55 protein-coding genes, 1 tRNA gene and 1 pseudogene (2 of these 57 cut by a window edge) are annotated in these 55,805 nt (G+C 71.2%); 30 read left to right on the plus strand and 27 right to left on the minus strand.

The window, feature by feature from the left end:
* The 5 genes from ACFW22_RS03725 to ACFW22_RS03745 form a co-directional block, all read right to left on the minus strand.
* A protein-coding gene (locus ACFW22_RS03725) for an ABC transporter ATP-binding protein (RefSeq protein ID WP_386398407.1) crosses the window boundary here: on the minus strand, positions 1-184 show its 5' portion. Its footprint begins 614 nt before the window's first position; the window shows 184 of its 798 coding nt (coding positions 1-184); it begins with the start codon at positions 182-184; its stop codon lies beyond the left edge, outside the window.
* Positions 181-1,101 (minus strand): zf-HC2 domain-containing protein, encoded by a 921-nt coding sequence (locus tag ACFW22_RS03730; protein WP_386398410.1) that lies wholly within the window; start codon positions 1,099-1,101, stop codon positions 181-183. Before ACFW22_RS03730 ends, ACFW22_RS03725 begins: the two co-directional genes overlap by 4 nt.
* The gene (locus tag ACFW22_RS03735; protein ID WP_386398413.1) at positions 1,098-1,691 is read right to left on the minus strand and encodes an RNA polymerase sigma factor; all 594 of its coding nucleotides are present in this window, start codon (positions 1,689-1,691) and stop codon (positions 1,098-1,100) included. Before ACFW22_RS03735 ends, ACFW22_RS03730 begins: the two co-directional genes overlap by 4 nt.
* A 56-nt stretch (positions 1,692-1,747) precedes the next feature.
* Positions 1,748-2,284 carry a hypothetical protein gene (locus ACFW22_RS03740; protein ID WP_386398416.1) on the minus strand — a complete coding sequence of 179 codons (537 nt, stop codon included), beginning with the start codon at positions 2,282-2,284 and terminating at the stop codon, positions 1,748-1,750.
* Between the two features lie 134 nt (positions 2,285-2,418).
* Positions 2,419-3,000, minus strand: coding sequence for a hypothetical protein (locus ACFW22_RS03745; RefSeq protein WP_386398419.1), 582 nt, complete (start codon positions 2,998-3,000; stop codon positions 2,419-2,421).
* A 235-nt stretch (positions 3,001-3,235) separates the two neighbouring features.
* Between ACFW22_RS03745 and lon the strand changes: the two genes are divergently transcribed.
* Both lon and ACFW22_RS03755 read left to right on the plus strand, forming a co-directional pair.
* The gene (lon, locus tag ACFW22_RS03750) at positions 3,236-5,647 is read left to right on the plus strand and encodes an endopeptidase La (protein WP_386398422.1); all 2,412 of its coding nucleotides are present in this window, start codon (positions 3,236-3,238) and stop codon (positions 5,645-5,647) included.
* A 99-nt stretch (positions 5,648-5,746) separates the two neighbouring features.
* Positions 5,747-6,340, plus strand: coding sequence for a DUF4240 domain-containing protein (locus tag ACFW22_RS03755; protein WP_386398425.1), 594 nt, complete (start codon positions 5,747-5,749; stop codon positions 6,338-6,340).
* Between the two features lie 32 nt (positions 6,341-6,372).
* Here the strand turns inward: ACFW22_RS03755 and ACFW22_RS03760 are convergent, their stop codons facing one another.
* Entirely contained in the window at positions 6,373-7,257 is an 885-nt protein-coding gene (locus ACFW22_RS03760; protein WP_386398428.1) for a lytic polysaccharide monooxygenase, read from the minus strand.
* A 276-nt stretch (positions 7,258-7,533) separates the two neighbouring features.
* Positions 7,534-8,367 (minus strand): lysozyme, encoded by an 834-nt coding sequence (locus ACFW22_RS03765; RefSeq protein WP_386398430.1) that lies wholly within the window; start codon positions 8,365-8,367, stop codon positions 7,534-7,536.
* Between the two features lie 221 nt (positions 8,368-8,588).
* Between ACFW22_RS03765 and ACFW22_RS03770 the strand changes: the two genes are divergently transcribed.
* Positions 8,589-9,071: a MarR family winged helix-turn-helix transcriptional regulator gene (locus ACFW22_RS03770; protein ID WP_384880877.1), complete on the plus strand. Its 483-nt coding sequence runs from the start codon at positions 8,589-8,591 to the stop codon at positions 9,069-9,071.
* Positions 9,072-9,249: 178 nt separating this feature from the next.
* Here the strand turns inward: ACFW22_RS03770 and ACFW22_RS03775 are convergent, their stop codons facing one another.
* Positions 9,250-10,041, minus strand: coding sequence for a hypothetical protein (locus ACFW22_RS03775; RefSeq protein WP_386398434.1), 792 nt, complete (start codon positions 10,039-10,041; stop codon positions 9,250-9,252).
* A gap of 372 nt (positions 10,042-10,413) precedes the next feature.
* Between ACFW22_RS03775 and ACFW22_RS03780 the strand changes: the two genes are divergently transcribed.
* The 6 genes from ACFW22_RS03780 to ACFW22_RS03805 all read left to right on the plus strand — a co-directional run bounded on the left by ACFW22_RS03780 (position 10,414) and on the right by ACFW22_RS03805 (position 16,847).
* On the plus strand, positions 10,414-13,308 hold the full coding sequence (locus ACFW22_RS03780) for a nitrate- and nitrite sensing domain-containing protein (RefSeq protein ID WP_386398436.1): 2,895 nt from the start codon (positions 10,414-10,416) through the stop codon (positions 13,306-13,308).
* Positions 13,305-13,796 (plus strand): roadblock/LC7 domain-containing protein, encoded by a 492-nt coding sequence (locus ACFW22_RS03785; RefSeq protein ID WP_386398440.1) that lies wholly within the window; start codon positions 13,305-13,307, stop codon positions 13,794-13,796. The genes ACFW22_RS03780 and ACFW22_RS03785 overlap by 4 nt, the downstream gene beginning before the upstream one ends.
* Positions 13,793-14,206, plus strand: coding sequence for a DUF742 domain-containing protein (locus ACFW22_RS03790; RefSeq protein ID WP_386398441.1), 414 nt, complete (start codon positions 13,793-13,795; stop codon positions 14,204-14,206). Before ACFW22_RS03785 ends, ACFW22_RS03790 begins: the two co-directional genes overlap by 4 nt.
* The gene (locus ACFW22_RS03795; protein WP_386398444.1) at positions 14,187-14,915 is read left to right on the plus strand and encodes an ATP/GTP-binding protein; all 729 of its coding nucleotides are present in this window, start codon (positions 14,187-14,189) and stop codon (positions 14,913-14,915) included. Before ACFW22_RS03790 ends, ACFW22_RS03795 begins: the two co-directional genes overlap by 20 nt.
* Before the next feature lie 29 nt (positions 14,916-14,944).
* The gene (locus tag ACFW22_RS03800; protein WP_386398448.1) at positions 14,945-16,180 is read left to right on the plus strand and encodes a styrene monooxygenase/indole monooxygenase family protein; all 1,236 of its coding nucleotides are present in this window, start codon (positions 14,945-14,947) and stop codon (positions 16,178-16,180) included.
* Between the two features lie 139 nt (positions 16,181-16,319).
* Positions 16,320-16,847, plus strand: coding sequence for a DUF6584 family protein (locus tag ACFW22_RS03805; protein WP_386398449.1), 528 nt, complete (start codon positions 16,320-16,322; stop codon positions 16,845-16,847).
* A gap of 106 nt (positions 16,848-16,953) precedes the next feature.
* Here the strand turns inward: ACFW22_RS03805 and ACFW22_RS03810 are convergent, their stop codons facing one another.
* The 3 genes from ACFW22_RS03810 to ACFW22_RS03820 form a co-directional block, all read right to left on the minus strand.
* The gene (locus ACFW22_RS03810) at positions 16,954-18,309 is read right to left on the minus strand and encodes an NlpC/P60 family protein (protein WP_386398451.1); all 1,356 of its coding nucleotides are present in this window, start codon (positions 18,307-18,309) and stop codon (positions 16,954-16,956) included.
* Positions 18,310-18,416: 107 nt separating this feature from the next.
* A complete protein-coding gene (locus tag ACFW22_RS03815; RefSeq protein WP_386398454.1) occupies positions 18,417-18,725 on the minus strand; it encodes a hypothetical protein in 309 nt (102 codons plus the stop codon).
* A complete protein-coding gene (locus ACFW22_RS03820) occupies positions 18,722-19,474 on the minus strand; it encodes a TetR/AcrR family transcriptional regulator (protein ID WP_386398457.1) in 753 nt (250 codons plus the stop codon). Before ACFW22_RS03820 ends, ACFW22_RS03815 begins: the two co-directional genes overlap by 4 nt.
* A gap of 236 nt (positions 19,475-19,710) precedes the next feature.
* Here ACFW22_RS03820 and ACFW22_RS03825 point away from each other — a divergent pair, with 236 nt between their 5' ends.
* The gene (locus tag ACFW22_RS03825; RefSeq protein ID WP_386398459.1) at positions 19,711-20,814 is read left to right on the plus strand and encodes a ferritin-like domain-containing protein; all 1,104 of its coding nucleotides are present in this window, start codon (positions 19,711-19,713) and stop codon (positions 20,812-20,814) included.
* Between the two features lie 8 nt (positions 20,815-20,822).
* Here ACFW22_RS03825 and ACFW22_RS03830 read toward each other — a convergent pair whose 3' ends face one another.
* The 5 genes from ACFW22_RS03830 to ACFW22_RS03850 all read right to left on the minus strand — a co-directional run bounded on the left by ACFW22_RS03830 (position 20,823) and on the right by ACFW22_RS03850 (position 28,203).
* Positions 20,823-22,298, minus strand: a complete 1,476-nt coding sequence (locus ACFW22_RS03830) for a penicillin-binding transpeptidase domain-containing protein (protein ID WP_386398461.1) — start codon at positions 22,296-22,298, stop codon at positions 20,823-20,825.
* Positions 22,299-22,329: 31 nt separating this feature from the next.
* Positions 22,330-23,718, minus strand: a complete 1,389-nt coding sequence (locus tag ACFW22_RS03835) for an FtsW/RodA/SpoVE family cell cycle protein (RefSeq protein ID WP_386398465.1) — start codon at positions 23,716-23,718, stop codon at positions 22,330-22,332.
* A gap of 56 nt (positions 23,719-23,774) precedes the next feature.
* Positions 23,775-25,046, minus strand: a complete 1,272-nt coding sequence (locus ACFW22_RS03840) for an ATP-binding protein (protein WP_386398468.1) — start codon at positions 25,044-25,046, stop codon at positions 23,775-23,777.
* Positions 25,043-25,801 (minus strand): hypothetical protein, encoded by a 759-nt coding sequence (locus tag ACFW22_RS03845; RefSeq protein ID WP_386398470.1) that lies wholly within the window; start codon positions 25,799-25,801, stop codon positions 25,043-25,045. Before ACFW22_RS03845 ends, ACFW22_RS03840 begins: the two co-directional genes overlap by 4 nt.
* 251 nt (positions 25,802-26,052) lie before the next feature.
* Positions 26,053-28,203, minus strand: a complete 2,151-nt coding sequence (locus ACFW22_RS03850) for a PBS lyase (protein WP_386398473.1) — start codon at positions 28,201-28,203, stop codon at positions 26,053-26,055.
* 1,117 nt (positions 28,204-29,320) lie between these two features.
* Here ACFW22_RS03850 and ACFW22_RS03855 point away from each other — a divergent pair.
* From ACFW22_RS03855 to ACFW22_RS03865, 3 genes are all read left to right on the plus strand, one after another.
* Positions 29,321-30,931, plus strand: coding sequence for a M4 family metallopeptidase (locus ACFW22_RS03855; RefSeq protein ID WP_386398476.1), 1,611 nt, complete (start codon positions 29,321-29,323; stop codon positions 30,929-30,931).
* A 379-nt stretch (positions 30,932-31,310) separates the two neighbouring features.
* Positions 31,311-32,978 carry an SWIM zinc finger domain-containing protein gene (locus ACFW22_RS03860; RefSeq protein WP_386398478.1) on the plus strand — a complete coding sequence of 556 codons (1,668 nt, stop codon included), beginning with the start codon at positions 31,311-31,313 and terminating at the stop codon, positions 32,976-32,978.
* Positions 32,979-33,315: 337 nt separating this feature from the next.
* Positions 33,316-33,711 (plus strand): hypothetical protein, encoded by a 396-nt coding sequence (locus ACFW22_RS03865; protein WP_386398481.1) that lies wholly within the window; start codon positions 33,316-33,318, stop codon positions 33,709-33,711.
* 63 nt (positions 33,712-33,774) lie between these two features.
* Here the strand turns inward: ACFW22_RS03865 and ACFW22_RS03870 are convergent, their stop codons facing one another.
* Positions 33,775-34,428, minus strand: a complete 654-nt coding sequence (locus tag ACFW22_RS03870; protein ID WP_386398484.1) for a hypothetical protein — start codon at positions 34,426-34,428, stop codon at positions 33,775-33,777.
* 805 nt (positions 34,429-35,233) lie between these two features.
* Here ACFW22_RS03870 and ACFW22_RS03875 point away from each other — a divergent pair.
* Positions 35,234-35,998, plus strand: a complete 765-nt coding sequence (locus tag ACFW22_RS03875) for an HAD family hydrolase (RefSeq protein ID WP_386398487.1) — start codon at positions 35,234-35,236, stop codon at positions 35,996-35,998.
* Here ACFW22_RS03875 and ACFW22_RS03880 read toward each other — a convergent pair.
* From ACFW22_RS03880 to ACFW22_RS03905, 6 genes and pseudogenes are all read right to left on the minus strand, one after another.
* Positions 35,991-37,331: a helix-turn-helix domain-containing protein gene (locus tag ACFW22_RS03880; RefSeq protein ID WP_386398490.1), complete on the minus strand. Its 1,341-nt coding sequence runs from the start codon at positions 37,329-37,331 to the stop codon at positions 35,991-35,993. The genes ACFW22_RS03875 and ACFW22_RS03880 overlap by 8 nt on opposite strands.
* A 109-nt stretch (positions 37,332-37,440) precedes the next feature.
* Positions 37,441-37,962, minus strand: a complete 522-nt coding sequence (locus tag ACFW22_RS03885; RefSeq protein WP_386398612.1) for a DUF1932 domain-containing protein — start codon at positions 37,960-37,962, stop codon at positions 37,441-37,443.
* 39 nt (positions 37,963-38,001) lie between these two features.
* Positions 38,002-38,259, minus strand: a pseudogene (locus tag ACFW22_RS03890) (NAD(P)-binding domain-containing protein); the annotation flags it as partial.
* Positions 38,253-38,840, minus strand: coding sequence for a guanylate kinase (locus ACFW22_RS03895; RefSeq protein ID WP_386398492.1), 588 nt, complete (start codon positions 38,838-38,840; stop codon positions 38,253-38,255). The gene ACFW22_RS03895 and the pseudogene ACFW22_RS03890, both read right to left, overlap by 7 nt.
* Positions 38,837-39,847: an AAA family ATPase gene (locus tag ACFW22_RS03900; RefSeq protein ID WP_386398495.1), complete on the minus strand. Its 1,011-nt coding sequence runs from the start codon at positions 39,845-39,847 to the stop codon at positions 38,837-38,839. The genes ACFW22_RS03895 and ACFW22_RS03900 overlap by 4 nt, the downstream gene beginning before the upstream one ends.
* A 236-nt stretch (positions 39,848-40,083) precedes the next feature.
* Positions 40,084-40,446, minus strand: a complete 363-nt coding sequence (locus tag ACFW22_RS03905) for a winged helix-turn-helix domain-containing protein (RefSeq protein WP_386398615.1) — start codon at positions 40,444-40,446, stop codon at positions 40,084-40,086.
* 824 nt (positions 40,447-41,270) lie between these two features.
* Here ACFW22_RS03905 and ACFW22_RS03910 point away from each other — a divergent pair.
* The 11 genes from ACFW22_RS03910 (at position 41,271) to ACFW22_RS03960 (ending at position 48,126) form a co-directional block, all read left to right on the plus strand.
* Positions 41,271-41,564 carry a hypothetical protein gene (locus ACFW22_RS03910; RefSeq protein ID WP_329851572.1) on the plus strand — a complete coding sequence of 98 codons (294 nt, stop codon included), beginning with the start codon at positions 41,271-41,273 and terminating at the stop codon, positions 41,562-41,564.
* A complete protein-coding gene (locus tag ACFW22_RS03915) occupies positions 41,561-41,752 on the plus strand; it encodes a hypothetical protein (protein ID WP_386398497.1) in 192 nt (63 codons plus the stop codon). Before ACFW22_RS03910 ends, ACFW22_RS03915 begins: the two co-directional genes overlap by 4 nt.
* Positions 41,749-42,774: a DUF2637 domain-containing protein gene (locus ACFW22_RS03920; protein WP_376435812.1), complete on the plus strand. Its 1,026-nt coding sequence runs from the start codon at positions 41,749-41,751 to the stop codon at positions 42,772-42,774. The genes ACFW22_RS03915 and ACFW22_RS03920 overlap by 4 nt, the downstream gene beginning before the upstream one ends.
* On the plus strand, positions 42,771-43,421 hold the full coding sequence (locus ACFW22_RS03925; RefSeq protein WP_386398500.1) for a GGDEF domain-containing protein: 651 nt from the start codon (positions 42,771-42,773) through the stop codon (positions 43,419-43,421). The genes ACFW22_RS03920 and ACFW22_RS03925 overlap by 4 nt, the downstream gene beginning before the upstream one ends.
* Positions 43,418-43,768, plus strand: a complete 351-nt coding sequence (locus ACFW22_RS03930) for a hypothetical protein (RefSeq protein ID WP_386398504.1) — start codon at positions 43,418-43,420, stop codon at positions 43,766-43,768. The genes ACFW22_RS03925 and ACFW22_RS03930 overlap by 4 nt, the downstream gene beginning before the upstream one ends.
* A 15-nt stretch (positions 43,769-43,783) precedes the next feature.
* Complete coding sequence (locus ACFW22_RS03935) at positions 43,784-44,056, plus strand: hypothetical protein (RefSeq protein ID WP_376435821.1); 273 nt, start codon at positions 43,784-43,786, stop codon at positions 44,054-44,056.
* 149 nt (positions 44,057-44,205) lie between these two features.
* Positions 44,206-46,431, plus strand: a complete 2,226-nt coding sequence (locus ACFW22_RS03940; protein ID WP_386398507.1) for a cell division protein FtsK — start codon at positions 44,206-44,208, stop codon at positions 46,429-46,431.
* A 139-nt stretch (positions 46,432-46,570) separates the two neighbouring features.
* Positions 46,571-46,822, plus strand: a complete 252-nt coding sequence (locus ACFW22_RS03945) for a hypothetical protein (RefSeq protein ID WP_386398510.1) — start codon at positions 46,571-46,573, stop codon at positions 46,820-46,822.
* Positions 46,823-46,845: 23 nt separating this feature from the next.
* A complete protein-coding gene (locus tag ACFW22_RS03950) occupies positions 46,846-47,040 on the plus strand; it encodes a hypothetical protein (RefSeq protein ID WP_328942541.1) in 195 nt (64 codons plus the stop codon).
* A gap of 15 nt (positions 47,041-47,055) precedes the next feature.
* Positions 47,056-47,664, plus strand: a complete 609-nt coding sequence (locus ACFW22_RS03955) for a hypothetical protein (RefSeq protein ID WP_386398513.1) — start codon at positions 47,056-47,058, stop codon at positions 47,662-47,664.
* A gap of 3 nt (positions 47,665-47,667) precedes the next feature.
* The gene (locus ACFW22_RS03960; protein ID WP_386398515.1) at positions 47,668-48,126 is read left to right on the plus strand and encodes a hypothetical protein; all 459 of its coding nucleotides are present in this window, start codon (positions 47,668-47,670) and stop codon (positions 48,124-48,126) included.
* Positions 48,127-48,421: 295 nt separating this feature from the next.
* Here the strand turns inward: ACFW22_RS03960 and ACFW22_RS03965 are convergent, their stop codons facing one another.
* Complete coding sequence (locus ACFW22_RS03965; protein WP_386398518.1) at positions 48,422-48,949, minus strand: GNAT family N-acetyltransferase; 528 nt, start codon at positions 48,947-48,949, stop codon at positions 48,422-48,424.
* A 144-nt stretch (positions 48,950-49,093) separates the two neighbouring features.
* Here ACFW22_RS03965 and ACFW22_RS03970 point away from each other — a divergent pair, with 144 nt between their 5' ends.
* From ACFW22_RS03970 to ACFW22_RS03985, 4 genes are all read left to right on the plus strand, one after another.
* Positions 49,094-49,297, plus strand: coding sequence for a hypothetical protein (locus tag ACFW22_RS03970; RefSeq protein ID WP_386398521.1), 204 nt, complete (start codon positions 49,094-49,096; stop codon positions 49,295-49,297).
* A gap of 92 nt (positions 49,298-49,389) precedes the next feature.
* The gene (locus ACFW22_RS03975) at positions 49,390-51,369 is read left to right on the plus strand and encodes a DUF3987 domain-containing protein (RefSeq protein ID WP_386398523.1); all 1,980 of its coding nucleotides are present in this window, start codon (positions 49,390-49,392) and stop codon (positions 51,367-51,369) included.
* A 330-nt stretch (positions 51,370-51,699) separates the two neighbouring features.
* A complete protein-coding gene (locus ACFW22_RS03980; protein WP_033206761.1) occupies positions 51,700-51,891 on the plus strand; it encodes an AlpA family transcriptional regulator in 192 nt (63 codons plus the stop codon).
* A complete protein-coding gene (locus tag ACFW22_RS03985) occupies positions 51,888-53,354 on the plus strand; it encodes a tyrosine-type recombinase/integrase (protein WP_386398527.1) in 1,467 nt (488 codons plus the stop codon). Before ACFW22_RS03980 ends, ACFW22_RS03985 begins: the two co-directional genes overlap by 4 nt.
* A gap of 69 nt (positions 53,355-53,423) precedes the next feature.
* On the opposite strand, the gene ACFW22_RS03990 is transcribed toward ACFW22_RS03985, so the two are convergent.
* The 3 genes from ACFW22_RS03990 to ACFW22_RS04000 form a co-directional block, all read right to left on the minus strand.
* Positions 53,424-54,278, minus strand: a complete 855-nt coding sequence (locus ACFW22_RS03990; protein WP_386398529.1) for a hypothetical protein — start codon at positions 54,276-54,278, stop codon at positions 53,424-53,426.
* Positions 54,250-55,059 (minus strand): hypothetical protein, encoded by an 810-nt coding sequence (locus tag ACFW22_RS03995; protein ID WP_386398531.1) that lies wholly within the window; start codon positions 55,057-55,059, stop codon positions 54,250-54,252. Before ACFW22_RS03995 ends, ACFW22_RS03990 begins: the two co-directional genes overlap by 29 nt.
* A gap of 308 nt (positions 55,060-55,367) precedes the next feature.
* A tRNA-Arg gene (locus tag ACFW22_RS04000) sits at positions 55,368-55,439 on the minus strand.
* A gap of 169 nt (positions 55,440-55,608) precedes the next feature.
* On the opposite strand from ACFW22_RS04000, the gene ACFW22_RS04005 reads away from it, so the two are divergent.
* A protein-coding gene (locus tag ACFW22_RS04005) for a response regulator (protein ID WP_386398617.1) crosses the window boundary here: on the plus strand, positions 55,609-55,805 show its 5' portion. Its footprint extends 322 nt past the window's final position; 197 of the gene's 519 nt are visible here — the first part of the coding sequence; the start codon lies at positions 55,609-55,611; the stop codon falls past the right edge of the window.

Below are 55,805 nucleotides of genomic sequence, written 5' to 3' on the forward strand. Positions count from 1 at the left end.
CCCGTCCGGAGGCCGGTGCGGCGACGGTCGCCAGGACCCGGATGAGGGACGTCTTCCCGGCCCCGTTCGGCCCGAGCAGACCGTGCACTCCCGGGTCGAGGGAGAGGTCGAGCGCGTCGAGGGCGACGGTGCGGCGGTGCCGGACGGTCAGTCCGGCCACCGCCACGGAGGCCAGCGGGATCACGAGTTCGTCTCCAGGTGGTCGAAGGAACGGCGCCGCAGCGCGAGGAGGGCCGCGCAGACGAGGGCGGCAACAGCCCACGTCCCCTGCACGGCGGGACCGGCGACGTATCGGGCGACCCCGGTGGCACCCGCCCCCGGGGACCCGAACAGGGGGCCTACGACGGCGAGCGCCCATCCGCCGCCGAGCGTCGTCGCCGCGGTCCGGCACCCGACGAACGAGCCGAGCACGAGGGCGGCCAGGGTCAGTGCCAGGCCGGGCAGCAGCCAGGCAGCCGCTCCGGGGAACCCGGCGATCGGTGGCAGCAGGGCCCCGCCGGCCGTCAGCAGCGGCAGGCACACGGAGAGCACGGCGGCCGTGCGGACCAGGAGCAGTCGCAGCCCGCCCGACGGGGTGGCGGCGGTGATCTCGTACAGCGGATCGGCGCGCCGGCCGTACGACACGGCCACCCCGGCGAGCGGAAGGAGCGGCGAGACGGCCAGCAGCCAGTTCCGGGCGCCCCGGAACCCGGCGCCGTAGGCCAGCGCGAACGCACCGCCGAGGACGAGGGCCACGGCCACGACCCACGCCCCGCGGAGCGCGGGCCCGGCGGCCCAGCAGAGCCGTGCCCACCGCCCGAGCGGCTCGCTGGCGGCGGCGCCCCGCCGTCCCGCCCTGCTGCCGGACGCCCCGTGCCGCCCCGGCGCGGCCGCTTCCGCACCCGGCAGGGGCGGGGGGGAACCGAGGAGCGTCAGGAGTTCCGTTCGCACCGAGGCCAGGGCCGCCCCCGCCGTACCCGCACGGACCGCTTCCGAGACGCGGGAGGCGCAGGAGCGGCAGGACTCGACGTGCTTCTCCAGGGACCAGGCGTCGGTCTCGGGGGCGGAGCCCGCGGCGTACCGGTGGGCCAGGGAGTCGGAGACGTGCCAGGGGGCCGTCATGCGGTGCCTCCGAGGGGGTGGGGGCCGAGGGCGGCGCGGAGTTCGCGGCGGGCACGCAGGGCCCGGGTCTTGACGGTGCCCTCGGGTATGCCGAGCAGCCGGGCGGTCTCGCGGGTGGTGAGCCCGTCGACGACGGTCGCCCGCAACACCTCGGCCAGTTCGGGAGAGATCCGGTCGAGGGCGGCGCCCACCTCTCCGTACTCCAGGCCCGCGAGCACCCGCTCCTCGGCGGACGGCGCGGAGGAGGGCGGCCCTGCGGGTCGTGCGGCCCGGGCCGCACGGGCGCCGGCGCGCTGGGCGTCCACCAGGCGACGGGCGGCGATCACCCAGAGCCAACCCCCCGCCTCGCCCCGGCCCCGGTGGCCGCCCGCCGAGCGCCAGACCGTGAGGAAGGTGTCCTGGAGGACCTCCCGCACGGTCTCCTCGTCGGGGCAGCGCCGGGCCAACCGGGCGTGCAGCCAGCCGGCGTGCCGGTCGTAGAGCACGGCCAGCGCGCTGGTGTCCCCCCGGGCGACCGCGCGCAGCAGCGTCGCGTCGTCCTCCTCGTCGCCCCCGCGGGGGCCTCCCCCTGCGGGGCGCAACGGTTTCACGCCCCCTCTATCGCCGGTCGGTGCCGGACCGGTTCACGGAGCGGGCCGGCGCGCGCTCAGGGGCTCGTCGGCGGACCGCCCCCGGGGAGGGCGGCGAAGACGCGCTGGAGGGCGGGCGGGCGTTCGCCGTCGCCCGCGACGACCAGGCGGTGCCGGTACGTCACGTAGTACTGGAAGCCGTCCGGGATCGGGCTGCCCGTCGGCCGGTCCGGTACCAGGGCGAACGCGGGGTCCTCCAGTGCCGCCCGCAGTTCGGCGACCTCGGCGGGGGTCTGCCTGCCCGTCCGGGGCGGCTTGGTGCCGGAGCGGCTGCTCCAGCTGCCGTCGTAGTGGACGACCAGTTGGTTGCGGACGCCCGCCAGGCCGCCGTTGACGACCACCTCGACGAGGACCTCGCCCGGCTGGGGGTCCGCCGCCGGGGTGCCGGGGTCCGTCGTCGGGCCCGGCACGGCCGGCGTGCTCGCGCTCGACGGAGCCCCGCCCGGTGGGGGAGGGCCCTCCGGGCCGCAGCCGCTCGCACCGGTCAGCGCTCCCACGACCAGCAGGGTCCCGCACCACGTCCACGTCCTGCGCTTCCACACGCCTCGCACCATGCATCGAGCATGCCCGGCCGGGGGGCCCGCGCGCAGCCGGACGGGCGGGTTCCCGTCAGGTCGGGCCGCGGCCGTCCGCCGGGCCCGGACCGGTGTCCGCCCGCGGGCCGGGGCGAGCCAGGCGGCCCTGGTGCTCAGTGGCCGCCGCGCGGTTCGAAGCAGCCGGTCTCCAGGTACCGGCCGTTGACCTTGACCTGGTAGTTGGTCGACTGCACGAACGCGGTGACACAGGCGTCCCGACCGATGGCGAGGGCGACGCTGGCACCTGGGTTGCCGTGGGGGTCGTGGGCCCGCACGAAGAGGGTTCCGCGCCCTTCTTCGTCGTCCGGTCCCCCATCGCGGTAGCCGAGCTTGAGCAGCTCCGCACGCACCCGCTCGGCATCCCAGCCCTTGGCTTCCCAGAGCCGCTTGAGGACGGGCTCGATGCGGGCGGCCTCTGCGCGGGCGGCCTCTTCGGCGGCGGGGGACATCTCCTGGGGGATCTTGAAGCCGTTGTTCTCCCGGTAGTGCGGGGCTCCGTCGTGCGAGTCGGGCTCCACGTTGCCCCGTGCGGGGTCGGTGTGGGAACGGGTGGACGAGGGGGAGGGAGGGCCGCCGCCGTTCGGGGCGGAGTCGGCCGTCGTCGCCCCGGTGTGCTGCTGGCCGCAGGCGGTCAGGGTCAGGGCGGCGCCCAGGGAGAGGCACGCAGCGACGTGGCTGGGTCGGGATATCCGCATGGGGAGGAGCTTGACACGGCGCCCCTCCGCTCAGCACCCGCGTGCGGAACCGCAGTCGCCCGCAGGAACCAACCGGAATGCGCAGTACCCGACGCACGGCGAAAGGGGAGGGCGCGGGGTCCGGCCGGATCGGACAGAAGCGGTGATCGCTCAGAGCGAACAAATGCCCGGGAACATTCCAGGGCTCACAAGCATTGAGTCCGTACAGCTCAACTTGACTGCCGAAGGGGAAATCATGGCTTCTGAGTCCGTGGCGTCCGTGCCGCTCACCCTGCCCGTGCTGCCGCTCGACGACGAGGTCGTGCTGCCCGGAATGGTGGTGCCGCTCGACCTGTCCGACAACGAGGTGCGGGCCGCCGTCGAGGCCGCCCAGGCCGCAGCCCGCACCGGGGCGGGCAAGCCCCGCGTGCTGCTCGTGCCGCGGGTCGACGGGACCTATGCCAGCACCGGCGTCCTGGGCACCGTCGAGCAGGTCGGACGGTTGTCCGACGGCGATCCCGGCGCGCTGATCCGGGGCCTCGGCCGCGTCCGCATCGGCGCTGGTACGACCGGCCCCGGCGCCGCCCTGTGGGTCGAGGGCAGCACCGTCGCGGAGACCCTTCCCGAGCCGCTGCCCGGCTCGGTGGCCGAGCTGGTCAAGGAGTACAAGGCGCTGGCCACCAGCTGGCTCAAGAAGCGCGGTGCCTGGCAGGTCGTCGACCGCGTCCAGCAGATCGACGGCGTCGGCGCCCTCGCCGACAACTCCGGGTACTCGCCCTTCCTCACGGTCGCGCAGAAGGTCGAGCTCCTGGAGACCGCCGACCCGGTCGCCCGCCTCAAGCTGGCCACCGCCCAGCTCCGCGAGCACCTCGCCGAGCAGGACGTCGCCGAGACCATCGCCAAGGACGTCCAGGAGGGCGTCGACAAGCAGCAGCGCGAGTTCCTGCTCCGTCGCCAGCTCGAAGCCGTCCGCAAGGAGCTGCGCGACCTCAACGGCGAGAAGGAGGGCGAGGAGTCCGACGACTACCGCGCCCGCGTGGAGGCCGCCGACCTGCCCGAGAAGGTGCGGGAGGCGGCGCTCAAGGAGTTGGACAAGCTGGAGCGGTCCAGCGACCAGTCCCCGGAGGGCTCCTGGATCCGCACCTGGCTGGACACCGTCCTCGAACTGCCCTGGAACGAGCGGACCGAGGACCAGTACGACATCCAGGGCGCCAAGGCGGTCCTGGACGCCGAGCACGCCGGGCTCGACGACGTGAAGGAGCGGATCACCGAGTACCTGGCGGTGCGCAAGCGGCGCGCCGAGCGCGGTCTCGGCGTGGTCGGCGGGCGTCGAGGCGGCGCCGTCCTCGCCCTCGTCGGCCCGCCCGGCGTCGGCAAGACCTCGCTGGGCGAGTCCGTCGCGCACGCGATGGGGCGGAAGTTCGTGCGGGTCGCCCTCGGCGGCGTCCGGGACGAGGCGGAGATCCGCGGCCACCGCAGGACCTACGTCGGCGCCCTGCCCGGTCGGATCGTCCGGGCGGTCAAGGAAGCCGGTTCGATGAACCCGGTGGTCCTGCTCGACGAGATCGACAAGGTCGGCTCCGACTTCCGGGGCGATCCGGCGGCGGCCCTCCTCGAAGTCCTCGACCCCGCGCAGAACCACACCTTCCGCGACCACTACCTGGAGGTCGAGCTCGATCTGAGCGACGTGGTGTTCCTCGCGACCGCCAATGTGCTCGAAGCCATTCCCGAGGCCCTGCTCGACCGCATGGAGTTGGTGCGCCTCGACGGCTACACCGAGGACGAGAAGGTCGTCATCGCCCGTGACCACCTGCTTCCGCGCCAGCTGGAGCGGGCCGGTCTGGAACCCGACGAGGTGGTCCTGGAGGAGGCGTCGCTGCGCAAGCTGGCCGGCGAGTACACCCGCGAGGCCGGCGTCCGCACCCTGGAGCGGGCCGTCGCGCGGCTGCTGCGGAAGATCGCCGCCCAGCACGAACTGGGCGACCGCGAGCTTCCGTTCACGGTCGGCCCCGAAGACCTCCGGGACCTCATCGGGCGGCCGCACCACGTGCCCGAGTCGGCCCAGGACCCGGCCGAGCGCCGGACGGCCGTGCCCGGCGTCGCCACCGGACTCGCGGTGACCGGCGCGGGTGGTGACGTCCTCTTCGTCGAGGCCTCCCTCGCCGATCCGGAGACGGGCGCCGCGGGACTGACCCTCACCGGCCAACTGGGCGACGTGATGAAGGAGTCGGCGCAGATCGCGCTCTCCTTCCTCCGCTCGCACGGAGCGGAGCTGGAGCTGCCCGTCACCGGCCTCAAGGACCGGGGCGTGCACATCCACTTCCCGGCGGGCGCGGTTCCGAAGGACGGACCGAGCGCGGGCATCACGATGACGACGGCCCTCGCCTCCTTGCTGAGCGGTCGCCTCGTCCGCACGGACGTGGCCATGACCGGCGAGGTCTCCCTCACCGGCCGGGTGCTGCCGATCGGCGGGGTGAAGCAGAAGCTGTTGGCCGCGCACCGGGCGGGCATCACCACGGTCGTCATCCCCAAGCGGAACGAGGCGGACCTGGACGACGTCCCGGCGGAGGTGCTGGAGAAGCTGGAGGTGCATCCGGTGACGGACGTCCGTCAGGTTCTGGAGATCGCCCTCTCCCCGGCGGAACTGCCGGTCGGAGTGGCGGCCTGAGAAACGGCCGTTGCCCTTCCCGCGCCGGAGCGGGGCGTCCTCGACGGGCGCCCCGCTCCGGCGTACGGCCTGTCAGTCCCGACTGGCATCCTCGTACACATGAACGACGACGCCTTCTGGGCCCTCATCGACGAGTTGAGCCGCCGGCCCGGTGACCGGGACGAGCGACTGGATTGGCTGCGGGCGGAACTGATGCGCCGTCCGGCGGCCGAGAGCGTGGCGTTCCAGGTGCGGCTGGAGAGGGCGTGCGGGGTCGCCGACACGACCGCGGTCTGGACGGCGGCGAACCGGATCGAGGGCGGTTCCTGCACCGACGACGGTTTCCACTACTTCACGGTCTGGCTGGTGGGCCAGGGGCGTGCGGTGTACGAGGCGGTCCTCGCGGATCCGGACGCACTGGCCGACGTGCCGGGGGTGAGGGCCCTGGCGGGACGGCACCCGGACGAGTGGCGCGACGACGAGTGGCCCGAGTGGGAGGAGCTCGACTACGTGGCCCAGGACGCGTACGACGAGCTGACCGGTCAGGAGGACGACGACGGGGAGGAGTTCCTCGACGCCGTCGAGGAGGCGGAGGACGCCGCGGTGGCGGCGGGGGAGTGGGAAGAGGGCGGGGAGCCCCGGGGGCATCGGCCGGAGGGGTGGGTGACGCCCCGCCTCTCCGCCCTCTTCCCGCTCGGCGCCTCCGGCTCCTAGGAAGGGCCCCGGGTAGGGGCCCGGGAGGTGTCCTAGGAGGCGGAGGAGTTGCGGCGGCGGCCCAGCAGCAGGCTGCCCGCAGCGAAGACGGCGAGGGCGCCCGCTCCCGTGAGCGCCAGGGGGAGCGGCGAGGAGGCGGCCCCGGTGGTCTCGGCGGAGAGGGCCGGGGGCTGCTCGTCGCCGCCGTGGCCCGCGTGGCTGACGGTGGAGAGCGTGGAGCCCGCCGCGATCTCGGCCTCGGTCGGCGCCTCGGCGGTCTCGACCCTGCTCGCGGCCGCCGGTGCGCCGAAGGTGACGTCCGAGCAGCTGTAGAAGGCCTCGGGGCTGTCGTTGCGCTGCCACACCTTGTAGACGATGTGGCGGCCGGTGCGGGCCGGCAGGGTGCCCGTGAAGCCGTAATAGCCGTCGGTCGCGGTGCGGGTGGTGTCGTAGACGGCGACGGGGGTCGGGTCCAGGTCCGACCACTTCAGCGGCTGGGTCGGGTCGAAGCCGGCCTTGGTGATGTAGACGGTCATGGTGCCGGAGTGCGGAGCCGTCACCCGGACCTTGAAGTCGAAGGAGCCGGCCGCGACGGGCGTCGAGGGCCAGTCGGTGCGTGCCCAGTCCAGCGCGCGGTACTTCTCGCGGTTGGCCGAGCAGAGCTTGCCGTCCGGGATGAGGGCCTGGTGCTGCCCGGCGGCGTTGGCGATGTTGACCTCGTTCCAGTCGTAGAGCGGCTGGGTGCCGGAATCGGCGACGAGGTCCTTGCACACCTGCGACTTGGGCGTCTCGGGGCCTTCGGCGTAGCAGGCGGCCACGCGGCTCACGGGGTTGAAGACGGCCCCGTGGGCGCCGGCGGCGGTGGGGGTGAGACCGACCAGCGCGGCGGCCGAGAGGGTGGAGGCGGCGACGGCGGCGGTGCGACGGTAGGAGGGCATGCGGGGGCTCTCTCTCGTGCGTGGGGGAGTACGGAACGAGCAACGCGCGCGGGACGCCTGGAAGTTGAATACCGAGCGGCCGGCGTAGAGCCTCGCATTGGTCCATACCAATCGGCAAGAGCTGGGGTGGAAAAAGCCGGAACGACCTCCCGGGTGCCGCAGGTCCGGGAGGTCGTCGAGGGGCGGGGCGGGAGCGTCGGTGCTCGGTGGTGGTGCGCGGGGGCGGGGGAACGGTGCCGTGCCGGGGCGGGGGACGGCGGTGTGCGGGGGTGGGCGTCAGCCGTTCGCGAGCGCCCGGACCCGTGAGAGGTCCCCGTTGAACTTGTCGTGGTCGCCCACCGTCGGGCCGGAAGAGGTGTACTGCCACATCGTGTAGTACGCCCAGCCGGCGGGGAGTTCGCCGACCTGGGAGGCGTACCGCGCGATCCACAGCGGGTTGGTGGAGGCGAAGCCCCCGTAGTTGCCGGTGCACTGCTTCCACCAGCTGGTGGCCGTGTAGATCACCGGGTCGCGTCCGGTCCGGTACCGGTAGCGGTTCACGAAGTCCTGGATCCAGGCCACCATCCCGGACGTCGACTTGCCGTAGCAGGTGGCGCCGTACGGGTTCCATTCGACGTCGAGCACGCCCGGCAGGGTCTTGCCGTCCTTGGACCAGCCGCCGCCGTTGTTCACGAAGTAGTCGGCCTGGGCCGCGCCGGAGGCGGTGTCCGGGGTCGCGAAGTGGTACGAGCCGCGGATCATGCCCACGTTGTACGAGCCGTTGTACTGCTGCGCGAAGTAGGTGTTCTTGTAGTACGTGCCTTCCGTCGCCTTGACGTAGGCCCACTTCACGCCGCTGTTCCACAGCGTCGACCAGGCCACGTTGCCCTGGTGGCCGGAGACGTCGACGCCCTCCGTCTGGACGGCCAGGAGGGAGGGGTTCCCGCCGGGCTTCGCTCCCTTGCCGTCGTGCGCGATCACGCCCATGCCCATGTGGGCGGAGCCGCGCGGCGGCAGTTGTCGGGCGCCCGGGTCCTGGGCGGCGGCGGTGCCGGAGGGGCCGAGGGCGAGCAGCGGCGCGACCGCGAGGGCCGCGCCGACGAGGGCTGTTCTGGATCTGCGCACACGCATTGCGTGCCTCCGAAGGGCTCGTGGGGGAGCGGGGATGACAAACCTGCAATGGACATGACATTCAGACTTCCGGGGGAGACGCTACGCACGTAGACCCGCCCGGTGGAAGGGGGCCTGGTTGCCGCCGTTGGTCTATGCCTGCGAAATACTGGGGGAGCTGCGGCGACGGGTGCCGCCGGAAGAAACTTTCAGCGACCGGAAAGCGCGCGAGAGGTGCTGACGTGCACGGAAGCGGTACGGAAAAAGAAGGTCGGGCCGCCGTCGGGGGCGGTGTGGACCAGGAGTTCCTCGCCCTCGAACGGGAACTCGCGGTCTTCCTGCGCCGTGCCCGCGCCCAGTCCGGGGAGATGGCCCGCGAGGTCCACCCCGAGCTGGAGCCCGCCGCCTACGGCCTCTTCGTGCGCCTGGACGACGCCGGCCCCCAGCGGGCCACCGAGCTCGCCGGTTACTTCGGCGTCGGCAAGGCCACCATGAGCCGCCAGCTCCGGGCCCTGGAAGAGCTCGGGCTGGTCGCCCGGGACCCGGACCCCGCCGACGGCCGCGCCTCGCTCGTCCGCCTCACCGAGGAGGGGCGGAGCCGCTTCCGCAGCGTCCGGGACGCCCGGCGCGAGCGCTACGTCCGCAAGCTCGCCGACTGGGACCGCGCCGAGGTGGCCGAACTCGCCCGCCTCCTGAACCACTTCAACGTCCGCTCGGAGGGCTGAAGGCGGCGGGACGCGCGAGCGTTCCCGTACGGGGGCGGGGAGGAGGATGACCGCGCGGTCGGGTCCGGGTCCCGCCCCCACGCTCCGTCCCCCCAGCCCCTGCCCCGCCCCCAGGCCTCGGCCACCGGCCCCGCCGGGGCGGGGCGACGGGCGCGGAGGGCCCGGGGGAGGCCTTCCCTCAGGGCTCCTGCAGCTCCGCGTAGACCGCGCTCGCGTCGTCGTGGAGCTTCCAGCGGTGCGCCCCGCCCGCCCGCGGGTCCGCCTCCTCCAGGGCGCGCACCCGACGGAGCAGGCCGGCCGCCCCCTCCTTGCGCAGCACGCCGAAGCAGTCCGTCCAGTCGCCCTCGCCGAACAACTCCACCCAGCGGCTCGCCCCGTCCGTGAGCGCCGCCAGCGCCCGCACCTGCGCGCGCGGCGTGCTGCCGACCACCGCCCGCTCGGCGACCGCGGGATCCGCGGCCGCGGTGAAGAAGCCGCCCTCCCGGTTGCGCAGCCGGTCCGTCGCCTCCAGGGAGCGCAGGACCTCGCGCGGCACCCGGTCCAGCCGGTCGTCGAGCACGGCCCGCACCGAACCGTCCGGCGCCTCCAGGAGCAGGGTGGAGTCGGAGAGGACGAGGTGCTCGACCGCGACCTCGTCCCAGCGGGCGATCACGACGGTCGCCTGCGGCGTCCGCACGTGAGAAAGGTCACAGGTGTCACGGTGGGTGTTCGCGGTGCGCCGGATTGCCAGCGAGAGGATCTCGGACAGGGGCACGTCCCGCCGGGAACCGGACAGTTCGGTCAAAGCCCCGCCCAGGCGTGCGGTGAACCAGGGGACCGTGTGCACACAACCGTCATCACCCGCGGGGGGTGTGACGCCGTCGAGCAGAACGACGGTTCCCCCGACTCCCGAAGCTGGTAGAGCTGCGGCCACCCAGTCCTCGTTGGGGCGTTCGGGGCTGCCGGGCAGGGAGGCGAGTTCGCTGCGCATGCCGTCCAGTGTGCCCGCCCCCCGCGGTTTCCCCGGGGAGTCCCTTCACGGGACCTGCAAATGACCAGAAAAGGCCTGTACCAACCCCGTGGAGGTGGTGAGAAGGCCGGAACACACCCCTCCGGGGAGCTGCGGGCGCGCATCCTGCCAAAGCCCGACCGGAAGATCCAACCGGCACCCGGTCCGCCCCCGCCGGCTGCACCGCCGGAAGTTGTTAGCCAACTACTGAGTGTTGTTCACTCGTTCGGGTGGCGGAGTGGCCGATGCCCGTCCCCTTCCCGGAAGCGCTGGAATGGTCGGAAGCCGTACCAGGGGTGGGGGCGCTCCATGTGACCGGTCGTCACCTCTGCTTCATGGGCGGACGAAACAAGAATGCGAGCACCGGTGCAGAAGAAGCGGCCTCGGAGCAAGAACGGCACGCAGAGTCAGACCCCCGGTGAGCCGCTGGCCCCCACCGGCCGGACCCAGCGCGTCCGCAACCGACTGGTCGTCGGCGTCGCCCTCGTCGGCGTCACCGTCCTCGCCGCCGGAGCCCCCGCGATCCTCGCCGCCTCCACCGAGTTCATCGAGTCCCAGCGCCTGATCACCCTCGCCGAACTCGACCGACAGGCCGTCACCCTCGCGCACTCGCTCGCCGACGAGCGGGACGAGGTCGTGGCCTACGTCGCCGCCGGCCGCGACCGGCAGAGCGACGACGACGAGCACCGGCGGCAGGTCACCGACGCCCGGTCCACCCGCGTCGACCGCCAGATCGACGAGATCCTGCCCGCTGCCCCCTCCGAGCTCCGCCGCGACCTCTCCGGAGTGCCCTCCATCCGCCGCGCCGCACTCACCGGCAAGGGCACGGCCCTGGAGGCCCACCGGGCGTACTCCCACGTCATCGCCAAGCTCCAGGCCCTCGCCGACGAGCTCGCCGACAAGACCCCCGCCCGTGCCGCCGACGTCCTTCCGGCCGGGACCACCCGGGCCCCCGCCGCCCTCGGCCGAGCCGTCGAACAGGCCTCCGCCACCCGTGGCCTCCTGCTCGCCGCGCTCTCCGTGCCGCAGCCCGAACCCACCGGGGACGTCCGCTACGACCCCCAGACCGGAACCTACGTCGCCGACGAGCCCGAGGGCGCCGCCGAGGCCGAGCGGGCCCGTGACGCCCTCACGGCCGCCGCCCAGCAAGCACGCGTGCGCGAACTCGCCGCCCTCGGCGACTTCGACCAGGCCGCCGGCACCACCGCCCGAGACTCCCTCGCGGCCAACGTCAGCGGCCCCGACGTCAAGACCGCGCAACTCGCGCTCGCCAGCCTCACCGACCAGCCCCAGCTGACCGAGGCCGAGCGCGGGACGGACCCGGTCGCCCTGGAGGCCGCCCTCTCCGCGCGCATCGAGCAGATGCGCGGCGTCGAGTCCGCCCTCGCCGCCGAGCGGGTCGCGCGCCTCGGAGACCTCCGCGACGACGACGTCACCGCCCTGGAACTGCGCCTCGCCTTCCTCGGCGGCTGTCTGCTGGTCGCGGTCGGCATCTCCACCTACGTCGCCCGCAGCCTCACCCGGCCGCTCGCGGTCCTCCGCCTCGGCGCCGCCCGGCTGGCCGCCGCCCCCGAGCCGCACACCGAGGAAGCGGTCCGCTTCACCGGCCGCAACGACGAGTTCGCCCAGATCGTCCGGTCCCTCAACGCCCTGCACGGCAAGCTCGCCGGACTCGCCGCGCGCACCGAGCGGCTCACCGACGAGCACGCCGACCTGGCCGCGGCCAAGGAGGCCGTCGGCACCGAACTGGCCACCCAGCGGGCCGAGCTCCAGGGTCGGGTCGCCCTCCTCACCGCCGACCTCGAACGCCTCAGGAACACCGTCCACCACACGTTCGTCAACCTCTCGCTGCGCAGCCTCGGGCTCGTCGAACGGCAGCTCGGGGTCATCGAGAAGCTGGAGGAGCGCGAGCAGGACCCGGACCGACTCGCGACCCTCTTCAAGCTCGACCACATGGCGACCGTGATGCGGCGCCACAGCGAGAACCTCCTGGTCCTTGCCGGTCATGAGCACGTCCACGGCCATGCCGGGCCGGTCCCGCTCGTCGACGTGCTCCGCGCCGCCGTCAGCGAGATCGAGCGGTACGAGCGGGTCACCATCCAGTCCCTGCCGCCGCACACCCAGATCGCGGGCTTCGCCGCGGACGACCTCAGCCACTTGGTCGCGGAGCTCCTGGAGAACGCCACCTCCTTCTCGCCGCCCGACGCCGAGGTCCAGCTCTCCGGCTGGCTCCTGGAGAGCGGCGAGGTGATGCTCTCCGTGCAGGACGCGGGCATCGGCATGACCGCCGCCCGCTTCGCCGAGCTCAACGCCCGCCTCGCCGAGGCCGATGCGGAGGCCTTCGAGGGCGAGGGGCTCGGCATGCGGGTCATCACCCGCCTCGCCGCCCGTCACGGGGTCCGCGTCGAACTGCGCGAGCAGAAGCCGGGCGGCACGGCCGCCGTCGTGATCCTGCCGCTGCCCCTGCTGCCGAGCGCCCCGCCGTCGGCCCCCACGGATTCCGTGGCAGGCGCCGGTGCGGCGGGCGTGCTCCAGCTGCCCGGTTCGGTCGCGGAGGCCAACTCCAACACGCTGCCGTCCCGGACCCGCGATCCGCTCGTCGAAGCCGCGGAACGCGCCTTCCAGGAGGCCGAAGCGCACGGCGACGCGGAACGGGTCCGGGCACGGACTCCGGAGCAGGAGCACGCCTCCCCCTTTGAGGTCCGGTCGGACGACCCCTACGAGCACGGGCCGGAGGATTCCTCCGCGCCCGGGCGCGAAGAACCGTCCGGGACCCCCGCGCAGGGGCCGTCCGTCGCCGAGACCACCCTGCAGGTGCGGTTGCCCGTTCCGCCGTCGGAGCCGGACGTCCACGAGCGGGCCGGCGACGGGGAGGAGCCCCTCGCCGGGGCGCCCGTGCCGGCACCCGCCCCGACCGCCGGGCCGTCCGCCCCCGCGCCGGCCGCCGAAGCCCCGCCCGCCGGGGAGCCGGTGCCCGGACCGCGCCCCGGGCAGTGGGAGCGGGTCACCGAGAAGGGCCTGCCCAAGCGCACCCCTCAGGTGGTCCGCCAGGCGGGCCCCAGCACCACCCCCCGCCAGGGGGCCGTGGATGCGGAGGCCCTGCGCCGCCGGCTCGGCGGCTTCCACCGGGGGGCCCTGGCCGGACGGCGTGACGTGGAGGCGGAGCTGGACACGGCGCGAATAGACGCCACCAGGACTGCACGTACAGGGGAGATGACGGGGGACACAGGCGAGGAGGCACGCAGTTGACTGCGACGGGAACGTTCGGACTGAGCACGGAAGCCCGCAACCTGCAATGGCTGCTGGGGAATTTGGTGGAGGAGGTGCCGGGGCTCCGCTCGGTGGCCGTCGTCTCCTCGGACGGACTGATGCTGCTCTCGTCGGAGTCGGCCGCCCAGCCGACCGCGGCGGACGCAGCCGCAACCGACCGCCCCCGCGGGCCGCGCGGCTCCAGCGCCGATCTGGCCACCATCGTCTCCGGCATCGGCAGCCTGACCGTCGGTGCCGCCCGGCTGATGGACGGCGGCGGGGTCAAGCAGACGATGGTGGCGATGGAGGAGGGCAGCGTCTTCGTCATGTCCATCAGCGACGGCTCACTGCTCGGCGTGCACGCCGAGCCCGACTGCGACATGAGCGTGGTGGCCTACCACATGGCCCTCTTCGTGGGCCGCGCCGGCCACGTACTCACCCCCGAAGTCCGCAGCGAGTTGCGCAAATCGATGGAGAGTCCCCGGTGACGTCCGCCTCGCACGCCTTCAAGCTGCCGGTACGCGGAGACGGACGGCGCCCCGCGCGCGTGCGTCCGTACTCGCTGACCGGCGGTCGCACCCGCTTCGGCCACGTCCTGCTCGTCGAGACCTTCGTGGCAGCGCTCGAAGCGCCCGCCGCGCGCAGGGTCCTGACGGACGGCGGGCCGACCGCCCGGGGCCTGATGCCGGAGATGCGGGCCATCGTCGGGATCTGCCGCCGGATGCGGACGGTGGCGGAGATCTCGGCTCTTCTGAAGATGCCGTTGGGGGTCGTCCGGGTGCTCCTCAGCGACCTGGCCGACCAGGGAAAGATCCGCGTGTACGGGACCGGTCACGGCACCGGACAGCCCGACCGCGCGCTCCTCGAAAGGGTGCTGAGTGGACTCCGTCGTCTCTGACGCCACCGCCGTCTCCGAAACCGCCACCACCGAGGCGCCGGCGACCGCCGGCATCCCCGTCCAGCCGGGGTCCGCGGATCCCCTGAGTCGTGCCGCGGAGCCCGATCCCGCGGAGATAGACACCGAAGAAGGCGCCCAGGACTGGCAGCTCGACCACTCCCGGGCCCCGATCGCGACGAAGATCGTCGTCGCGGGGGGCTTCGGGGTCGGCAAGACCACCTTCGTCCGTGCGGTCTCGGAGATCACCCCGCTGCAGACCGAAGCCCTGATGACCCGGGCGAGCGAGGAAACCGACGACCTCACGGCCACCCCGGACAAGCTCACCACCACGGTGGCGATGGACTTCGGCCGCATCACCCTCGACAGCGACCTGGTGCTGTACGTCTTCGGCACGCCGGGGCAGCAGCGCTTCTGGTTCATGTGGGACGACCTGGTGCGCGGTGCGATCGGGGCGATCGTGCTCGCCGACACCCGACGGCTCACGGACTGCTTCCCGGCACTCGACTACTTCGAGAGCTGCGGACTGCCGTACATCGTGGCCGTCAACCACTTCGAGGGCACGGAGCTGTTCGAGGCGGACGACGTGCGGGAGGCCCTGACCGTACCCGCGCACGTACCCGTGGTGATCATGGATGCGCGCAAGCGGTACAGCGTCGTGGAGAGCCTGCTCGCGATGGTCGCGCACGCTCTCGAAGCCACCCCCGAATAGTCCGCCCCGTCACGCCAGGAGCCCCGCCCATGCGGAAGATACTCATAGTCGGCGCCGGCCAGTCCGGCCTGCAGCTCGCCCTCGGACTCCAGACGCAGGGGTACGAGGTCACCCTGATGTCGAACCGGACGGCGGACGAGATCCGCAACGGCCGGGTCATGTCCACCCAGTGCATGTTCCACACCGCCCTCCAGCACGAGCGTGACCTCGGCCTCAACTTCTGGGAGCCCCAGGCGCCCCGGATCGAGGGCGTCGGCGTCTCCGTCGCCGGCCCCGACGCCACCCGCCCGATCGACTGGGTCGGCCGGCTCGACGGCTACGCGCAGTCCGTCGACCAGCGCGTGAAGATGGCCGGTTGGCTGGACGCCTTCGCCCAGCGCGGCGGACAGCTGGTGGTACACGGCGCGACCGTCGGCGACCTGGACTACTTCTCCCGCAGCTACGACCTGGTCCTCGTCGCCGCCGGCAAGGGCGAACTGGTCTCCATGTTCGGCCGCGACGCCGCCCGCTCGCCGTACGACCAGCCGCAGCGCGCGCTGGCCGTCGCGTACGTCCACGGCCTCGGCCCGCGTCCCGAGCACCCCGACTTCGACGCGGTCCGCTGCAACATCGTCCCGGGCGTCGGCGAACTCTTCGTGATGCCGACCCTCACCACCAGCGGTCGCGCCGACATCCTCTTCTGGGAGGGGGTCCCCGGCGGTCCGCTCGACGTCTTCCGCGGCGTCAAGGACCCCTCCGAGCACCTGGCGCTGACGCTGGAGCTGATGGAGAGGTTCACGCCCTGGGAGTACGCGCGGGCCACCAAGGTCGAGCTGACCGACGCGGGGGGCACCCTCGCCGGGCGGTACGCCCCGACCGTCCGCAACCCGATCGGCCGGCTCCCCGGCGGCGGACTGGTCCTCGGCGTCGCCGACGTGGTCGTCGCCAACGACCCGCTCACCGGGCAGGGCTCCAACTCCGCCTCCAAATGCGCCGCCGCGTACCTCGCGGCCATCGTCGAACACGGTGACCGGCCCTTCGACGCGGAGTGGATGCAGACGACCTTCGACCGCTACTGGCAGACGGTCCAGCACGTCACCAAGTGGACCAACACGATGCTGGCGCCCCCGCCGGAGCACGTCCTGAACCTCCTCGGCGCGGCCGGCCAGCTCCCGCCCGTCGCCGACCGCTTCGCCAACGGCTTCAACGACCCGGCCGACCTCGAACACTTCTTCTATGAGCCGGAGAAGACCGCCGCCTACCTGGCCTCGGTCTCCGCAGCCTGACGCCCCCCCATCGACGGCCGGTCCGCGCGACGGCCCGGCCGTCGGGGCGGACCGGCCGGGAGGCGGAGGCACGCAGAGGAGTGGGGACGGCGCCGAAAACCGGTCGATGCGGAGCGTTGCCCCGTTCGATCATGGAGGCATGTCCCTCTCCCAGACCCTTGCCCGAGTCGACGCCGACCTGGCCGCCGGGCGCGTGCCGATGGCGCGTCAGCGCCTCCGCGGGCTCGTTTCCTCCTTCCCGTGCGACCCGTCCCTCCGGCGGCGGCTCGCCGGGGTGTACCGGCTGTACGGCGACGAGGCGGAGGCGGGGCGCTGGATGTTCCTCGAAGAGGACCGGAACGCGGACGAGACCGCCGCCTTCGAGGAGCGGTACGCCACTCCCGCTCGACGGATGAGGGCCCTCGCATGGCGCGGCCCCGAGGCATCGGCCGCCACGCCGTTCGCCGAGCGCCAGTTGTCCGCGGTGCGCACCGCCCGGGCCGAGGAACTGGGGCGGCCGGTCGACTGGGACGATCCCGCCTCCTACGAGGAGGGCGACGGTGACGGGGGCATCCCGGACGGGGACGGTTGGACGGTTGGTGGTTTCCTCGCCGGCATCGGCTGTCTGCTCGGAGCGGTCGCCTTCCTGGCGGTCTGGGTGGTCGGCGTCATCGCGCTCTTCTCGTGAGCCGTGCCGACGGACCCGGGGTTCCGCACCCGTCGGGTCCGGTCGGCGGTGGGGCGGGGTCGGGGCCCGGGGCCGCTTGCGGGCAGGGGCGGGCGGGGAGCGGGCTTCAGCTCCCGTCGAAGCCCTCGTCCGCGCCGTCCCCCGCGCCCGCCGGAAGGGCGGGCGGGGCGTAGTCGTCCAGGGCGGTCCCGTCCGGATCGGGTCGTACGGCCCCGAGCAGGGGGTTCGCCGCGAGCGGCGAGACCTTCACCCTTCCGCCGGGGCGCGGGGCCTGCACCACCAGGCCCTCGCCCAGGTAGAGCGCCACATGGGTCGCGCCCGGGAAGTAGACCACCAGGTCGCCGGGGCGGAGCTCGGCCAGTGACACCCGGGGCAGGGTCGCCCATTGCTCCTGGCTGGTCCTCGGCAGCTCCCGGCCGGCCGCTGCCCACGCCTGTTGGGTCAGCCCCGAGCAGTCGTACGCCTCCGGTCCCTCCGCCCCCCATGCGTACGGCTTCCCGATCTGGTCCACCGCGAAGCGCAGGGCCTCCGCGCCGGCCCCGGACGGGGTGCGGGTGCCGTCCAGGACGCCCGAGTCCAGCAGTTCGCGCTGTGCGCCGGCGGTCTGGACGCGCTCCAGCTCGGTGAGCCGGGCCAGTTGGTCCGGTGAGAGTCCGGCGAGCAGCTTCTCCACCTCGACCAGCTTGGCCCGCACGTCGTCACGGCGGGCGCGCTGCGCGGCAGCGAGCTGCTGTTGCCGGTCGAGGGCCTTGCGGGAGGTGCTCGCCAGGCCGTCGGCCCGCCGTTCGGCCGCCGTGAGCCGGGAGACCGCGTCGCTCCGCTCCCGGGCCACCCGGGCCATCAGGTGCCCCTGGTCCAGGGCGGACTGGGGGTCGGGGGCGAAGAGCAGCCGCAGGTACCCGGAGAGTTCCGTCTTCCCCCGGTACTGGTCCCGGGCGATCCGACCGGCTGCGGCACGGCCTTCCGCGAGGGCGGTCCGGGCGGCGGTGAGGCGGGCGGTGACCTGCCGGGTGTCCGCCGTCTGGACCTTCAGCGCCTCCTCCGCGGCGTTGTACCGCTCGGTCGCCTCCTCGGCCTGCTGGTAGAGGGTCCGCAGCCGTGCGAGCAGTCCGCTGACGGAGCTCGTGCCGGGGGCCGGGAGGGCGGCGGCGTCGTCGTCCTCGACGGCCGGTGTGCCCGCGCCGGGTTCCGCACCCGTTCCGGGTTCCGCATTCGGGTCGGATTCCGTGCCCGGTTCCGTGCCCGGTTCCGGTTCCGGTTCCGTGCCCGGGGCGTCGGCCGGGGCGCTGGATGCGGGATCGACCGGGCCGACCGGCTCCGCCGCGGGGTCGGCCCAGGCGATCGGGGCCTCCACCGGAGGGGGGTCGACCGGGGTGGCCCCGGCTGCCGGGAGCACCCCGGCGAAGGCCGTCGCGGAGGCGAGGGCCCCCGTGCAGACCGTGCGCAGCAGGCTTTGTGACACGTCACCACCTCCACGGGGATGATGACGGGTCACTTCATCTGATGAGCGTACTCATCGGGTCGCGCCGCGGTGCGTCACCCGTTCGGTGCTGCCGTCGAGCCCGATCCCTACCCCGGCCCCGGCCCCTCCTCCGATTCCGGCCCGGGCTTCGCGCCCGGCTTCGACCACGGCCACTTCAGCTCGCGCCGCTCCCGCCCCTCGGGCGCGTACACATAGACCCAGCCGCGCTGCAGCCCGAGCCGCTTGGTGTGGCCCGCGGGCTCGCGCCGGTACGCGTACACGGTCGGCGGGCGCCCGTCGTGTGCCGGGACCGGTACCTCGTACCACTTGGCCGGGTGGCCGGTCGGGCCGAGCAGGATCGGCAGGACCCGGCCGTCGAGGGGGCCGCCGCGGAAGGGGGTGTTCTCGCTTCTCACCCCTTCAGTCTCCCCGACCCCGGGGGCGACAGCAGGCGGGCGGCCTCGCCCAGCACCGGGACCGCCCGGTGGGCGAGCAGTCCCACCGGGCCTTCGGGGGTCTCCTGTGTGAGGAGCGCCCGGAACACCTCCGCCGTCTCCGCGTCGCTCGTCGCGGTCGCCGCGAGCAGGGCGACGAGGTGGTCGACGAGCCAGTCCCGCAGCTCCCGCTCCGGCGGCTGCTTCCCCTCGTCGAGCCAGATGAGCGAGGCCGCCTCCACGGCGGCGATCCACGTGCGGACCAGCATGCCGAGCCGGGGGCCCGGCCGCTCCGCCCCGAGGTGGACGAGGATCTGCTCGGCGGCGGCCCGGCGCACCTCGTCCACGATCGCCGAGGTCCGGGAGGTCTCGGCGACGCTGCCGCCGCGCAACAGGGCGCTGAAGCCGGTGTCGTGCTGGTCCACGAAGGCCAGGTAGCGGTCGAGCACCCGGCCGAGCCGTTCCGTGGGCGCTCCTTCGGCGGGCTCGGCGAAGCAACGGTTCAGCGCGTCGGCATGGGAGCGGAGGGCGGCCTCGTACAGCTGCTGCTTGCCGCCGGGGAAGTAGCGGTAGACCAGGGGGCGCGAGACTCCGGCCGCCTCCGCGACGTCGTCGAGCGAGACGTCCTCGGGCGCCCGCTGGGCGAAGAGCTCCAGGGCGGCCCTGAGCAGTTGCCCGCGCCGCTCCTCGACGCTGAGCCTGCGGTACGCGGGGGTGGCGGCGCTCGTCATGCACCGCAGCGTATCCGCGGCGCGGGTCCTCCCGTCGGCCGGCCGGCGGGGGAGGGCCGGGGAAGGGGCGTCGGGCGGTGGTGCTCCGCTCCGTGCGGCGACCGGGGAGGGGGGCGTCGTCCAGCAGGGCCACCGGAGCGGAAAAGACCTTGCGCGCAACTTGTTGACGATCCGTCTACCAACGTGTGAGCCTGGCGCCGGACCCGCTCCCCGCCGCCGCTCCCAAGGAGGCGTCAGTGTCGACGCGCGACCTCTACACCTCGGCCCCGTCCACGCCCACCTGGCAGGTGCCCGCCACCGGTGCCGCCCGCTTCTCCTGGGACTACGACGACGGCCGCGAGCGCCTCCTCGCCCTCTACCAGAAGGGCAAGGACAAGCAGTGGGACGGCGCCACCCGGATCGACTGGAGCATCGAGGTCGACCCGTACGACCCGCTCGGCACCCCCGACGAGGTGCTGACCCTCCACGGCACCCGCCACTGGGCGAAGATGTCCGAGAAGGACAAGGGCGACCTGCGCCGGCACTACGCCTCCTGGCAGTTCAGCCAGTTCCTCCACGGCGAGCAGGGCGCGATGATCTGCGCCGCCCGGATCGTCGAGTCGGTGCCCGACCTGGACGCCAAGTTCTACTCGGCCACCCAGACCATGGACGAGGCCCGGCACGCCGAGATCTACGGCCGCTTCCTCCACGAGAAGGTCGGGATGCTCTACCCGATCAACGACAACCTCAAGGGCCTCCTCGACGACACCCTGCGCGACTCGCGCTGGGACATGCCCTACCTCGGCATGCAGGTCCTCATCGAGGGCCTCGCCCTCGCCGCCTTCGGCATGATCCGGGACACCACCGACAAGCCGCTGCCGAAGCAGATCCTCGCGTACGTGATGCAGGACGAGGCCCGGCACGTCGCCTTCGGCCGGATGGCCCTGCGCGACTACTACAAGCAGCTCTCCGACGCCGAGCTCCGCGAGCGCGAGGAGTTCGTCATCGAGGGCTGCTACTTGATGCGCGACCGGCTGCGCGGGGTCGAGGTGCTGGAGAACTTCGGCGTCCCGAGGAAGGAGGCGGAGGAGTTCAGCGAGCAGAGCGAGTTCCTGCACCTCTTCCGCAAGCTCCTCTTCAGCCGGATCGTGCCCTGCGTCAAGGACATCGGCCTCTGGGGCGAGCGCCTGCAGAAGGCCTACCTCGACATGGGCGTCTTCGACCTCGGCGACTCCAACCTGGACCTGCTGATGACCCAGGACGAGGAGATCGCGGAGCGGCTCGACGCGGAACGCTTCGCGGCGGAGGAACGGGCCCGGGTCACGGAGGTCGCGCAGGCGATCGCGGACGGAGCGGCGTAGCCGCGGCGCTAACCCCGCGCCTTCGCCTCCAGCTCCAACGCCTCCTCCATCACCGCCTTGGCGATCGGCGCCGCACTGCCGCCGCCGCTGATCTCCGTGCGGGAGGCCTCCGCGTCCTCGACGACGACCGCCACCGCCACCGCCGGCTGGGCCGAGTCGTCCGCCTGGGCCCAGGCGATGAACCATGCGTACGGGGTGCCGGTGTTCCCGAGGCCGTGCTGGGCGGTGCCCGTCTTGCCGCCGACCCGGGCTCCCGGGATCGTCGCATTGGTCCCGGTGCCCTCCTCGACCGCCTTCACCATCAGCCGCTGGAGCTGCATCGCCGTCGCCGGGGTCATCGCCCGCCGGTAGCTGCTGCGGACCGTGCGGTCCACGGTCGTGCCGCCGGAGGTCGTGGTGCGCTCGACGAGGTACGGCTGGGCGATCTCCCCGTGGTTGGCGACGGCCGCCGCCACCATCGCCATCTGGAGCGGGGTCGCCGTCGTGTCGAACTGCCCGATCGAGGAGAGCGCCAACTGGTCCCGGCTCATCCTCCGGTCGAAGTTGGACTTCGCCACCCAGGACGGCACCCGGAGCCCCGTGTCGTTGAAGCCGAAGCGCTCCACGGCCTCGACCATCCCCTCCAGGCCCACCTTCACCCCGAGCCCGGCCATCACCGTGTTGCACGACCACTGGATCGCGTACGCGAGGGAGGCGTCACCACAGCCCCTCGCCTCGTTCGGCAGCACCTGCCGGGTGCCCGGCAGCACGAACGGGTCCGGCGTGTCCGTCGGGGCCTCCGCGTCCCGCACCGCTCCGGCGTCCAGGGCCGCCGCGGCCGTCACGATCTTGAAGGTGGAGCCGGGCGGGTAGGTCTGCCGCAGCGCCCGGTTCAGCATCGGCTGGTTCGGCGAGGAGTTCAGCCGCTGCCAGGCGTCCTTCACGGTCCGTCCGGTCCCGGACAGGACGCCCGGGTCGTACGAGGGCGAACTGACGAGCGCCAGGATCCGGCCGCTGGACGGCTCGACCGCCACGACCGCGCCGCGCTTCCCGTCGAGCCCGCGGTAGGCCGCCTCCTGCAGCGGGGCGCGGACCGTCGTCACCACGTTGCCGCCCGGCTGCCGGCCCCGGGTGAGGTCGTTCCAGAGCGGCAGCGGCGCGAGCATCGGGTCGGTGCCCGAGAGGACCTCGTCCTCGGCGTGCTCGATGAGCGTCGTGCCGTACGTCTGGGAGGAGTGGCCGGTCAGCGGGGCGTACAGCGGCCCCTGGCGGTAGGTCCGTTCCCAGCGGAGCTGTTGGCCGCTGTCCCGGGAGCCGGTCACGGGCTTCCCGTCGACCACGATCTCGCCGCGCGGCCGGGCGTACCGGTCGATCGCGATCCGCCGGTTGGCCGGATCGGCATTGAGGGAGCCGGCTTCGACGACCATCACCCGGGCGGCGTTGACGAGCAGTGCGACGAGCAGCAGCAGGCAGAGGGCGGCGGCCCGCCGGATGTAGGGGATCACCGGGAGCCTCCCGTCCTGCGGAGGGGCCTCGTCATCGGCTGCCCTCCGCGACCTTGGCGAGCACGCCGGTGCCCGCCGCCCCGGGCTGGGGGGCGCGCGCCGAGTCGCTGACCCGGATGAGCAGCGCGACGATCACCCAGTTGGTGACGACCGACGAACCTCCCTGCGCCAGGAAGGGCATCGCCATGCCGGTCAGCGGGATCAGCCCCATCACGCCGCCCGCGATCACGAACACCTGGAGCGCCACGATCGAGGCGAGGCCGATCGCGAGCAGTCGCCCGAAGGGGTCGCGCAGCGAGAGGCCGGCGCGGTAGCCGCGTGCCACCAGCAGCCCGTACAGCAGGAAGAGGGCGGTGAGGCCGACGAGTCCCAGTTCCTCGCCGGCCGTCGCCAGGATGAAGTCGGACTTGGTGGCGAAGCCGATGAGGACGGAACGGCCGAGGCCGAGCCCCGTGCCGAGCATCCCGCCCGCGGCGAACGCGAACAGCGACTGGGCGAGTTGCCCCGGCCCCTCGCCCGCCCGGATCGAGGCGAAGGGGTCCAGCCAGTCCTGCACCCGGCCGTGGACGTGCGGTTCGAGCGAGCCGACGAGGAAGGCGCCGGCAGAGGCCAGGACGAGGCCGACCGCGATCCATCCGGTCCGACCGGTCGCCACGTACAACATGATCACGAAGAGGCCGAAGAAGAGCAGCGACGTGCCCAGGTCCCGTTCGAGCACGAGGACGCCGACGCTCAGCAGCCAGATCGCCACGATCGGGCCCAGCACCCGGCCCGTCGGGAACTGGAACTTCCAGATCCGTCGGCCGGTGTGGGCGAGCGCATTGCGGTTGGTCGCCAGGTACGCGGCGAAGAAGACCGCGAGCAGGATCTTGGCGAACTCGCCCGGTTGGAAGGAGAGTCCGCCGATCCTGATCCAGATCCGAGCGCCGTTGACCGCCGGGAAGAAGATCGGCAGCAGCATCAGGGCGAGCGCCGCGGCCATCGACACGTAGGCGTACCCCTGGAGCGCACGGTGGTCCCGCAGGAGCAGGACGACCACGATGAACAGCGCCACCCCGAGCGTCGACCAGACCAACTGCGTCGCCGCCGCCTGGTCCTTCGGCGTCTCCAGGTCGAGACGGTAGATCAGCACCAGCCCGAGGCCGTTGAGCAGCACCGCGATCGGGAGCAGCAGGGGATCGGCGTACGGGGCGCGGAAGCGGACCGCGAGGTGGGCGACGAGCGAGAGCAGCCCGAGCCCGGCCCCGTAGCGGGCGGCATCGGGCGGCACGGCACCGCTGCGGGCGAGGCCGACCTCCGCATAGCCGAGGACGGAGATCAGGACGGCCCCGATCAGCAGCGAGAGCTCCACGCCACGGCGCTTGGGGACACGGATGCCGGGCGGGGGTGCGTCCGGGCTCCGCGGCCGTGGTGCGGTCATGCTCCGCAACGTAGCAAGCCGTATGCCCTATGTCCCTTTTGTGTGACGGTGTGCCGTCAGCCCTCGTGGGCGGAGGGCGCGGGCCGCACGTACTCCGGCAGCCGCAACCGGGCCTCCGCGCCGCCGTCCGGCCCCGGGGCGAAGGCCAGTTCGCCGCCGACCGCCTCCGCCTGGCCCACCGCGATCGTCAGCCCGAGGCCGTGTCCCTTGCCGCCGCTCTCGGTGCGGAACCGCTGCGGCCCCGACTCCAGGAGGTACGCGGGATAGCCCGGCCCGTGGTCCCGCACGGTCACCACGGGCCCGTCGACCGTCACCACCACCGGCGGAGCGCCGTGCTCGTGCGCGTTCGCCACCAGATTGCCGAGCACCCGCTCCACGCGCCGCCGGTCCGTCTCCACCTCGGCGTCCCGGACGACCCGCACCTCCGTGTCCGTACCGGAAGCACGCACCACCCGCTCGGCGAGCGGACCGAGCCGGTGCACGGCCAGGTCCACGGCCTCGGTGCGGGCGTCCAGCCGGGAGATCTCCAGGAGGTCCTCGGTGAGCCCGCGCATCGCCCGCACCCGGTCCTGCACCAGTTCCGAGGGCCGTCCCTCGGGCAGCAGTTCGGCCGCGGCCGACAGTCCGGTCAGCGGCGTCCGCAACTCGTGCGCCACGTCGGCGGTGAACCGCTGCTCGCTCTGCAGCTTGCGCTGGAGCGAAGAGGCCATCGTGTCGAGCGCCCCGGAAACCGTGGCCACCTCGTCCTGGGGCCGCCGCGGGTCCTTCGTCCGGGGATCGTCCACCCGCGCGTCCAGGTCGCCCGCGCTGATCCGGCGGGCCACCTGGGCCGTCAGGTGCAGCCGGCGGGTCACCCGGGTGACGGCGAAGGCGCCGACGAGCAGCGTCGTCCCGATCGCCAGGACGGACGAGCCGAGGATCGAGCCGTCGAGCGCCTCGATGGTTTCGGCGCTCTGGGTGTAGTCGACGCGCACGGCCAGCGCACGACCGTCCGCGGGGCCGGCCGCCCACATCGTCGGCCGGCCACCGCGCTCGGCGACCATCGTGCCCCGCTCCCCGTTCGCGGCGAGCGCACGGAGCGGGTCCGGCAGACCGGGCGGATCCACCCCGGCGAACCGGGGGAGCGGCTCGCCCGCCTCGTACAGGCCGGTGACCTCGGTGAGCCGGGCCAGCGCCTTCTCGCGGGAGTCCTGCACGGTCTGACCGGAGACCGAGACGTGGACCAGGACCCCGAGCAGCGCGGCGAGGGCGCAGCACATCACCGTGATGAAGAGCGCGGCCTTCCAGGTCAGCGTCGCCGTCCAGGCGGGCAACCGGGGCGTCCTCACGGCATCGGCTCCAGGGGCGGGACGGGCGCGGTGGCGGGAGCGGGCCGCACCAGGCGCGGTGCGGGGACCGACGGGACCCGGGCGCCGGGCGGTCGCACCCGGACGATCTCGTCCCGGGTGGGCAGCATGCTCTGCTGCCGCTCGTCCCAGGACCAGGCGGTCCGGTACTCGTACCCGGGGATGCCGGCCGAACCGGCCCGCATGATCAGGTCCCGGCCCGCCAGCTCCACGCTGATCACCTGGTCGACCGTGGACATGATCCTGGTGAGACCGCCGTCCTCGGCGCGGTAGACCAGGACGGCGACCTCCTGCTCCGGCAGGCGGATCCCGACGATCAGCTCGTCCCTGCCGTTGCCGGTGAGGTCGTGGTAGTACGGCCGCATGACCGGACAGGCGGCCGGAGCCGTGTCGCAGTCCGCGATCGCCCGCGCGGTCTTCTCGTACGACGCATTGCCGCCGGTGTACGTATCCGGGTGGGCGCGCACCTCGGCGCGCACCACGGCCACCGCCTCGACGGAGTGGACGTCGTCGCCGACGACCGTGACGCCGGGGACGCGCGGGGTGTCGGACTCGCCGTAGTCCTTCGGCGGGTCGGTCGCGGGCGGCAGGTCGGGCCAGAGACGGACGGGCCCCACGGCCGCCGGTGTGGGGCCGGCGCTCCTGAGCTCGCCCTCGCCGTTGCAGCCGCTGAGCGCCAGGGCGAGTCCGAGGACGCACAGGGCAGGGGTGACGCGCTGTGCTCCGTGTGGTCTCACACTGCTCCTGGGACGGTCGGCGGGGACGTGTTCTCCCTCTAGACCTTAGGCGGAGCCCCGTCGCTCTTGTCGCATCATCGTCCCGCGGCCCGCCCTCGTGCGCCGAGGGGGCGGGCCGCGGGGCGACCGCACCGCGGGCCACCCGCGGCGTACGAGGGCGGGCGGGGCCGGAAAGCCCCTTCACTCCTGAGCGTGCCGGTTCCCTCCCGGCGGGCGCGGCCGGGGAAGCACCCCTTCTCGCACGGGTACGGCTAGAACGCCCCCCGCTCCATCCGCGCGAGTGCGGCCCGGCACAGCGTCAGCAGCTTCTCGTCCAGATGGATGTCGTGGCTGCCGCAGGCGCCTTCGCGGGCATTGTGCCGGCGCCTTCGGGTCAGTTCCGTGAGGATCACCACCTGCGCCTCCGCAGCCGCCGGCCCCATCTCGGCCAGGCACTCCGCGATGTCCACGCGTGCGTGACGGTTCTCCTCCCACGCCGCCAACAGCACCGGAAGCGACGCCGACACCTCCCCGGACACCCGCCACAGCGCCGCGGCGGAGCGGACCCGTACCCAGGGGTCCCGCGAGGCCAGGCCGGGGCGCAGGGCCGGGGCCTCGGCCGCCGCCATCGGACCGATCTCCCCGATGGCCTGTGCGGCGGCGCACCAGTCCGCACTCGAAGTCCCCGGCCGAAGCCACCGCTCCAGCGCCGGCAGCACGTCCGCCAGATCGCCCTCGGCCGCCCACAGGGCGCGCGCCGCCGCCGTGGAGACCGCGGCCGACTCCTCCGCCAGGAGCTCCCGGAGCTCCGGTACGGCCTCCCGTGCGGCCGGGCCGAAGGCCGCCAGGGTCCGCAGCGCCGCCTCCCGCACCCAGTCGCGCCGGTTCGGGGGCGCCCCGCGCAGCACCCGCAGGACCTCCGGCAGTGCCTGGCCGCCCCGCACGGCCGCCAGGGCGTACAGCAGGGGTGCGGCCTGGTCGTACAGCCTCTCGTCGAGTTCCACATCGGCGAGCCTGAGCCGGAGCAGCGGGGCGAGCATCGCGGCGGAGGGGCCGAGCCCGTCCACCGCGTACAGCAGTTCGCGTCGCACCTCGGGCTCCGTCAGGGCGCGGGCCAGCAACGGGACCGCCCGGGTGTCCCCGGCCCGGGCCAGCGCGAGCAGCGCCGCGTCCCGCCCGGTCCGCCCGACGAAGGCGTGTGCCCCGTGCCCCGCTTCCGTCCCGCCCGTCCCCCCTTCCGTGCCGGGTGCACCCGGACCCGTGCCGGACGTCCCCGGACCCGTGCCGAGGCGGACGACGAGGGAGTCGGTCGCCGGTGCTCCCAGCTCGAAGAGCCGCTCCAGGAAGGACGCGGCTGCTTCCCGCAGCCGGGGCTCGGGATCGTGGAGCTGGGCGCCCACGAGCCGGACGACGTCGTCGTACCGCCCGCGCCAGGCCCGTATCAAACCGCCGCACAACCAGATCGCGTCCGAGCGCTGACCCCAATCCGGGCTGCGCAACTGCGCGAGGATCAGGGCGATCCGGTCGTCGACCCGATCGTCGAGCGCAGCGTGCAGGGTGCGGAGCAGCTCTTCGGTCCAGGGGGCCGGACGCCCGGCGGCGTGCTCCTCCAGCAGTTCCCGGACCTGTCCGATGAGCGTCGGGGTGGCCTCCCGCCCGTTCCCGGTGGCGGTCGGGGACTGCGCCGAAGTCCGGATCTCCTCCAGGAGCCGCGTCACCCACGGCACCACGTCGTCCGGGATGTCGGCGGGTGCACAGCGCGCCCGTTGTGCGAGGGCCGCGAGGCGGAGCCCGGGGTCCTGTGCGGCACGGGCCAGCCAGTCGAGCCAGTCGACGGTCTCCTCGCGCAGCGAGGCGTGCCGCAGGGCGATCCGTCCGACGGCCGCGACCAGGGCGAGCCGCACCTCGGTGTCTCGTTCGACGGTGAGCCGCTCCCGTAGCAGGGTCAGCACCCGGGCGGGCTCGGGGTGCAGCGAGGCGAGCGCGCAGGGCGCGGCGAGGCGCACCTCGGGGTCGGGGTCCGCGGCGAGCCCGAGGAAGACGTCGGCCCCGGCGGCGATGGCGGCGGCGGCCATGGCGTAGTTGGCGGCGGGGATGAACTCCTCTTCTTCCGGGTCGAGTTCGTCCAGCTCCTCTTCGTCGTCGAGTTCGATCCCGCCGATGCTGGTGAGCAGCTCGACGATGCAGCCGCGGTCCTGGACCGCGGGGTCGGCGACGAGTTCGAGCAGGAAGGGGATGCACGCGAGCGTCGAGTCGTAGACGTCGCCCTGGTGGTGGACCGCGCCGTACATGCCGTCGAGGGCGGTCTCCCGCTCGGCGGGGTCGTCGGAGGCGAGTCCGCGGAGCAGCTCCGGCACGTCGTCCGCGGGACCGTACGCGTGCCCCAGCGAGGCCCAGTCGACCTCCTCGATCCCCGTCAGCATGTGCCAGGCCGCCTTCCCCGTGAGCGCTGTACCAGGCAGCAAGTGTGCACCACAGGCCGGGGAACAAGGCCGTGCCGGCGACACCGGACGGGCCCGGAGCCCTCGGTGCGACCTCTTTGCGCCATCTACTCTCGGGAGCAAGGTCGTTGCTTTCGGTAGCCGCCTCCCGTGCGCGGGGCGGCGCCCCGGCGCTGGCAGGGCCCGCCGTCATCGCGGGGTGCGGGGCGGGGCGGCGGCGGCGGCCGCACCCAGGCCCCGGGCACCCTCCCCCCCGGCCCTGTTCCCCTTCCGGTCGCATCGGGACGAAAGGTGCTTTCTTCCCGTCGGCTTCCGCAATTCATCGCGGCTGATCGGGTGTCCTGGATCCTCCGCGCCGCACCGGCGTGTGCTAGGGGCGGAACGCGGTGCGCCTGGTCGCCGGTCAGGGCATCGGCCTTGTGCGGCCTCGCGCGGCCTCGCGCGGCCTCGTCGGGCCGGAGCATCGCGCGGTCGGCGGTGGAGGCGACCGGTGCGGCTCGCCCGGGCGCGGCCGGTGGTCGACGGTCCGGCCCTCCTGGCCGCCCGTTCGTGTCGGCTCGGTGTTCGGGGAGGCGGCGTCCGTCCGGTTGGTCGGTGCGGGGGGTGGCGTCCTGGGCTCCGGGGCGTCCCAGACGTGGCGCGATGTCGACCATGGGGGTGGCGGACCCCGCGGGTCACCCGGTTCCCCTTTCGTCCCTTCCGTCACGTCCCTCCCGTCCGGTGGCGCGGGGGGCGTGACGGTCGGAGGGGTGAGGAGAGGGGGGATGGAGAGGGTGAAGGCGGCGGTGGAGGGTGGGCGCCGTCCGGCGCGCGCGGTGCAGGGGCCAACCGTCATCAAAGGCCCTTCGGCCCACCAAGGCGCAGTGATCGGGCAAAGCGCCAAAGGGGCTTCTCGGGGGCGTCGCACTGCCCGAATCCGGGCATGGAGATCGACCGCAGGGGCCGAACTTCCCGTATAGCGGACAGAGTTCACTGTCCTTCGGACAACACATGGTCAAATTCTTGTTGCAGACCTGTCAAACGCCCGGGTTCGCTGGCACGCTCACTGCCGCACCACCCCACCCCCACGATCCCCACGCTTTTCAGCGAAGGAGCCCGCGTGACCCGCCAGCAGTCCTCGCACCGCCGCACCACCGCCCGCGCCGCCGCCCTGCTCGCCTCGGCCGCCATGGTCGTCGTCGGAGTCCAGACCGGATCCGCCAGCGCGGACGTCCAGCGCGAGGCCGGTGCGACCGCGCTCGTGCTCACCGGCACCCAGCGCGCCGCTGCCGTCCAGCAGGCCCAGGCCGGAGCCGCCGCCACCGCCAAGGCCATCGGCCTGTCCGGCAAGGAGGCGCTCCTCGTCCGCGACGTCATCAAGGACGCGGACGGCACCGTCCACACGCGCTACGAGCGCACCTACGAAGGCATGCCGGTCCTCGGCGGCGACCTGGTCGTCCACCAGAAGAAGTCGGGCGCCCGCTCCACCACCAAGGCCACCCAGGCCCGGATATCCGTGGCGAGCACGACCCCCGCCGTCACCTCCGCCACCGCCAAGAAGGCCGCGCTCGCTTCCGGCGCCCACGCCTCCGAGTCCGCCTCCTCCGCCCGCAAGGTCATCTGGGCGGCCACCGGCAAGCCCGCCCTCGCCTGGGAGACGGTCGTCACCGGCGTCCAGCAGGACGGCACCCCGAGCAAGCGCCACGTCATCACCGACGCCACCACCGGCAAGGAGCTCTACTCCTACGAGGCGATCGAGACGGGCGTCGGCAACACCGCATACAGCGGCCAGGTCACCCTCGGCACCTCCGCCGGCTACACCCTGACCGACGCCGCACGCGGCGGCCACAAGACGTACAACCTGAACGGCGGCACCAACGGCACCGGCACGCTGTTCACCAACAGCACCGACGTCTGGGGCAACGGCAGCCCGAGCAACCCGGAGACCGCGGCCGCCGACGCCCACTACGGCGCCGCCGTCACCTGGGACTTCTACAAGAACGAGCTCGGCCGCAACGGCATCCGCGGGGACGGCGCCGCCGCCTACTCGCGCGTCCACTACGGCAACGCCTACGTGAACGCCTTCTGGGACGACAGCTGCTTCTGCATGACCTACGGCGACGGTGCGAACAACCTCAACCCGCTCACCTCCCTCGACGTGGCCGGCCACGAGATGTCCCACGGCCTCACCGCCGCCACGGCCGGCCTGCGCTACAGCCGGGAGTCGGGCGGTCTGAACGAGGCCACCTCCGACATCTTCGGCACCGCGGTCGAGTTCTACGCGGCCAACTCCTCGGACACCGGCGACTACCTCATCGGCGAGAAGATCGACATCCGCGGCGACGGCACGCCGCTCCGCTACATGGACAAGCCCAGCAAGGACGGCAACTCCGCCGACTACTGGTCGAAGTCGGTCGGCCGCCTGAACGTCCACTACTCCTCGGGCCCGGCCAACCACTTCTTCTACCTGCTGTCGGAGGGCAGCGGCGCCAAGACCATCAACGGCGTCAGCTACAACTCCCCGACCTACGACGGCTCCACCGTCACGGGCATCGGCCGCCAGAAGGCCTACAAGATCTGGTACAAGGCCCTCAGCACCTACATGACCTCCTCCACCAACTACGCGGGCGCCCGCAGCGCCACCCTCTCCGCCGCCTCCGACCTCTACGGCGCCGGCAGCGCGGAGTACAACGCGGTCGCCACCGCCTGGACGGCGATCAACGTCAAGTAACACCCGCACGAACCCCGAAGCGCCCGGCACCGTGGAGGTGCCGGGCGCTTCCCGGCCGCGCAGCCGGCGACGGAACCTCCGCACCGCGTCGATCAGCCGCGGGCCCTCGTTCCGGGGCAACGGGCCGACGGACCGACAGGCCGACGGACCGACCGGACCGACAGACCTACGGGCCGACAGGCCGACAGGACAACGGGGCGAGAGGGAAAGGCCGTACGGCCGTACGGCCGAGCCGACCTGACGGGGGGCGGCTCGGCTCGACGGGGACGGCGCCCCGCGGAGGGTGGCACGATTCTGCTCGTCGAAGTCGTCCGACCCGACGGTCCCGGAGAAGGGGGCCGCCGGGCGGAGCCCGAGCCGGATCGGAGCGCGGAGGATCGTGGGCGGTCTCACGGAAGCGAAACTGAAGGCGCTGGCCGGGAAGCGTTCGTTCGAGCGCGGGCTGGGTTACGTCGACGCGGTGTCCGGGGTCGACGTCGACGACGACCGGATCAGGGCATCGGTGCGCGGCACGGAGCGGTACCGGGTGGAACTGCTCCTGGGCGGGCGCGGAAAGCCGACCGGCACTTGCGACTGCCCGTACGGCCAGGAGGGCAACTTCTGCAAGCACCTGGTCGCACTCGGTCTGACCCTGATCGCGCAGGAGGCCGACCTCCCCCGCCTGCGCCGGTCGGCCCGGGACGCGGCGCGGGGTCTCGACGCCTGGCTGCGGGACCTCCCGCGGGAGGACCTGCTCGCCCTCGTGCGGGAGGAGATGGCCGCGGACCGGCAGTTGCGGCGTCGGCTGGAGGTGCGGGCGGCCAGCGCGCGCGGAGACCTGGCCGGGATCCGGTCCCGCATCCGTGAACTGCTCGACATCGGCCCGTTCGCCCAGTACGGCTACGTCGAGTACGCCGACGCCCGGGCCTATGCCGACCAGGCCGGGCAAGCGGTCCGTGCGATCCGGTCGTTGACGACCTCCGACCGGGCGGCCGACGCAATGGCGCTGGCCCGGGAGGCGATCGACCTGCTGGCCCGGGTGGTCGAAGACGTCGACGACTCCGACGGCGGTCTCGGGCAGATCGGCGCCGACCTCGCCGACGCCCACCACGAGGCCTGCCGCGCGGCCCGTCCCGACCCGGAGGAGCTCGCGCACTGGCTGGTGGCGCACGCACTGGACGACGCGGCCGACCTGACGGACGTCGACCCGCTCGACTACGAGGACCTGCTCGGCGAGCGGGGGATGGCCGTCCTGCGTCGGCGCGCGGCCGAGGCCTGGCAGGCGAAGCGCACCGGCTGGGCCGAGAAGCACCTGATGCACCGCCTCGCGAAGTCGGGACGGGACCTCGACACGGTGATCGCCGTGCACGCCGCCGACCTCGCCCCGAACGGCCACACCCACCTGCTCATCGCCCGCGAACTCGACGCCGCCGGCCGCACCGCCGAAGCCCTGGAATGGGCCGAGCGCGGCATCCGCGACACCGAGGACCCGGCCGCGGTCGACACCGCCCTCGTCGACGACCTCGCCGACCGCTACGCGCAGGCCGGCCGGCTCGCCGACGCCGTCGCCCTGCGCCGCGACCACTTCGCCGCCCGCCGCACCCTGCCCGCCTACCGGCAACTCCGCGCCGCGGCCGATGCCGCCGCGTGCTGGCCGGCCGAACGGGAACGGGCCCTGGCCCTGCTGCGCATCGACGCGGAACGGGCGCGGACCCACGGCTGGCGCGTCCTCGTCGACGTCCTCCTGGACGACGAGGAGGTGGATGCCGCCTGGCAGGCGGCCACGGAGCACGGCGCCCACGACGGCCAGTGGCTCGTCCTCGCCGACCGGACCCGCCCGACCCGCCCCGCCGACGCCCTCACGGTCTACCTCCCCCTGGCCGCCCGCCTCAGCCGCGAGACCGGCAACCGCACCTACGAACAACTCGTCAGCCTGCTCCTGAGCATCCGCGACTGCCACCACCACCTCGGCACGCCGGACGACTTCACCACCTACGTCACCGACCTGCGCACCGCCCAGAAGCGCAAGCGGAACCTGATGAGGCTGCTGGACGAGCACGGGCTGTGACCCGGAACCCCACCGGCCCCGCCCAGACCCCTCCCGCCACTGCCCGACGGCTGACCGCGGGGTGCGGAGACGAGCGGGGGACCGGGTGCGGGGACGAGCGGGGGGACCGGCCCCGACGGCACGGGGCCCGCGATCCTCCCCGGTGGCCCCTCTTCGACCCCGCCCGCCCGTTCGACCCCGCGCGCCCGACCGAAGAGACACCGGATCCCGGGCAACCGAATCCGCCGGATCCGTGGTCGGGTCTGGAGGGCGAGGGAGGGTGCTAGGGCCTGCCCGATGGGGCGCGTGAGCTGGTCAGGACTGTGCCCTAGGGTCTGTGCTCAACGAAGGGGGTCGCTTGTCGCGCGATACGGCCGAAGCAGAGGCAGGAATGAAGGGGATCACGTTCCCTGCCTGGTACGGAAAGCACTACGTGACTCTGGCCGAGATGCTCGTCCGCCTCGGCAGCTTCGGCCTGGACCTGACGTGGCGCGTCGAGTGCGACGAGATCGTGGATCCGCGCTGTTTGGAGATTGGGAGACGGTCCGTCGGCGTCGGCATCGACACGTTGACGCTGTTGTCACTGACGACCCCGTTCCTTCAGCTGATCGACGCCGAAGCGCGTGGGTTCGCTGGGGACGAGCTGGTGGTCGTCCTGACTGAAGCAGACAGCTCGTGGTGGGACGTCAGAGCCGTCGACGAACGCGTGCTCAGCGAGCTTCGTCGTCACTACCCCGATGTGACGGACCTATGAGCGGGTTCGCTCACCCGACGCTCCTGGCGTGACGGCCAGGAGCCTCGTCGTCCACCCGGCCTGTCAAGCAGGCCTGGTGGCCTGGGCCTGTTCGGAGGCGAGCACGCGTTGAAGGCTCCTCCGCTCGCCATCGAGCGTGGCGAGCATCTGCGTGCGAATGCGTTCGAAGTCGGGCTCGACCTCGACGCCGAGGTCATGGCGCAGAGCGACCCGCAGCAGATACACCCCGTCGGACATTGGGCCGCTGAACCAAGCTTTGGCACGGTTGTACGACCCGTCCGGGTCGGGGCGGCTCGGCAGCTGCTTGACGACGGAGTATCCGACTCCAAGTGCCCGGTTGAGGGTCGAGACAATCTCGTGGACGTCTTTCGGCAGTGCCATCTGGGCCGAAGAGTATTGCTCCAACCAAGCGTCCTTGGCGGTGTCGAGGACTGTGGGCTCGATGCTCTCGCCGCGTTCGGCTGCTCGGACCGCGTCTCGGGCAGCGACTCGGTAAGCGCGAGCCGTGGTGTTCAGGCGGGCATAGAGATCCCGTCTGGCCTCCTGCGCTCGGTCGTGGCGGTCCTCTGCCCGTTCACGATCGGCACGCTGGTTTTGCTCCCGGGTGACGCGCTGGCTGAGCACTGCCCCACCCAGAGTTCCGCCCAGCGTTCCTCCGACGCCGATGAGTGCGACGGCAAGCGTGGTCACATCCACGAGATCCCCCAACTCGTCCATTCATCCGACCGCGGGCAGAGGCTGAGGATGGCACGACGACCCTCGGCAACGCTCAGGTTCCCCACCCGCGGCGCGGTCCAAGACCGGGAAGACGATAACGAGGAGCAGGCCTGCTTGGCTCCACCGAGGCTCATCACCTGCGGGAATGCCCCAAGATCCCATCCACGCCTCGTCCACAGACCCCGACATACGCCCGCTTCGAGCGGCATGCGGTTGCATAAACGCGAAGACCCCGCACACAGCGTTTCCGCTGGTGACGGGGTCTTTGGGCACTTCATGCGAAGTGCCCCCGGCAGGATTCGAACCTGCGCACACGGCTCCGGAGGGCATGGCTCGGTGGCCTTGCGCAGAGGCTCTGACCTGCACACTCCCGGTCTCTAGATTAAGAGGGCGACGATCTCACTCGCCGCTCACTCGGAAGAACAGCCGAGGCGCACTGCCGACACCTCAGACGCGGGCTACCAAGCCGAGGAATTCAGCCCCCTTGTGGTTGGCCACGACAAGCGCGAAGCCATGTCCTCCGGCGCATGTGAGGTCGATCCTGACGTACCCGCCACGCGTCCCTATGGGGCTGTCGTAGTCGTCACGGTCCGGCTGCACCGTCACAGACTCGTGGTCCGGGCCGCTTGCGCTTTCGACTGTGTCCGTCCCGCACGCGGGACACATGAGCTGCCATTGCATGTTCCAGTCGCCGGCCGCGCTGGCTGCAGGGACCAGGGTCTCTTCGTGGGATATCGGCACGGTGGGCCTCCAATGCGAGTACGTCTTCCCATCACAACGGAAGCGGAGCAGTCGAGGGTGCTGATTGGAGAATTCCAAGGGGAACCTGACGAGCGGCGGCATCCCGAGAGCCTGCGAGCTGGCGTCACGTATCGTGCAGCGGGTGCAGCTACTGGCCCTGTTCGACCTGGACAACACCTTGATTGACAGACAGGGTGCCCTCCACGACTGGGCCTGTGACTTCGTGTCTGCCCGCGGGTTGCCCGTGGTTGCTGCCCGCGCCATCACGGACGCTCTGGACGCGCGGGCCTGCCCGAGCGACTTCGCCCGGATCAAGGTGGCGCTTGGGCTCCACGACTCCGTCGACTCTCTCTGGGGCGCGTACGTGGCTGGCATGGCACGGCGGGCCCGCTGCCAGCAGGGAGTGCGCGAGGGCCTGTGGGGGATGAAGGCCGGAGGGTGGGCCATCGGCATCGCCACCAACGGGGCGCCTGATATCCAGCACGCGAAGCTGGAAGGGGCGGGGCTCGCCGAGCTGGTCGACGGGGTCTGTGCTTCCGGCGAGGTAGGGACACGAAAGCCCGACCGTGCCGTCTTCGAGGAGGCCGCTCGACGCTGCGGCGCCCGCCTCGAAGACGGCGGATGGATGGTCGGCGACAACCCTGGCATCGACGTAGAGGGCGGCAGGAAGGCGGGACTGCAGACGCTATGGATTTCTGCCGGGCGACAGTGGCCCGATGGTGTCGACAGCCCTTATGTCACGGCTCTGAACGCCCTGGATGCCGTCCGTTACCTATCTAGGCGGGGACGCTCTCGCTCGACTCGACCCTCGTCGGGCCACATCAGTTGACGGTCTCCTCAGTGACTTCGATGCCTGCGTCTTGAGCAATTGCACGCACACGGGGCTGCATGGAGGAATGCCAATACTTGATGCGGATGATCCCGTCCGTGGTTGCCTGGAGGGCCTCGGGCTGGCCAAAGTGCTGAGCGATGCCGTTCGCCAGAGTGGCAGTCGCTGCGATGAGTGGCCCGCCGTCCTCGGCGAGGTCATCGATGTCGAAAACAGCGCTGGCGTACGGTGGTCTGTCCGCCTGGAGGTCGCCGAGCTGGCCGCCGAATCCCCAGCTGTGCATGAGTCTTGCCTGCAGCTCGGGGGTGACTGGCCAGATCGTCGCGCGGACTGTGGCGTTGCCGCCAGCCGCAGCGCGGTCACGCGCGTGGTGGGCCAAAAACCGGAGCCCTCCCCACAAAGCGTTGAACAGGTAATCGTCGCCTACCTCGCTCGCAGACGCATCTAGGCTGTTTGGTGCTGTCGCTCCCCGGTCGGTCACAATAGCGGCGAACGATCCGGCCCCGCTCTCGTGTAGCTCGCAGGACAATCGGGTGGCCAGTTCGTTTCCGTTCATTCGGTTATCGGCAACAAGACGCCCGCTGCCGACAGAAGTGCGGTACCAAATTGTGTTGACCGGAACCGGGTACGGGTCCTTATGGAGAACTTCGGCCTTGAAATCCTTGAGCGCCTTGGTGTCGAGTGTGAAGCCACCAGCTACATCGGGGACCAGCGTCACTACGGCGAATGTCGTGGAGGAAGGGTTGAGCCGCTGGAGTAGGTCAGCCTCGTACCGAGCGGCTTCGTCGAGCCTGCTCTGCATTCCGGTGAACCGGTTCCGATAGGCAGTGGCTACCTCTGGCTCGGACAGGTACGTCGTGGTAGTTCCGTTGCGCCGAGGGAAGCGCAGCGCGTTGTTGACGAGGACCGCATGTGGTGCGTTGGAGCTGCGGGGGACCGCGATCAGGAGGAAGCCGCGGTCATCCTGTTCGGGCGATGCGATGGGCAGGATGTCGAACGTCGGCAGCGGCGAGACCAGCGACGACACGATCTGGCGGATGCGACCGACTTCATCGTCGCTCAGGTTGACCTCGGGGGCCCCGCAGGCGCGGGCCTGGTCGTCTTCGTCGACGCCCAGGACGATGACGCCGCCAGCAGTGTTGGCCATCGCGGCAACGTCACCGGCGAGGTCCCGCTTCTCGGAATCCTTGTTGCCGTACAGGCCTCGCTTGAAGTCGAGGTCGTAGTGCTCGGTGACCTGGTTGTCCACCAGAGCGGCGACCTGTGCGTGAGAGACGTCGTCGAGGCGAGCGGCGAAGAGGCGTTCGAGACGCCTGGAGCGGAGAGCGACCATGGACCCAATTGTGGTCGCGCCCATGCGGTGGTGTCTCGCCAATATGACGCGCGCTAGCGGTCCAGTCAGGGGAGGTCTGGCATCCAACTTGGACCTCCCCTGTCACTCGTTACCCTGGTGTCTCGGGCAGGAGCCCGAGGCCACCGCGGGCGGCCCACTGCTCCAGTACCTCCGCTGCGGCGTCTGCCAAGGCGGCTGGCAGGTGGGCGTCGCCGAGGGCTCGTGACACCTCGCGCAGCTCCGGGGCCCAGCGCCACGCGCGCGCAGCCGTCTTTGGGAAGTACTCCGTCTCGGTCAGGTAGCTGGTTGTACGACCTCGGGCGATGTCGAGGAGCTCCTCTTCCACGCCGTGGTCGCTCGCGAGCGCGTACGCGACGGCAGCGAGAACCCTGCTCGCCTTCTGATAGCTGGTGTAGGCGAGTTTCAGGGCCGACGCCTTTCCGATCCCCCCTTCGAGGATGAACGGCTGGACGGAGCTGCCGCGGAAGAGCCGCGCCACCGTGGCGGCTGGTTCTTCCGGACCCGAGAGGTACAACCGCGGCTTCTTCGCTTCGGAAGGCGGGGAACCCACCACGGCACCGTCGACCACTGCGGCTGCACTCGGCATCAGTAGATCGCCGATCTGCGCCATGGTGGCTGGCGCGATGGCATTCGCATCGACGTAGACACCGGGAAACGACTCGGCGGCGACGGCTTGAGCGACCTCGATGGCGTTGGCCGGCGGGCAAAGACTGATGATGACATCGCATCGCCCGCACAGTTCTGTGAGGTCTGCTGTCGCAGCGAGACCGTACAGGCGGGCCCTTTCCTTGCTCGCGGAGCTGCGTCCCTCTGCGCACCAGAGGACATCCGCGCCTTGCGCCTTCGCCTGTGCTCCGACGGCGGCGCCCATGCTGCCGGGATGCAGGATTCCGAGGGTCGTCATCCGACCAGCCCGCGAATGTCTCGCTCCTGCGCGGTGGCCTTGGAATCGACCGCATCGCTGATGATCCGTGCCGTCTCGGCGGGCGAGTGGTGGTGCGTCTCAATGACGACAGACCAAGGCTCCGCCGCGTGGTCCAAGAGGTCTTGCCGAGTCTCGCGCCAGACCTCCAACCGCGCCTCCAGGTCCTTGTCACCCCGCCCTTCGCACCGCGTCTTGGTGACGTCCACTGGGCACCACAGGAGCACCTTCACCCAGTGGATCGGGTAGGGAGTAACCGCGCTGGCTCCGGCGACCTGGCCCATGTGTAGGACGGGAACCAACCCTTGCTCGACGAGTTCGGAGACCCCTTGCCGATCGATGGCGTACTCGGCTCCGTACCGGGCGTTCCGGTAGAGCAGATCGCCGGCGCGGTCGAGATCCTCGATGTGCTCGATGGTTGTCAGGCGGTACCCCGTGGTGCGGCCCGGTCCGGCCTTGAGCCGCTGGAAGAGCCGGTACTCGGGCCGGGCGCGGGAGAGCTCCGCGGTCACCGTGTCCTTACCGGCCCCGGGGGGCCCGTAGAGAACGACGCCGACGTCGGTCACAGGGCCCCTCCGCTCAGTACGTCCCGGGCTTCGTCCACCATCGCGATCGCGGCGCCCAGCTTGTTGTTCACGACGAAGTGCGGTCCCTGCGGGCGCAGCTCCAGGTTGAGCGTCGACAGGTAGTCGTCCCAGGACTCCATCTTCCACGCGTCGCGCGCGGCACCCCGGAACTCGATGTACTCGCGCATCGACTCGGGGTCGCACTCAACCCATATGGTCGTGACGGAAACGCGCTTCGAGCGGCACCGATTGTGGAATCGCTGCATCCAATCCGCCTGTGAGAACTCGGAGACGAACGGGGCGTCGAGGATCGTGGAGGTCCCACAGTCGACGTTGTCCCAAGCCGCTTCCATGAGGCAGCGGTATTCGAGGGGGCGCACCTTCTCGCGGTAGAGGTCGGAGCTCCGGTCGTGCGCCTCGCCGCCGAGGGCGACCAGGAGCTGATCGACCAGAGGTCGGGTCAGGGAGTCCTTGTCGAGGATCGGCCAGCCGGTCAGGCCACCGAGGAACTTGGCGAACTCGGACTTCCCAGATCCGGCGAACCCGCCGACGAGCACGACGGAGGGAGTGTCGTCCCCGGTCCCTGTCGTGCGTCGGCGCCAGGCGTCTATGACGCGGTTGCGGAGCGCCTCGCCGTCGACGTCGGGGGTTCCCTCACGAATGCTCCCAAGGGCGTGCCGTACAGCTTCGGTCTGGTCGGGCAGTTTGCGTTCCACGGTTACGGGCGCGGGGTTCAACGGGGCGTCCTCTCCGGGCAGAGGTCCGCGAAAGCCCAGCTGGGCTTCGTTGCGGTTGTAGAGACGGCAGTACGCCCGGCGGTAATGAGGGCCGGGGTACACCGTTCCCTTTTCGTGCCCCCAGATCGTCTGGAAGTTGGCCGCGATGTTGAAGTTATGCCGCTCGGCAATCTCCCGCAGCTTTTCCCCCGCGTCTTCCAGTGTGAGCCCGAACTTTTCCCTGTGCTGACGCAGGAGTTCAGGATTCCAATCAGGGTGCTTGCGAGCCATCTGCCCCTCCTGGGTGGCTACTCGGAGCCGCGAGTGTAGCGGCCCGCGTAGATCGGTGGAAATTTGTGATAGCGCACGTGTAAGTGGATGTATAAAACTGCTGAGGCCTATTCAGGTAAGCCGCCGTGATACCGACTTCAACCCCCGTCCGGTGAACTTGCAGCACATTCCGAGAGGGGGTGCTGATGCAGTACATCGGGGGTGGGGTCGCTCACCGGGAGCGACCCCGAACGGTCTCAGGCCGAGGGCGACTGGCCCTCAACTGCCTCCAGCCGGGCGCGAAGGTCGCCGACCTCGGCCCTCAGGCTGTTGATCTGCTCTTGCAGGTCGGCGAGGGCGCTTTCGGGGCTGGCGAGCTTGGCGGCCTTGGCGGAGCCCGACGTGAGGAACGCGCCCTTCCCCTGGTGCGTCACGGCGAGTCCGTCGGTGCCGAGCTGCCGGATGGCGGCACGGGCCACAGTGACGGTCACGCCGTACTTCTCCTGGATCTCCGCCAGGGAGGGCAGCTTGCCCGTCTCCTCGAACTCGCCGGCCGCGATCCGCTGCCGAAGCTGTTCAGCCACCTGTTGGTAGGCGGGCTTGCCGGTCCACTCGACCATCTGCACCCCAAGTCTCTTCTCTCGGTCTCTGCCTCAGTGTGCCCAAGCGGCAGGGAGAGGACCAGTGTCGCCCCGCCTCTGCTTCGTGAGGGCGGTTGACGTACTCTGCCTCATAGTGCACCTTGAGGCAGAGTTGAGGTTCGGGGATCGCTCGAATCTGGCTCGAAGCCGCGACCTGCTGTTTTCAGCGGGGAGGGCGTCGCAGTGCTCGCCCGGAGGGTCCCGTGAAACGGACACAAAGGAAGCGATTGCTCCTTGAGAACTCAACAGCGTGACAAGTAGGCGGGGGTCAGAGCCCCGCCCCCGCGACGGACCGGGTCACGTCCGTCGGCGGCAACTTCTCAACGTGCCAGCCCTGGAGAACACCCCTCGCGGGTGCCACCTGGTGCGTGCCGCCCTGCTGGCGTCAGAGCAGCGACGATGACGCACCCGACTCCCGGGCTCGGGACCGGATGGCCGTGGCAGCGGCCGGCCGGTGAAGCCCTGTCCCTCCCCAGAACGGAGGTTGATGTGCACAGACGAAGACCCTGGGCGCTGCTCGTGCTGGACCGGCACGGCGGACATGCCCACCGCGTTCCCCCTGATCCGCCGCCGCTTCGGCGCACCGGGATAGCCGGTGATTCGCGGACGTCAGGTCACCTGCGCAGCGGTTGCTGCGGCCGGTTGCCTCCCTCGCCCGTCCGGGCCCCGCACGGGGTGCCGTACGGGCGAGGCAGAGGGGAGCCGGAACGAACGGCCCCACCCCGCCGCGCCGGGACGGCTGCCTCTCACCACGGACCGAGGCCGCCCCGGCGCCCCTTCGACACGACCAGGAGCGATCAACCATGCGTACGTTCATCGGCGGTCATCAGGCCGTCAGCACCAACGACTTCGTGGAACTCGCCCTCGGCACCCCGGTGGAACTGTGGCTCGGGGTGGAGGGCGAGAGCGAGGAGGAGCGCGCGGCCCGTCTGGACGCGGCGCGGGACATCCTCGCGGACAACCCGAACCTGCCGGACGAGGTGAGCCGGGTCGCCGCCGAGGCGATCGAGGCGTTCGCTCCGGAGCTGTTCAACGTCATCCCGCTGGTTCGGCCGGCGGCCCGCCGCTCCCGTTCCCGGAAGGGAGCGGCGGCATGAGCGCCCGGGTGCCCTGGGGCCAGGAGCTGGTTCTCGTCTGGCTCGGCTCGCTGATCGCGGTGGGCAGTGCCGTGGGCGCTGTTGTGGTCCATCAGGCGTGGCTGTTCGCCGCGACGGTTCTCGGGTTCCTCATCCAGCACATCGGCTGGGCGGTTCGGAACCGGAAGCTCTTCGGTGGTGCGCGATGACGACCGCGATCACCAACGAGCGGTCGGCGGTGCCGCCGCTGACCCGTCCCGAGTTGGGCCTCGCCGGTATCGGCGCGCTCGCCGCGGCTGGCGTCGGAGCCCTCGGGCTCATCTCCTCCTTCGACGCCGTGTCGGCCGCCGCGCTGCGGTGGGGCTTCGGCGAGCCGTGGATGCTGCCGGTCGGCATCGACGTGGCCATTCCGGTGTTCACCGTGGCCAACCTCCTGCTGATCCGGATGGACATGGCCCTCGCGTGGGTGCGGTTCGTTCCCTGGGCCCTGACCCTGATCACCTGCGGCCTGAACGTGGCCGCCGGGCACGGAATGTGGGCCAAGCTCGCCCACGGCACGATGCCGCTGCTGTGGGTGGTGTTCTCCGAGATCGGCGCCCACATCTACGCCGTACGGATCGGGGCCGCGACCGGCCGCCGGATGGACAAGATCCGGGCGTCGCGGTGGTTGCTCGCCTTCCCCTCCACGTTCTCGCTGTGGCGGCGAATGACGCTGTGGGAGATCACCTCCTACGCCGACGCGCTCTCCCGCGAGAAGGAGCGGCAGCTCGCCCGCGCCGACCTGCGCGAGACCTACGGCTGGCGGTGGCGGTCGAAGACCCCGCGCCGCGAGCGCGTCCTCCTGCGGCTCGGGGAACTTGCCCCCAACGGGGCCGTGGAGGAGCCGGAGCAGGAGCCTGCTGTGCCGCCCGTGCCGCCGCCGGACAAGGAACAGGACGAGCAGAAGTCGCGCAAGCGCACCACCCGCCAGAAGCCCAAGGGGGCGAAACCGCCTCGCTCGGCGGCGGAGCTGCTGACCGAGGCCCGCGAGCTGACCGCCGACTGGCCGCTGGCGGGGATCAACGCCGAGGCGATCCGGACCGCACTGCACTGCTCGGCAGCCAACTCCCGTGTTTTGCGTGACGAGTTGCTCGCCGAACGAGCCAGCCGCCCGGAGCTCCACTCCGTGGAGACGAAGGACGGCAGCGACGCGGACGAGTCCGCCGAGACGGCCGAGGAGGTCGCCGCATGAACACCCTCGCCACGATCCTCGCCGCGACCGGTCCGCTCGCGGCCGGATGGTCCGGCCACGTGCTGTGGCTGCGCCGCCGGCTCCGCACCGCCCGCCGCGACCCGCTGACCGGGCTGCGGACCCGCGAGGGTTTCACCCGCCGGGCCGCCGCGCTCCTGCGCGACGACAGGGCGGTGGTCGTCCTCGCGGACGTCGACCACTTTAAGCAGATCAACGACCGCCACGGCCACGCGGCCGGCGACGCCCTCTTGAAGGTCACTGCCGACCGGCTCGCCCACTACGTCGGCCCGAACGGCGTCGCCGGGCGCCTCGGCGGCGACGAGTTCGCGGCCGTCGTCCTGGACACCGACGGCACGGTCACGGACCTCCTGGCCGTCCTTCACGGGGTACTGGCACGCCCCGCCGACAAGGCCAACCCGGACGTGGCCACCACGGTGTCCCTTGGCTGGGTCCGCGCCGCCGATTTCCCCGGCGAAGATCTCTCCGCGCTCCTCGGTCGCGCCGATGAGGCCATGTACGCGGCCAAGCAGGGCCGCACCGGGATCAAGGGGGCCCGGCTGGGTCGGCTGCTCTCGGCGGTCACCGGCCGCCGGTCTGGACGCCGAGGTGCCCCGGCCGGGGCACCGGCGGTGGGGGTGGCGGCATGATGCCGGGCCCGCTCGCCGCCGCCGACCTTTTCCACACCGTGATGGAGGCCGCACAGCACCGCTGCCAGTGCGCCGGCGTATGCGGACAGTCCCACACGAAGGGCGAGGGGCGCTGCACCCGCGAGCACGGCCGCCACGCGGGCAAGCACAGCGGTCCGATCCGCCTTATGGCCGCCGCGGCCGACCCGCTCACCACCGAGCTCGCCGCCGCGGCTCTGCCCGCGAGCGAGCTGCGCGCCTGGTGCCCGCCCTGCTTCACCGCCGCCCGCCGGGCCGCCCAGCGTGCCACCTCGGTGCCCGACGCCGACCAGGGCGGCCTGTTCGACCTCAACCCCTCCGACGCCTGATCCGAGGAGCACGCCATGCAACCCGCCACCCTGTACCGCCTGTCCCGCCACAGCGACGCCGACCGCACTGGGCGCTGGCGCCCGGAGCGGCTGACCGTCCACACCGCCCGCGTGAGTATCAGCGGGGCCCGCAAGACGGCGGACACCGTCCACGTCTACGAGACGACCGACCGCGACGGCAACAACCTCCACGTTGCCCACGTCCACTACGGCCGCGGCCACTGGGGCAACGGCGCGTTCATGACCGAGATCTACGAGATCCCCACCGCCGCCCTCCTGGAGATCTAGCGCCCCAGGTGCCCGGGGAGAAAGGGGACACGAACTGTGTCCTCTCCCACGGCATCGCGGGCTGACGATTCACCGCACGGGCCCGGCCGCTCACCTTCCACAGCGCCGGCCGGGCCCGTCGTTCCCTCCCGAGAGAAGGAAGAGTCTCAGTGAAGCACCCCGACGACGAGAACGACTTCTTCGACCGACTCGAAGCCGACATGGCCGCCACCGGGTCGCCCGACTCCGGGGCCGACGTGGTCGACCTCGACAAGGCCCGATCTGCCCGCACCGAGTCGGCCAACTCCACCGCCGACGCGTCGGCCGACTCCCACACGGACGAGTCGGCCGACGAGTCGGGCGACCCGTCGGCCCGCCGGTTGGTCGACGGTCCGGCGCTCGCTGGGCCTGGATACCTCGGCCGACTCGCGGGCGCGAAGCGGCGACGGATCGTCCCCGCGTGGATGCGGTCGACGGCCGAGCTCAAGTCCGCCGCCCGCTGGGTCGCCAGCCACTACACCCACCTCGCCGGGTATCACGCCCTCCGCTCCCCGGTCTACGCCGGCCGCCTCGCCCTCCAGGCCCCGCGCGGGGCCGCGAAGTTCGTCGGCGGCACGATGCGCTGGGTCGCCGACCGCGAGGGCGAGCCCGTCCGACTCGCCGCCGTCCGGCGCGAGGACGCGGCGGAGTACCTCAAGCTGTCCCGGCAGCGCGACGGCCGGGTCCGACTGCGGACCCTGGTCGCCACCCTCGCCGCACTCGTCGGCATGGGCGCCGCGCTCGCCCTCTACGTCCTCGCCCCCGGCTGGCTCCAGGTCGTCTCGGTCGGCGCACTGCTGCTCGCCCTCGGGTCGGCCGGCGGACAGGCCGACGCGCCGGTCATCAACCGGGCGGTGGAGGTCACCAAGGCGCCCAAGCTCACCAGCGACATCGTCCTGCGCGCGCTGGGGGCGCTCGGCATTCCGGCGATCAACCAGGCGCAGGGCAAGGGCCGGGACGGCTTCACGTTCACCGCCCCGATCACCCGCGATGGGCCCGGCTGGCGTGCGGAGGGCGATCTCCCGTACGGCGTCACCGTCACGGACGTGATCGAGCGCCGGGACAAGCTCGCGTCCGGTCTGCGCCGCCCGCTGGGCTGCGTGTGGCCCGAGGCCGTACCGGAGGAACACACCGGGCACCTGGTGCTGTGGGTCGGCGACCAGGACATGTCGACCGCGCGGAAGCCCGTGTGGCCGCTGCTCAAGAGCGGGGCCACGGACCTGTTCAAGCCGGTCGCCTTCGGCACCGACCAGCGCGGACGCTGGGTGGAGATGACGCTCATGTACATCGCGGCCGTCATCGGCGCGATCCCCCGCATGGGCAAGACGTTCCTCCTGCGCCTGCTGCTCCTGATCGCCGCTCTCGACCCGCGCGCCGAGCTGCACACCTACGACCTCAAGGGCACCGGCGACCTCGACCCGGTGGGCGAGCGCGTCTCGCACCGCCACCGTGCCGGGGATGACGACGAGGACATCGAGTACGCCCTCGCCGACCTGCGGGAACTGCGGGACGAGCTGCGGCGCCGGGCGAAGATGATCCGCTCCCTGCCGCGGGACATCTGCCCGGAGTCGAAGGTCACGAGCGAGCTGGCGAACATGAAGAACCTGGGGCTCCACCCGATCGTCGTCGGCGTGGACGAGTGCCAGGTGTGGTTCGAGCACCCCAAACACGGGGCGGAGTTCGAGGAGATCTGCACGGACCTGGTCAAGCGTGGCCCGGCCACCGGCATCGTGCTGCTGCTCGCCACCCAGCGCCCCGACGCCAAGGCTCTGCCGACCGGCATCAGCGCGAACGCGTCCGCCCGGTTCTGCCTGAAGGTCATGGGCCAGCTGGAGAACGACATGGTCCTCGGCACGTCCTCGTACAAGCGGGGCGTGCGGGCCACGATGTTCTCCTGGAAGGACAAGGGCATCCACTACTTCGTCGGCGAAGGAGCGGACGCCCGGATCGTCTCCTCCGTCTACGTCGACGCCCCCACCGCCGAGACCATCGGTCTGCGAGCCCGCAAGCTCCGCGAACAGGCCGGCACCCTCTCCGGCCACGCGCTGGGGGAGTCGTTCGAGACCGGCGAGACCAGCGCGTACGACCTGCTGCGCGACATCCTCGCCGTCGTTCCCGCCGAGGAGCCCAAGGTCTGGTCCGAAGTCGTCGTGGCCCGGCTTGCCGAGCTGCGCCCCGACGTCTACGGCGGCTGGGACCCCGAGGGACTGGCCGCCGCCCTCAAGCCGCACGGCATCTCTACCGCCCAGGTGTGGGGCAAGACCGAGAGCGGCAAGGGCGCCAACCGGCGCGGCATCGAGCGCTCCCGCATCTCCGCCACAATCACGGACCGTGACGAAAAAAGGGACGCGAGCTGACGCCGCTCGCCGCTAGGCCTAGCAGCAAGCCCCGCTAGGTCTAGCGGCACCGCTAGCACCCTGTACTGCATCTGATCAGCCCGCTAGTTCCTAGCGGGTTGATCTGCGCATACCCCGAAAACCGCCGGAGAGGCCCCTGATGACCCCCTTCCTCGCCGCTAGTGCACTCCTGCTCGCCATCACATTCGGTTACATCGCCCTGTGTGCGGCCTCGCCGTTCGGTAACTGCCGCAAGTGCAACGGACTCGGCTTCGCCCTCACGACGGACCGCAAGGGCAAGCCCAAGCGCGGCAAGACCTGCCGCCGCTGCAAGGGCCACGGCATCCGCATACGCGTCGGACGCCACCTGTTCAACATCGCCGCCCGCGTCCACCGCGACGGCACCCGCTGACCCCGCAACGACAGGAGCCTGACATGAACTTCGAGATCTCCGCCGTCCTGCTCTTCGGCGCTGCGTCCGTCTTCGCCGTGAAGAGCAAGTCCTCCGGGGCCGGCGCCGCCATCGTGCTCTTCCTCTTCGGGTTCTTCGCCGCCGGGACCGGCGCGTACGAGCCGATCGCCAACCTCGTCCAGTCCTCCGCCACGGCCCTCTCCGACCTCGCCAACTAGCCGAAGGAGCCCGCGATGAACGAGCCGATCACCGTCCCGCACTGGCTCACCACGGCCACGCCGAAGGTGGCCCCCGCCCTCGCCACGTCCACGATCCTGGTCCTCGGCCGGATCTGGAACGCCAACGGCGCCGAACACTCCGTCGGCAACGCCGCCCTCATGGTGGTCCTCGCCGCCGGAGCCGCCACGGCCGGCGCCTTCGCCGCGGCCGGTCACCGCGGGGACAGCACGCTCGCCGGAACCGCGTTCGCGACCTCGGGCGGCCTCGCCTTCGCCGGGGTCGCCGGATACGCCGACGGACTGTCCCTTCCGCTCCTGCTGTGGGTACTCGCCACCGCCGTCGCCTACGGCCTCGCCGCCCGCTACTGGCGCACCGCCCGCCGCGAAACCACCGCCTACGAACGCCGCACCGTCGAGCGTCGCGAAGACCACGCCCACATCGAGCGCGTGGAAGCCCTCCGCGCCGGAGCCCAGATCGAGGCCGCTCGCACCGGCGCCCTCTACGCCGAGCAGCTCGCCACCGCCCTGCTCACGCGCGCGGCCCTGCCCGGCTTCGACCCGCAGGCCCTCACCCGCGCCGGACTGCCCGAACTCCCCGCCACCGAGAACACCAAGGAGAACTGACCGATGTTCGAGATCCGCGTCATCTGCGACCCCGACGACACCGACCGGGTGACCGCCGCGCTCGGCGGAGCCTTCGCCACGGGCGCCGTACGCCAGTACGCCACCCGCGACGGCAAGCGCGAGCGCCTCTACCTCACCGCCGACCTCCGGGCCGAGGCGTGGCCGACGCCCGAGGACGCCTACGCGCTCGCCCCGAGCATCATCAGCGAGATCGGCTGGACCGCCCGCACTGCCGCCGACAAGCCGTTCGGCACGGACATCGGCCGAGAGTTCTGGCTCCGCAAGGCCGCGCTCTTGGACCGCATTGCGCTGGGCGACGAGAGCGAGCGCGTACGCACCGACGCGGCGGAGATGGCCACCGCGGCGGCCCGCCGCCTCATGGACACCGACGACGCCACGGTCATCTGCGACCCCCGCGCCTACGTTCGCCAGCAGTACGAGCGGTGGCTCAGGCAGAAGTAGCTGCGCCCGGGGCGGTTGCCTCTCACCACAAGACCGCGACCGCCCCGGCTCTCCGTCCCTTCGACAGAAACAGGAGCCCTCTCTTGTTACCTCTCAAGACCTTCAGTTCCGGCGGCGGTGTCCAGTCCACGACCGCTCTCGTCCTCGCTGCACGCGGAGAATTGGAGTACCGGACGTTCATCATGGCCAATGTCGGCGATGACTCCGGGCATCCCGCCACCCTCCGCTGCCTCGCCGAGCACGCCATCCCGTTCGCCAAGGCCCACGACATCGAGCTGCCTCCCGGTGAACTCCGTTACGCGGAGGCAGCGTCGGCAACCCATGCCGATCGCGGCAACACCATCTGCATCGCCGACCAGGACTTGCCCTCGAACTGCACAACGTCCCGCAGCACGCGATCGCACGCAAATCCCAGCCCTTCGTACAGCCGGATCGCGTTTGCGTTGTTGTCCCAGACCCCCAGCTCGATCTGCTCCAATCCCAGCTCACCGAACCCGGCGTCCAGCGCTTTCGTCAACATCGCGGCGCCATACCCCTTGCCTCGAGCCTCCGGAGCCACCAGTACGCGCCCGAGTCGGCCGCTGGCGCTCGCCGCGTCGATTCGCACCGAGACGTGGCCCACGACTTCACCGTTGATCGGATCGAAGGCCATCCAGCTCCAGCGCAACGGTGTCGCGGACTCAGCCGCATACTCGGCCAGCTGGCCCTCGTTGAACGGCCAGCTGAAGTGGTGGCCGGACCAATTCCATAGCTCGACGGGTCCACCGATCCATGCGACGAGCTGTCGGCAGTCAGAGGCCCTGAAGTCCCGCAGCTCAACCATGGGCCATCACCCGGTGCAAAGGCATTGTCATGGCCCAGACCCTACCGAGCCTCCGGCCAACCGCCCGAGTGGGGAACACGTACCCGACACGACATCGGATTCCAAGTAACTGGCCCGTTTCACCGGCCCGAGGCATGGCACGAGATGCGGCGAAGCGAGCCTGAGCTGTTCGAGAAGGCGTGCCAGCTCGAAGCGCTCCTCAACCGCCACCGGGACGGACTCGGCAAGGACCACGTGTACCTGACCCGGTTCGCCCGGCCGCTACGTGAAGCGATCCCGGACGGAGTGGACACCCTGCCGTTGGACGAATTCGACACGGGCTGTGACTTCGGCTGGTGCATGACCTGATCGCAGGAATGCCCGGGGCGGTCGCCTCTCACCACAAGACCGCGACCGCCCCGGCTCTCCGTCCCTTCGACAGAAACAGGAGAAACCCCAGCATGACACCTGAGCCCGCCCATGGGCAGTACGCCCCCGTGGTGCCGCTGCACAGCGTGCCCGACGGCACGGAGCGGATGGCACCGCACGACCGGGAAGCCGAACAGGCCGTCGTCGGCGCGCTCATGCTCGCGCCCGGCGTCATCGGAGACGTGAACGGCTCGATGGACCCGGCCGACCACTACGTGCCCGCCCACGAGACGATCCACCGCGCGATCCTGGCCCTGCACACCCAGGGCCAGCCCGTGGACCCGATCACCCTCGGGCACCACCTGGAGCAGACCGGCGAACTCGTCCGCGCGGGCGGCCGGCCCTACCTCCACACCCTCATCCAGGCCGTGCCCTCCACGGCCAACGCCACCTACTATGCCGAGATCGTCCACGACCTCGCCCGGCGCCGCCGGAGCATTGAGGTCGGCACCCGCATCGTCCAGGCCGGCATGTCGGCCGAGGCCACCGAGGACGACCTTCGCGAGGCGCTCGCGCTCGGGGCCGCGACCGTCCCGGCCGCGTGGCCGGAGCCGATCCCGCTGGACCGTCAGCCGAAGCTGCCACCGTTCCCCGTCCACGCCCTCCCCGGCTGGGTCTCGGACTTCGTCGTCGCGCTCGCCGAGGAGACCCAGACCCCGGTGGACCTTGCGGGCGCCCTCGCCCTCTCCGTCCTCGCGACCGCGGCCGGCGGCCGGGCCGTCGTCCAGGTCCGCGGGCGGTGGCGCGAGCCCACGAACCTCTTCGTCGTCGTCGCCCTCGGCCCGGCCAACCGCAAGTCCGCCGTCTTCGCCGCCATGACCGCCCCGCTCTACGAGGCGGAGAACACGCTCGTGGAGGGCTCCAACCTCACGATCGTGGAGGCCGAGGTCACCGCCCGCATGGCCCGCGAGGCCGCCGACAAGGCCGCCGCTCAAGCCGCCAAGGCCGAGGGCCCCGAACGGGACAACCTGGTGGCCGAGGCGATCGGCCTCGCCCAGACCGCCGAGTCCCTGACCGTGCCGCCGCGCCCGCGACTCCTCGCCGACGACGCCACCCCCGAGACCGTCACCACCCTGCTCGCCGAGCAGGGCGGCAGGCTCGCGGTCATGTCCGCCGAGGGCGGCATCTTCGACATCATCGCCGGGCGGTACTCCGGCGTCCCCAACATGGAGGTCTTCCTCAAGGGCCACGCCGGCGACCGGCTGCGCGTCGACCGCCGGACCCGCCAGGAGTTCATCGAGGCGCCCGCGCTCACCATGGGCCTCGCCGTCCAGCCCAGCGTCCTGGAGGACATCGGCAAGAACCGCGGTTTCGACGGCCGTGGACTGCTCGCCCGCTTCCTCTACTGCCTGCCGGAATCCCTGGTCGGCTACCGGAAGATCGACCCGGACCCCGTTCCGTCCGCCGTTGGTGCGACGTACGAGCGGAACGTCTTCGCCCTCACGCTCAAGCTCGCGGAGTGGACCGACCCCCTCGTGGTCCAAGTGGGCCCCGAAGCCGATGCCGCCCTCAAGGCGTACGGCGAGAGCTTGGAGCCGCAGCTCCGCACCAAGGGCGGGCGTCTCGGGCACATCGGGAAGTGGGCCGGGAAGCTCGTGGGTGCCGCGGCCCGCATCGCCGGTCTGCTCCACCTTGCCGAGCACATCGACGGCGGCACCAACGCCCCGATCAGTGCCACCACGATGGGCGCGGCGATCGAACTGGCCGACTACTTCGCCGCCCACGCCCTGACCGTCTTTGACCTCATGGGCGCCGACGCCACCCTGGCTCGCGCCCGGAGCTTGCTGTCCGTCCTGGAGGACAACGGCTGGGAGAGCGTCAGCCGCCGGGACCTCTTCGCCAAGCTCTCCCGTTCCGAGTTCCCCACCATCGCCGAACTGGAGCCCGCCGCTGCCGTCTTGGAGGAGCACGGTTACCTCCGCAGCGAGACCCCGCCCCGCACCGGCAAACGGGGTCGCCCGCCGGCGCCCCGGTACCTGATTCACCAGAGCGTCCGCGAGCCCAAGGCGTGAGCCTCTCCACCCGCCTTCGCGTGGGACCCCCGCCGCGCAAACCGCAGAATCCGCAGAAACCCCCGGGCGGCCGTGCCCACCTGCGGAAACGGCCCGTCGGCCCGGCAGCCGCAAAAATCAGCGAAACCGCCGCACAAATCCCGTCGCCGGTCACGCGACGCCCGGCCCTCGGTACCGCCGTCTATTTCTGCGGCGATTCTCGCGATTTTTGCGGCAGCCACCCGCGCACCCCCAACGCCGCAGGTCAGGCCCCGGATTCGCAGGTTTCTGCGGATTCTGCGGTTTCTGCGGCGCCCCGCCCTGTCTTCGGTAGCCAGTCGAGGAGGACCCGTGTCCGCGACGCGTGACGAGATGCTCACGATCCCCCAGGTCGTGAAGGAGATCGGAGTGCCCCGAGCCACCTTCTACAGGTGGCGTCAGCTCAAGAAGGGCCCGAAGGCCATCAAGCTCCCGAACGGCGCGGTCCGCATCCGTCGCTCGGACCTGGAGCGTTGGATCGAGACCCTGGAGGAAGCCGCGTGACCTACCGCAAGACCAGCACCACCCCGGGCGCCCGCAACAGCGGGCGCCCGCCCGTTTCCGGGGACCTGACCCTCTCCACGGACGTACGGGTCTGGAAGGTCAACCAGGTACGGAGCAAGAAGGCTCCGTATCAGATCCGCTGGACGGTCGCCGGAAAGGTGAAGGCCGCCAGCTTCGCCACCGTGGCCCTCGCGGAGAGCCGTCGCTCCGAGCTGTGGCAGGCGATGCGGAAGGGCGAGGCGTTCGATGTGACGTCCGGTCTGCCGGAGTCGGAACTCCGGGCGGCTGCCGCGAAGGAGAACGAGAAGCCCGATCCGTCGTGGTGGGACTTTAGCCGCGAGTACATGGCGAGTCGGTGGCGTACGGCGGCGGCGAAGACCCGTGAGGGGCTGGCCGACAGCCTGGCCACGGTGGCGCTCGCGATGGTGGAGGGCGGCAAGAAGGCGCCCACGCCGGAGGAGACGCGGCTCGCGATGCGGTGGGCGGTCGTACCGGCGCACCAGGATGAGGAGCCGCCTGCCGAACTCGTGGCGGCGTGCACGTGGCTCCGAACCCGGTCGTTGGCGCTCTCGGCTCTTACCGACCCCAAGGTGGTGCGGGACGTCCAGTACCGGCTCTCGTTCAAGCTGGACGACACCCCGGCAGCGGGGGAGACCTACAAGCGCCGGCGCCGCGGCTTCAACACGGCCATGGAGTACGCCATTGAGTGCGGGTACCTGGAGGAGAACCCGCTCGCGGGAGTGAAGCGTGCGGGGTCCACCAAGGGCGATGTCGTGGACCCCCGGGTCCTGGTCAATGCTGTCCAGGGTGAGCAGCTCCTCACGGCGGTCTCTTACGTAGGCTCCGTCCACCGGAACCGCGGGCGGCGACTTGTCGCCTTCTTCGCCTGCCAGATGCACGCAGCGATGCGGCCGGCCGAGGCGGTGGGACTCAGGAAGAAGGACTGCTACCTCCCCGAGAAGGGATGGGGCACGCTCACCCTCAAGGAGACGCGGCCGGTCTCCGGCAAGCGGTGGACGGACTCGGGGCAGCGTCACGACAAGCGCGGGCTCAAGTCCCGGGAGCCCAAGGCGGACCGCCCCGTCCCGATCCCTCCGATGCTGGTCGCCATGCTCCGCGCGCACATAGCGGAGTTCGGCACGGCGAAGGACGGCCGGCTCTTTGCCAATGAGCGCGGCGCCGTACTCGGGACGTCCAGCTACTGGAGGGTCTGGCAGGACGCGCGGCCGATCGCCCTCCCGCCGGACAAGGTGGAATCTCCGCTTGCCCATCGGCCGTACGACCTGCGGCACACCTGCATCACGAACTGGCTGAACGCGGGCGTCCCTGTCGCTGAGGTGGCCCGCCGAGCGGGTAACTCACCTGAGGTAATTCACCGCCGCTACGAGGGCTGCATCGACGGCCATGAAGAAGTCAACAATGCGAAGATTGAGCGAGCTATGGGGTGGGCCGGGCGAGTGTAAATAGTTGGAGAATGGCGACCATCTGAGATTTGGAGTTCCCGTGGATGGTCGCCATCATCCCCTCTTCTGCTACGTGGAGTCTGCCCGCCTAGCCCAGAGGTCGTTCAGGCGATCCCTTTCGCGGTCGTACATCCATTTGGGGATTGGAGGTGCGCCGGCGGTGGTGACTCGATAGTCACCGTAGATGGCAAGGATCGTCCCGAGCTTCCCCTCCCTCAGTTCCTCCTCGGAGAGTGAGGCTAGCGAGTCGAGGCGGATGTCAAGGCGCTCACTTTTGGTCTCGGCGGATTTCCAGGACCGAACTTCGCCGAATTGGGTCAGTGCTGCACCGGACGCTAGAACAGCCACCAGGATCCGGGCGAGAATAAGGTTGCCATCCCCGGAGGTGAGCGGGATCGCGATAAGGATCATGGCGAGCGTCGCCCCGGAAAATACCCAGAGGAGTCGCGCGTAATGGGTCGCCGTCTTCTGGTATTGATGCATGTTCCAGAAGGCATTTTCTTGGAGGTTGTCACAGAGTCTCCGCAAGCCCACCGGTGCATTGCTTGCGTAGTAGTCTGATGTGGCTGGCTCTGTTGCCTGACTGGGCATTCTGGGGGTGACGCGGCTGAGCCATTTGTTGAGCTCAAGCCGTTCTGCCGGGGTGCCTAGTGCGTTCAGAGAGAGCCCGTGGGTCCTCCCCTCTTCGCCAGCGCTGTGGAGGCTGCCCGCCTTGTCTCGGGCCAGCCATGAGCTGACCTGCACGACAAGAGCCAGCAGTGCAGGGATGTAGGTGTATGGGTTGGAGATGAAGATGGAAACTACACTCAAGGCGAAGGTGGCAATAGGTAGCCTGCGGCTCCATTTGTAGTATTTGTTCGCCTTGACGAGCTGATCATCTGCCAAGCCGATGACCTCAAGTGATGACAGCTGTGAATTCGTCACCGAATACCCTCCCCCATAGCTCGCTTGATTTCTGGATATCGCCCGAGGTCTGCTTGCCGTAGGCCTCTCGGGCTAGCCTGTTGAAGTTCAGCAATGCCGCCTGCGTTAGTGAGCTTCCGTCGATCTGATGTCTGATGGAATCAGAAAACTCGACTACTGCCCGCGAGAGTTCTGGAATCGCCCGGGGGAACGTCCTGTAGGCGGCAAGTTCGATCTCGTGAGACGAAATCGGCTGGCCGTGTGTTTTGCTCCACCACTTGCACAGTCGGATCAGTCGCTTGAAATCTTCCCCGAGTAGCTTGGTGGCCTCCCGGATTCTTCTGTTCTGTGCTTCGGGTGCGTATGTTTCCCATCCTTCCTGGCGAGCGGTTGGGATCCGATACTCTTCATCACCCTCGCTGTTGATTCCGAGGTGCACTGAGGCGAGGACATCGACGACTCCGCCGTCCATATGTGTGACGCGGACAGCGTTCTCAGATACTTGCACGTCCAGCCCCATACCTCGCAGCATCTGTGCGACGGCGGAGACCAGTGCGGCAGGTTCTGAATGGGCAAGTTGATCCTCGGGTTCGATGACAGCCACGATGTCGACATCCGAGAATTTTCGAATGGCTGTAGATCTGACCATCGATCCCGTGATCAGGCACTCTCGCACTTCGGGGCGCTGCTCGATTCTCCGTGAGAGGCGCTGTCCCTGTTCTAGGGCGTTTAGTTTCTCGCTGTCTGAAAGTGTGATGCGCTGGAGGAAGGCCTCAAACTGATGTGTGATCTGGTCAGTCATTTTGAGAAGAGCATTCGAGTCCCGTGGCGTGATGCTTAGGTGCGGATCGGACCACAGTGTGCCGCACGCTGGCGCCTCACACGGCGGCTCCCCGTCGTTCGATCCCAGGTCGTGCAGCCCACGTTGGCTGCACGGGGGTGGGGGTCTGGGCGAGCGATGGGCGCCGGCGTCCTCCGGCTCTCACTCGCCACTCACTCGCGATCAGCGACACACAACGACAGAGACCCGGACTCAGCGGGACTGAGTTCGGGTCTCTGTGCTTGGCACTCTCGCTGGTCAGCGGCTTGATCACGCTGTCCGAGCTGGAGTGCCCCCGGCAGGATTCGAACCTGCGCACACGGCTCCGGAGGCCGTTGCTCTATCCCCTGAGCTACGGGGGCGTTCGCTGCGTTCGGCGGCGACGGGTAGAACCCTACCAGCTCTTGAGGCGTGCCTGTGAACAGGTATTTCCGTGGCGTCACCGGGGGGCGGGTCCCCCGCACGGGTCAGAAGTGGGTAAAACCCGGACGCGGCCGCAGGGGGCGGCCTACTCTCGTTCGTGTGTCAGGCATGTCCGGTCGGGTGCTCGTTGTCGATGACAACAAGGTGATCCGTCAGTTGATCAGGGTCAATCTCGAACTCGAGGGGTTCGAGGTCGTGACCGCGGCCGATGGTGCCGAGTGTCTGGAAGTCGTGCATCGGGTCTGTCCTGATGTCGTCACCCTCGACGTCGTCATGCCGCGGCTGGACGGAATCAGAACGGCCGA

It is taken from the genome of Streptomyces sp. NPDC058872, from assembly GCF_042743065.1.
Classification (GTDB): domain Bacteria; phylum Actinomycetota; class Actinomycetes; order Streptomycetales; family Streptomycetaceae; genus Streptomyces.

Excerpts from the sequence above, each read along its gene's own strand:
- ACFW22_RS03935 (WP_376435821.1), top strand. The coding sequence starts at position 43,784 with ATGCAACCCGCCACCCTGTACCGCCTGTCCCGCCACAGCGACGCCGAC.
- ACFW22_RS03760 (WP_386398428.1), bottom strand. The coding sequence starts at position 7,257 with ATGCCCTCCTACCGTCGCACCGCCGCCGTCGCCGCCTCCACCCTCTCG.
- ACFW22_RS03955 (WP_386398513.1), top strand. The coding sequence starts at position 47,056 with ATGAACGAGCCGATCACCGTCCCGCACTGGCTCACCACGGCCACGCCG.
- ACFW22_RS03850 (WP_386398473.1), bottom strand. The coding sequence starts at position 28,203 with ATGCTGACGGGGATCGAGGAGGTCGACTGGGCCTCGCTGGGGCACGCG.
- ACFW22_RS03905 (WP_386398615.1), bottom strand. The coding sequence starts at position 40,446 with ATGGTCGAGTGGACCGGCAAGCCCGCCTACCAACAGGTGGCTGAACAG.
- ACFW22_RS03945 (WP_386398510.1), top strand. The coding sequence starts at position 46,571 with ATGACCCCCTTCCTCGCCGCTAGTGCACTCCTGCTCGCCATCACATTC.
- ACFW22_RS03885 (WP_386398612.1), bottom strand. The coding sequence starts at position 37,962 with ATGGCGCAGATCGGCGATCTACTGATGCCGAGTGCAGCCGCAGTGGTC.
- ACFW22_RS03970 (WP_386398521.1), top strand. The coding sequence starts at position 49,094 with ATGCGGCGAAGCGAGCCTGAGCTGTTCGAGAAGGCGTGCCAGCTCGAA.
- ACFW22_RS03870 (WP_386398484.1), bottom strand. The coding sequence starts at position 34,428 with ATGGACGAGTTGGGGGATCTCGTGGATGTGACCACGCTTGCCGTCGCA.
- ACFW22_RS03915 (WP_386398497.1), top strand. The coding sequence starts at position 41,561 with ATGAGCGCCCGGGTGCCCTGGGGCCAGGAGCTGGTTCTCGTCTGGCTC.
- ACFW22_RS03880 (WP_386398490.1), bottom strand. The coding sequence starts at position 37,331 with ATGGTCGCTCTCCGCTCCAGGCGTCTCGAACGCCTCTTCGCCGCTCGC.
- ACFW22_RS03960 (WP_386398515.1), top strand. The coding sequence starts at position 47,668 with ATGTTCGAGATCCGCGTCATCTGCGACCCCGACGACACCGACCGGGTG.
- ACFW22_RS03925 (WP_386398500.1), top strand. The coding sequence starts at position 42,771 with ATGAACACCCTCGCCACGATCCTCGCCGCGACCGGTCCGCTCGCGGCC.
- ACFW22_RS03800 (WP_386398448.1), top strand. The coding sequence starts at position 14,945 with ATGCGGAAGATACTCATAGTCGGCGCCGGCCAGTCCGGCCTGCAGCTC.
- ACFW22_RS03765 (WP_386398430.1), bottom strand. The coding sequence starts at position 8,367 with ATGCGTGTGCGCAGATCCAGAACAGCCCTCGTCGGCGCGGCCCTCGCG.
- ACFW22_RS03740 (WP_386398416.1), bottom strand. The coding sequence starts at position 2,284 with ATGGTGCGAGGCGTGTGGAAGCGCAGGACGTGGACGTGGTGCGGGACC.
- ACFW22_RS03775 (WP_386398434.1), bottom strand. The coding sequence starts at position 10,041 with ATGCGCAGCGAACTCGCCTCCCTGCCCGGCAGCCCCGAACGCCCCAAC.
- ACFW22_RS03745 (WP_386398419.1), bottom strand. The coding sequence starts at position 3,000 with ATGCGGATATCCCGACCCAGCCACGTCGCTGCGTGCCTCTCCCTGGGC.
- ACFW22_RS03780 (WP_386398436.1), top strand. The coding sequence starts at position 10,414 with ATGCGAGCACCGGTGCAGAAGAAGCGGCCTCGGAGCAAGAACGGCACG.
- ACFW22_RS03965 (WP_386398518.1), bottom strand. The coding sequence starts at position 48,949 with ATGGTTGAGCTGCGGGACTTCAGGGCCTCTGACTGCCGACAGCTCGTC.
- ACFW22_RS03900 (WP_386398495.1), bottom strand. The coding sequence starts at position 39,847 with ATGGCTCGCAAGCACCCTGATTGGAATCCTGAACTCCTGCGTCAGCAC.
- ACFW22_RS03920 (WP_376435812.1), top strand. The coding sequence starts at position 41,749 with ATGACGACCGCGATCACCAACGAGCGGTCGGCGGTGCCGCCGCTGACC.
- ACFW22_RS03995 (WP_386398531.1), bottom strand. The coding sequence starts at position 55,059 with ATGACTGACCAGATCACACATCAGTTTGAGGCCTTCCTCCAGCGCATC.
- ACFW22_RS03805 (WP_386398449.1), top strand. The coding sequence starts at position 16,320 with ATGTCCCTCTCCCAGACCCTTGCCCGAGTCGACGCCGACCTGGCCGCC.
- ACFW22_RS03975 (WP_386398523.1), top strand. The coding sequence starts at position 49,390 with ATGACACCTGAGCCCGCCCATGGGCAGTACGCCCCCGTGGTGCCGCTG.
- ACFW22_RS03835 (WP_386398465.1), bottom strand. The coding sequence starts at position 23,718 with ATGACCGCACCACGGCCGCGGAGCCCGGACGCACCCCCGCCCGGCATC.
- ACFW22_RS03950 (WP_328942541.1), top strand. The coding sequence starts at position 46,846 with ATGAACTTCGAGATCTCCGCCGTCCTGCTCTTCGGCGCTGCGTCCGTC.
- ACFW22_RS03910 (WP_329851572.1), top strand. The coding sequence starts at position 41,271 with ATGCGTACGTTCATCGGCGGTCATCAGGCCGTCAGCACCAACGACTTC.
- ACFW22_RS03755 (WP_386398425.1), top strand. The coding sequence starts at position 5,747 with ATGAACGACGACGCCTTCTGGGCCCTCATCGACGAGTTGAGCCGCCGG.
- ACFW22_RS03730 (WP_386398410.1), bottom strand. The coding sequence starts at position 1,101 with ATGACGGCCCCCTGGCACGTCTCCGACTCCCTGGCCCACCGGTACGCC.
- ACFW22_RS03820 (WP_386398457.1), bottom strand. The coding sequence starts at position 19,474 with ATGACGAGCGCCGCCACCCCCGCGTACCGCAGGCTCAGCGTCGAGGAG.
- ACFW22_RS03930 (WP_386398504.1), top strand. The coding sequence starts at position 43,418 with ATGATGCCGGGCCCGCTCGCCGCCGCCGACCTTTTCCACACCGTGATG.
- lon (WP_386398422.1), top strand. The coding sequence starts at position 3,236 with ATGGCTTCTGAGTCCGTGGCGTCCGTGCCGCTCACCCTGCCCGTGCTG.